The 56,977-nt window shown below is 38.9% G+C and carries 64 protein-coding genes, 1 tRNA gene and 1 riboswitch (1 of these 66 cut by a window edge); of the genes, 8 read left to right on the top strand and 57 right to left on the bottom strand.

Translation table 11 applies throughout. The features are described from left to right. The 9 genes from H346_RS0102985 to H346_RS09610 form a co-directional block, all read right to left on the bottom strand. Positions 1–1,419: putative cross-wall-targeting lipoprotein signal domain-containing protein (locus H346_RS0102985; RefSeq protein ID WP_027969771.1), on the bottom strand; the 1,419-nt coding region annotated here is incomplete at its 3' end. 52 nt (positions 1,420–1,471) lie between these two features. Then, positions 1,472–2,170 carry an LPXTG cell wall anchor domain-containing protein gene (locus H346_RS0102990; RefSeq protein ID WP_027969772.1) on the bottom strand — a complete coding sequence of 233 codons (699 nt, stop codon included), beginning with the start codon at positions 2,168–2,170 and terminating at the stop codon, positions 1,472–1,474. 5 nt (positions 2,171–2,175) lie between these two features. After that, on the bottom strand, positions 2,176–2,481 hold the full coding sequence (locus H346_RS0102995) for a hypothetical protein (RefSeq protein ID WP_027969773.1): 306 nt from the start codon (positions 2,479–2,481) through the stop codon (positions 2,176–2,178). 367 nt (positions 2,482–2,848) lie between these two features. Further along, positions 2,849–3,607, bottom strand: coding sequence for an LPXTG cell wall anchor domain-containing protein (locus H346_RS11015; RefSeq protein WP_027969774.1), 759 nt, complete (start codon positions 3,605–3,607; stop codon positions 2,849–2,851). 1 nt (position 3,608) lies between these two features. Continuing rightward, positions 3,609–4,745, bottom strand: coding sequence for a replication initiator protein A (locus tag H346_RS0103005; RefSeq protein WP_027969775.1), 1,137 nt, complete (start codon positions 4,743–4,745; stop codon positions 3,609–3,611). A gap of 2 nt (positions 4,746–4,747) precedes the next feature. Then, a complete protein-coding gene (locus tag H346_RS10610) occupies positions 4,748–4,921 on the bottom strand; it encodes a hypothetical protein (protein WP_167320968.1) in 174 nt (57 codons plus the stop codon). A gap of 104 nt (positions 4,922–5,025) precedes the next feature. Continuing rightward, complete coding sequence (locus H346_RS0103015) at positions 5,026–5,406, bottom strand: hypothetical protein (RefSeq protein ID WP_027969776.1); 381 nt, start codon at positions 5,404–5,406, stop codon at positions 5,026–5,028. Positions 5,407–5,514: 108 nt separating this feature from the next. Then, entirely contained in the window at positions 5,515–5,973 is a 459-nt protein-coding gene (locus H346_RS0103020) for a ComF family protein (protein WP_244147248.1), read from the bottom strand. A 178-nt stretch (positions 5,974–6,151) separates the two neighbouring features. Next, positions 6,152–7,477 (bottom strand): ATP-dependent helicase ComFA, encoded by a 1,326-nt coding sequence (locus tag H346_RS09610; protein WP_037562525.1) that lies wholly within the window; start codon positions 7,475–7,477, stop codon positions 6,152–6,154. A gap of 54 nt (positions 7,478–7,531) precedes the next feature. Between H346_RS09610 and H346_RS0103030 the strand changes: the two genes are divergently transcribed. The 5 genes from H346_RS0103030 to aroB all read left to right on the top strand — a co-directional run bounded on the left by H346_RS0103030 (position 7,532) and on the right by aroB (position 13,180). Further along, positions 7,532–8,182 (top strand): YigZ family protein, encoded by a 651-nt coding sequence (locus tag H346_RS0103030; protein ID WP_027969778.1) that lies wholly within the window; start codon positions 7,532–7,534, stop codon positions 8,180–8,182. A gap of 101 nt (positions 8,183–8,283) precedes the next feature. After that, complete coding sequence (gene cysK, locus H346_RS0103035; RefSeq protein ID WP_027969779.1) at positions 8,284–9,216, top strand: cysteine synthase A; 933 nt, start codon at positions 8,284–8,286, stop codon at positions 9,214–9,216. A gap of 621 nt (positions 9,217–9,837) precedes the next feature. Beyond that, the gene (locus H346_RS0103040) at positions 9,838–10,665 is read left to right on the top strand and encodes an exodeoxyribonuclease III (RefSeq protein ID WP_027969780.1); all 828 of its coding nucleotides are present in this window, start codon (positions 9,838–9,840) and stop codon (positions 10,663–10,665) included. Positions 10,666–11,260: 595 nt separating this feature from the next. Continuing rightward, on the top strand, positions 11,261–12,025 hold the full coding sequence (locus H346_RS0103045) for a bifunctional 3-deoxy-7-phosphoheptulonate synthase/chorismate mutase (protein ID WP_027969781.1): 765 nt from the start codon (positions 11,261–11,263) through the stop codon (positions 12,023–12,025). 72 nt (positions 12,026–12,097) lie between these two features. Then, positions 12,098–13,180, top strand: a complete 1,083-nt coding sequence (gene aroB / locus H346_RS0103050) for a 3-dehydroquinate synthase (RefSeq protein WP_027969782.1) — start codon at positions 12,098–12,100, stop codon at positions 13,178–13,180. A gap of 144 nt (positions 13,181–13,324) precedes the next feature. Here aroB and H346_RS0103055 read toward each other — a convergent pair whose 3' ends face one another. The 8 genes from H346_RS0103055 to H346_RS0103095 all read right to left on the bottom strand — a co-directional run bounded on the left by H346_RS0103055 (position 13,325) and on the right by H346_RS0103095 (position 21,121). Beyond that, positions 13,325–14,110: a class I SAM-dependent methyltransferase gene (locus H346_RS0103055; protein WP_341830604.1), complete on the bottom strand. Its 786-nt coding sequence runs from the start codon at positions 14,108–14,110 to the stop codon at positions 13,325–13,327. Positions 14,111–14,306: 196 nt separating this feature from the next. Next, positions 14,307–15,197 (bottom strand): shikimate dehydrogenase, encoded by an 891-nt coding sequence (locus tag H346_RS0103060; RefSeq protein ID WP_027969784.1) that lies wholly within the window; start codon positions 15,195–15,197, stop codon positions 14,307–14,309. A 629-nt stretch (positions 15,198–15,826) separates the two neighbouring features. Further along, entirely contained in the window at positions 15,827–18,475 is a 2,649-nt protein-coding gene (locus tag H346_RS0103065) for a valine--tRNA ligase (RefSeq protein WP_027969785.1), read from the bottom strand. A 1-nt stretch (position 18,476) separates the two neighbouring features. After that, positions 18,477–19,064: a flavin reductase family protein gene (locus H346_RS0103070; protein ID WP_027969786.1), complete on the bottom strand. Its 588-nt coding sequence runs from the start codon at positions 19,062–19,064 to the stop codon at positions 18,477–18,479. Continuing rightward, a complete protein-coding gene (locus tag H346_RS0103075) occupies positions 19,048–19,644 on the bottom strand; it encodes a GNAT family N-acetyltransferase (RefSeq protein ID WP_027969787.1) in 597 nt (198 codons plus the stop codon). The genes H346_RS0103070 and H346_RS0103075 overlap by 17 nt, the downstream gene beginning before the upstream one ends. Continuing rightward, positions 19,637–20,032, bottom strand: a complete 396-nt coding sequence (locus H346_RS0103080) for a VOC family protein (protein WP_027969788.1) — start codon at positions 20,030–20,032, stop codon at positions 19,637–19,639. Before H346_RS0103080 ends, H346_RS0103075 begins: the two co-directional genes overlap by 8 nt. 416 nt (positions 20,033–20,448) lie before the next feature. After that, positions 20,449–20,844 (bottom strand): helix-hairpin-helix domain-containing protein, encoded by a 396-nt coding sequence (locus tag H346_RS0103090; protein WP_027969789.1) that lies wholly within the window; start codon positions 20,842–20,844, stop codon positions 20,449–20,451. 22 nt (positions 20,845–20,866) lie between these two features. Continuing rightward, the gene (locus tag H346_RS0103095) at positions 20,867–21,121 is read right to left on the bottom strand and encodes a DUF1912 family protein (RefSeq protein WP_027969790.1); all 255 of its coding nucleotides are present in this window, start codon (positions 21,119–21,121) and stop codon (positions 20,867–20,869) included. 186 nt (positions 21,122–21,307) lie between these two features. Between H346_RS0103095 and H346_RS0103100 the strand changes: the two genes are divergently transcribed. After that, positions 21,308–21,378, top strand: a tRNA-Thr gene (locus H346_RS0103100). 342 nt (positions 21,379–21,720) lie between these two features. On the opposite strand, the gene H346_RS0103105 is transcribed toward H346_RS0103100, so the two are convergent. Together H346_RS0103105 and H346_RS0103110 are read right to left on the bottom strand one after the other, a co-directional pair. Beyond that, positions 21,721–22,077, bottom strand: a complete 357-nt coding sequence (locus H346_RS0103105; RefSeq protein WP_027969791.1) for a Spx/MgsR family RNA polymerase-binding regulatory protein — start codon at positions 22,075–22,077, stop codon at positions 21,721–21,723. 3 nt (positions 22,078–22,080) lie between these two features. Continuing rightward, positions 22,081–22,572, bottom strand: coding sequence for a methylated-DNA--[protein]-cysteine S-methyltransferase (locus H346_RS0103110; RefSeq protein ID WP_027969792.1), 492 nt, complete (start codon positions 22,570–22,572; stop codon positions 22,081–22,083). A gap of 162 nt (positions 22,573–22,734) precedes the next feature. Between H346_RS0103110 and H346_RS0103115 the strand changes: the two genes are divergently transcribed. Next, positions 22,735–23,364: a copper homeostasis protein CutC gene (locus H346_RS0103115; RefSeq protein WP_027969793.1), complete on the top strand. Its 630-nt coding sequence runs from the start codon at positions 22,735–22,737 to the stop codon at positions 23,362–23,364. Positions 23,365–23,703: 339 nt separating this feature from the next. Here the strand turns inward: H346_RS0103115 and rsmI are convergent, their stop codons facing one another. The 16 genes from rsmI to H346_RS0103195 form a co-directional block, all read right to left on the bottom strand. After that, the gene (gene rsmI, locus H346_RS0103120; RefSeq protein ID WP_027969794.1) at positions 23,704–24,573 is read right to left on the bottom strand and encodes a 16S rRNA (cytidine(1402)-2'-O)-methyltransferase; all 870 of its coding nucleotides are present in this window, start codon (positions 24,571–24,573) and stop codon (positions 23,704–23,706) included. A 4-nt stretch (positions 24,574–24,577) separates the two neighbouring features. Then, complete coding sequence (yabA, locus tag H346_RS0103125) at positions 24,578–24,901, bottom strand: DNA replication initiation control protein YabA (RefSeq protein WP_027969795.1); 324 nt, start codon at positions 24,899–24,901, stop codon at positions 24,578–24,580. Continuing rightward, positions 24,894–25,694, bottom strand: a complete 801-nt coding sequence (gene ricT / locus H346_RS0103130; protein ID WP_027969796.1) for a regulatory iron-sulfur-containing complex subunit RicT — start codon at positions 25,692–25,694, stop codon at positions 24,894–24,896. The genes yabA and ricT overlap by 8 nt, the downstream gene beginning before the upstream one ends. After that, the gene (locus tag H346_RS0103135) at positions 25,691–26,563 is read right to left on the bottom strand and encodes a DNA polymerase III subunit delta' (RefSeq protein WP_027969797.1); all 873 of its coding nucleotides are present in this window, start codon (positions 26,561–26,563) and stop codon (positions 25,691–25,693) included. The genes ricT and H346_RS0103135 overlap by 4 nt, the downstream gene beginning before the upstream one ends. A gap of 16 nt (positions 26,564–26,579) precedes the next feature. Then, positions 26,580–27,215 carry a dTMP kinase gene (gene tmk, locus H346_RS0103140; protein ID WP_027969798.1) on the bottom strand — a complete coding sequence of 212 codons (636 nt, stop codon included), beginning with the start codon at positions 27,213–27,215 and terminating at the stop codon, positions 26,580–26,582. 85 nt (positions 27,216–27,300) lie between these two features. Next, positions 27,301–27,963 (bottom strand): CBS domain-containing protein, encoded by a 663-nt coding sequence (locus tag H346_RS0103145; RefSeq protein WP_027969799.1) that lies wholly within the window; start codon positions 27,961–27,963, stop codon positions 27,301–27,303. A gap of 40 nt (positions 27,964–28,003) precedes the next feature. Further along, positions 28,004–28,714, bottom strand: a complete 711-nt coding sequence (locus H346_RS0103150; RefSeq protein WP_027969800.1) for an ABC transporter ATP-binding protein — start codon at positions 28,712–28,714, stop codon at positions 28,004–28,006. Continuing rightward, positions 28,714–29,478 (bottom strand): ABC transporter ATP-binding protein, encoded by a 765-nt coding sequence (locus H346_RS0103155; protein ID WP_027969801.1) that lies wholly within the window; start codon positions 29,476–29,478, stop codon positions 28,714–28,716. The genes H346_RS0103150 and H346_RS0103155 overlap by 1 nt, the downstream gene beginning before the upstream one ends. Beyond that, on the bottom strand, positions 29,479–30,426 hold the full coding sequence (locus H346_RS0103160) for a branched-chain amino acid ABC transporter permease (RefSeq protein ID WP_027969802.1): 948 nt from the start codon (positions 30,424–30,426) through the stop codon (positions 29,479–29,481). A gap of 3 nt (positions 30,427–30,429) precedes the next feature. After that, positions 30,430–31,299 (bottom strand): branched-chain amino acid ABC transporter permease, encoded by an 870-nt coding sequence (locus H346_RS0103165; RefSeq protein ID WP_027969803.1) that lies wholly within the window; start codon positions 31,297–31,299, stop codon positions 30,430–30,432. Between the two features lie 184 nt (positions 31,300–31,483). Next, on the bottom strand, positions 31,484–32,656 hold the full coding sequence (locus H346_RS0103170) for an ABC transporter substrate-binding protein (protein WP_027969804.1): 1,173 nt from the start codon (positions 32,654–32,656) through the stop codon (positions 31,484–31,486). Positions 32,657–32,845: 189 nt separating this feature from the next. Next, positions 32,846–33,133 carry a YlbG family protein gene (locus H346_RS0103175; RefSeq protein WP_027969805.1) on the bottom strand — a complete coding sequence of 96 codons (288 nt, stop codon included), beginning with the start codon at positions 33,131–33,133 and terminating at the stop codon, positions 32,846–32,848. Further along, the gene (locus H346_RS0103180) at positions 33,133–33,579 is read right to left on the bottom strand and encodes a YlbF/YmcA family competence regulator (protein WP_027969806.1); all 447 of its coding nucleotides are present in this window, start codon (positions 33,577–33,579) and stop codon (positions 33,133–33,135) included. Before H346_RS0103180 ends, H346_RS0103175 begins: the two co-directional genes overlap by 1 nt. A 371-nt stretch (positions 33,580–33,950) precedes the next feature. After that, on the bottom strand, positions 33,951–34,541 hold the full coding sequence (locus H346_RS0103185; protein ID WP_027969807.1) for an ATP-dependent Clp protease proteolytic subunit: 591 nt from the start codon (positions 34,539–34,541) through the stop codon (positions 33,951–33,953). A gap of 265 nt (positions 34,542–34,806) precedes the next feature. Further along, complete coding sequence (gene upp / locus H346_RS0103190) at positions 34,807–35,436, bottom strand: uracil phosphoribosyltransferase (protein WP_027969808.1); 630 nt, start codon at positions 35,434–35,436, stop codon at positions 34,807–34,809. Between the two features lie 373 nt (positions 35,437–35,809). Continuing rightward, positions 35,810–37,444 carry a putative polysaccharide biosynthesis protein gene (locus tag H346_RS0103195; protein ID WP_027969809.1) on the bottom strand — a complete coding sequence of 545 codons (1,635 nt, stop codon included), beginning with the start codon at positions 37,442–37,444 and terminating at the stop codon, positions 35,810–35,812. Between the two features lie 88 nt (positions 37,445–37,532). On the opposite strand from H346_RS0103195, the gene H346_RS0103200 reads away from it, so the two are divergent. Then, positions 37,533–38,978, top strand: coding sequence for a UDP-N-acetylmuramoyl-L-alanyl-D-glutamate--L-lysine ligase (locus H346_RS0103200; protein ID WP_027969810.1), 1,446 nt, complete (start codon positions 37,533–37,535; stop codon positions 38,976–38,978). Positions 38,979–39,466: 488 nt separating this feature from the next. Here H346_RS0103200 and H346_RS0103210 read toward each other — a convergent pair whose 3' ends face one another. From H346_RS0103210 to H346_RS0103315, 22 genes are all read right to left on the bottom strand, one after another. Then, a complete protein-coding gene (locus H346_RS0103210; protein WP_027969811.1) occupies positions 39,467–40,120 on the bottom strand; it encodes a DUF1803 domain-containing protein in 654 nt (217 codons plus the stop codon). A gap of 76 nt (positions 40,121–40,196) precedes the next feature. Next, a complete protein-coding gene (locus H346_RS0103215; RefSeq protein WP_027969812.1) occupies positions 40,197–41,132 on the bottom strand; it encodes a manganese-dependent inorganic pyrophosphatase in 936 nt (311 codons plus the stop codon). 130 nt (positions 41,133–41,262) lie between these two features. Then, a complete protein-coding gene (gene pflA, locus H346_RS0103220) occupies positions 41,263–42,054 on the bottom strand; it encodes a pyruvate formate-lyase-activating protein (protein ID WP_027969813.1) in 792 nt (263 codons plus the stop codon). A gap of 77 nt (positions 42,055–42,131) precedes the next feature. Next, positions 42,132–43,466 (bottom strand): hemolysin family protein, encoded by a 1,335-nt coding sequence (locus H346_RS0103225; protein WP_027969814.1) that lies wholly within the window; start codon positions 43,464–43,466, stop codon positions 42,132–42,134. 111 nt (positions 43,467–43,577) lie between these two features. Beyond that, on the bottom strand, positions 43,578–44,132 hold the full coding sequence (mnmM, locus tag H346_RS0103230) for a tRNA 5-(aminomethyl)-2-thiouridylate-methyltransferase MnmM (protein WP_027969815.1): 555 nt from the start codon (positions 44,130–44,132) through the stop codon (positions 43,578–43,580). A 22-nt stretch (positions 44,133–44,154) separates the two neighbouring features. Beyond that, positions 44,155–45,090 carry a tRNA modification radical SAM protein MnmL/YtqA gene (mnmL, locus tag H346_RS0103235; protein ID WP_027969816.1) on the bottom strand — a complete coding sequence of 312 codons (936 nt, stop codon included), beginning with the start codon at positions 45,088–45,090 and terminating at the stop codon, positions 44,155–44,157. 133 nt (positions 45,091–45,223) lie between these two features. Then, the gene (locus H346_RS0103240; RefSeq protein ID WP_027969817.1) at positions 45,224–45,874 is read right to left on the bottom strand and encodes a phosphatase PAP2 family protein; all 651 of its coding nucleotides are present in this window, start codon (positions 45,872–45,874) and stop codon (positions 45,224–45,226) included. A gap of 3 nt (positions 45,875–45,877) precedes the next feature. Further along, the gene (locus H346_RS0103245) at positions 45,878–46,441 is read right to left on the bottom strand and encodes an ECF transporter S component (RefSeq protein WP_027969818.1); all 564 of its coding nucleotides are present in this window, start codon (positions 46,439–46,441) and stop codon (positions 45,878–45,880) included. Positions 46,442–46,518: 77 nt separating this feature from the next. Beyond that, a riboswitch (FMN riboswitch) is annotated at positions 46,519–46,644 on the bottom strand. Positions 46,645–46,971: 327 nt separating this feature from the next. Further along, on the bottom strand, positions 46,972–47,517 hold the full coding sequence (locus H346_RS0103250) for a tRNA (cytidine(34)-2'-O)-methyltransferase (RefSeq protein ID WP_037562529.1): 546 nt from the start codon (positions 47,515–47,517) through the stop codon (positions 46,972–46,974). Positions 47,518–47,992: 475 nt separating this feature from the next. Then, positions 47,993–49,387: an LPXTG cell wall anchor domain-containing protein gene (locus tag H346_RS10915; protein ID WP_051188346.1), complete on the bottom strand. Its 1,395-nt coding sequence runs from the start codon at positions 49,385–49,387 to the stop codon at positions 47,993–47,995. 362 nt (positions 49,388–49,749) lie between these two features. Further along, the gene (gene yidD, locus H346_RS0103260) at positions 49,750–50,004 is read right to left on the bottom strand and encodes a membrane protein insertion efficiency factor YidD (RefSeq protein ID WP_027969821.1); all 255 of its coding nucleotides are present in this window, start codon (positions 50,002–50,004) and stop codon (positions 49,750–49,752) included. Further along, the gene (locus tag H346_RS0103265) at positions 49,997–50,722 is read right to left on the bottom strand and encodes a pseudouridine synthase (protein WP_027969822.1); all 726 of its coding nucleotides are present in this window, start codon (positions 50,720–50,722) and stop codon (positions 49,997–49,999) included. Before H346_RS0103265 ends, yidD begins: the two co-directional genes overlap by 8 nt. A gap of 119 nt (positions 50,723–50,841) precedes the next feature. Next, complete coding sequence (gene scpB / locus H346_RS0103270) at positions 50,842–51,393, bottom strand: SMC-Scp complex subunit ScpB (protein ID WP_027969823.1); 552 nt, start codon at positions 51,391–51,393, stop codon at positions 50,842–50,844. Beyond that, positions 51,390–52,097 carry a segregation/condensation protein A gene (locus tag H346_RS0103275; protein ID WP_027969824.1) on the bottom strand — a complete coding sequence of 236 codons (708 nt, stop codon included), beginning with the start codon at positions 52,095–52,097 and terminating at the stop codon, positions 51,390–51,392. Before H346_RS0103275 ends, scpB begins: the two co-directional genes overlap by 4 nt. Continuing rightward, complete coding sequence (gene xerD, locus H346_RS0103280) at positions 52,097–52,843, bottom strand: site-specific tyrosine recombinase XerD (protein ID WP_027969825.1); 747 nt, start codon at positions 52,841–52,843, stop codon at positions 52,097–52,099. Before xerD ends, H346_RS0103275 begins: the two co-directional genes overlap by 1 nt. Beyond that, entirely contained in the window at positions 52,840–53,301 is a 462-nt protein-coding gene (gene cbpB, locus H346_RS0103285) for a cyclic-di-AMP-binding protein CbpB (RefSeq protein ID WP_027969826.1), read from the bottom strand. Before cbpB ends, xerD begins: the two co-directional genes overlap by 4 nt. Next, the gene (locus H346_RS0103290; RefSeq protein ID WP_027969827.1) at positions 53,298–53,819 is read right to left on the bottom strand and encodes a metallophosphoesterase; all 522 of its coding nucleotides are present in this window, start codon (positions 53,817–53,819) and stop codon (positions 53,298–53,300) included. Before H346_RS0103290 ends, cbpB begins: the two co-directional genes overlap by 4 nt. Continuing rightward, entirely contained in the window at positions 53,795–54,784 is a 990-nt protein-coding gene (locus H346_RS0103295; RefSeq protein ID WP_027969828.1) for a nucleoside-triphosphate diphosphatase, read from the bottom strand. Before H346_RS0103295 ends, H346_RS0103290 begins: the two co-directional genes overlap by 25 nt. Then, complete coding sequence (racE, locus tag H346_RS0103300; RefSeq protein WP_027969829.1) at positions 54,781–55,581, bottom strand: glutamate racemase; 801 nt, start codon at positions 55,579–55,581, stop codon at positions 54,781–54,783. The genes H346_RS0103295 and racE overlap by 4 nt, the downstream gene beginning before the upstream one ends. A 179-nt stretch (positions 55,582–55,760) precedes the next feature. Continuing rightward, positions 55,761–56,006: a YneF family protein gene (locus H346_RS0103305; RefSeq protein WP_027969830.1), complete on the bottom strand. Its 246-nt coding sequence runs from the start codon at positions 56,004–56,006 to the stop codon at positions 55,761–55,763. A gap of 201 nt (positions 56,007–56,207) precedes the next feature. After that, positions 56,208–56,897, bottom strand: a complete 690-nt coding sequence (locus H346_RS0103310; RefSeq protein ID WP_027969831.1) for a Bax inhibitor-1/YccA family protein — start codon at positions 56,895–56,897, stop codon at positions 56,208–56,210. Between the two features lie 15 nt (positions 56,898–56,912). After that, a protein-coding gene (locus H346_RS0103315) for an HD domain-containing protein (protein ID WP_027969832.1) crosses the window boundary here: on the bottom strand, positions 56,913–56,977 show its 3' end. It continues 436 nt past the right edge of the window; the window shows 65 of its 501 coding nt (coding positions 437–501); the start codon falls outside the window, past its right edge; its stop codon occupies positions 56,913–56,915.

Here is a 56,977-nt window from a genome sequence, read left to right on the forward strand (position 1 = left end):
AAAAACGACTGCCTCTGGTTCTGCAAAATTAGTGTGTTCAAGATGCGTTAGAGTAACAGACGTAATAACGCTCTTCACGTTTCCTGTTGTTGGATCAACCGTCTTTGTGACGCCTAGTTTCCCATGGATATTGACCTTACCAACAAATTTTTTCCAGTCATGGAGTTGTTTTGTCCACACAAAAGTATTGTCAGCACTGTTATAAGTAAACTCATCTTTAATGATATCGCCATTTGGGGCTGTGGCTGGGTCGGCACTAAAGATAGGATCCAATGTGACATTGTCAGGAGCTTTTGCCAAGTAATCTTTTAAGGCTTGGGCTGCTTCCCCGTGTTGTTTTTCATAGTCAGCCAAAGCCTGTTGGTTTTGACGCTCTGCTTCTTGTCGAGCCTTAGCGTTACGATCACGAATGGCGGCATTCTCAGCTTTGATGCGCTCAATCTCCGCTAACTTTTCTTGGTATTCTGCTTGGGCTGCTTGATTGGTTTGATTCGTCGCTTGACCTGCTTGTTCATTACGTTTACGGATAGCTTCATTTTCTGATTCAATCTGCTTGATTTCTGCCAATTTTGCTTCATAAGCTGCTTGTAGCGCTTGGTTTTGACGCTCTGCTTCTTGTTGAGCCTTCCCATTACGATCACGAATAGCGGCATTCTCAGCTTTGATGCGCTCAATCTCTGCTAGCTTTTCTTGGTAGGCAGCTTGAGCTGCTTGACTAGCTTGATGAGTCGCTTGACTAGCTTGTTGGTTGCGCTGACGGATAGCTTCATTTTCAGCCTTGATTCGCTCGATTTCAGTTAACTTCGCCTCATAGTCTGCCTTTAATTGGGCATTCATGGCATCAGCTGCTTCTTGGGCTTGTTTGTTTTGTGCATCTACTTGGGCTTGACCAGCTTCATTTTTAGCTTTGGTATCAGCTTCCCCTTTAGTATTAAGAGCGTCAACTCTAGCTTTTTCATCACGATTAGCTTGATCAATAGCTTTATTTTCCGAAACTGCTTGATTAATAGCTGTTGTGTTGGCTTCTTGCTTAGTTGTAGCTTCTGTGACAGCTTTAGTTTGTTTCTCTAAATCGGCTTGCGCAGATGATAAGCTATCATGCGTGACCTTATCAGACTGTTTTACAGTAACACCTGCTTCTTGAGCTGTTGTGACAGCATTATCCCATTCAGTGTTGCTCACCTCTGATACCAACTCCCCTGACTGCTGACCAGCTTGATGAGCTAGCTGTGTTTGATCAGCTGTTGGAGGTGTTTGTAGCGTTGTTAAGTTAGTCGCTGGATTTAAAGGAGTTACGTCATCCGCAGAAACACTTGTTGTGCCCATAAGAACTAGGCTCCCCAAAGCAATAACTGGAACTAAACCGTAGGCTTTGGATTTACGGAAATAGCCGTGTCCTTTCGTTTTCAATGTGTTCATTTTTAATTTCTCTCTTCTAGGTTGCTTTTTGTGACATTCCCAGGTCATGTAATTAGTGTGATACTTTTTTCTTGACAGCGTAGCCTAAAACCGAAATTAACATCATGCCCAAGTAACCAAGCACGCTTTGTTTATCACCTGTTTTTGGCAAGGTCTTTTTAGCGCCTGTACTATCTGTAATGGTCACTGTCCCATTAGGATTAACATGGCCACCAAGGCTCTCAGGGGTAACGACTTGTGTCCGGCCTGCTTGGTCACGAATAATCACCTGACTGTCCTTAGTACCGATAACTGTTTTGTCTGGTGTGACTGGAATGGGTTTAAAGACCACCTCACCTGTCGTGGTATCCACCTTTTCAATAATGTCTTTTGAGACATTATCTGGGACAAGCTCTTCTTTTTTCTTGTCTTCACTAGGCTTAGGCTTTTCAGGTGTTACTTCTTCTTTAGGCTTTGTTTCCTCTTTAGGAGATTCAACTTTCCCTGGAACCGTTTCTGGTTTATCTTCTTTCCCAGCTGATGGGGTGGTCGGATCCACAGGAGCAGGTAGTTCTTCTTTTGGAGTTTCTGGCTCTGCTGGTTTTGAGGTGTCTGGTAGTTTCTCAGGTTGAGCAGGCGCAGGAGTGACCACTTCCGTTGAAGGAGCAGTCGGATCCACTGGCACTGGGGGCTCATCTGCGTAAGCAAGAGAGGTTGTGAGTAGGGCCACTGTGGTCGCTGTGAGGACACTAAGTAATTGTTTTTTTGTCATAAGAGTTATTCCTTTCCTTTTCGGTGATACCCCCTACCGGTTAAACGTAGCGGGCTTTGTCGGTTGATTCTACGAGCCACTAAAGTATTTTGCGATTTGATGGTTCGTATCTGGTTTAAAATCATCGGGTAAGGGATAATGACATCAATCTCTTTGAGGATGCCGTCCACATACCCTTTTGTCCTTCGAGTCGCATGTCTTGCTCTTAGAGTGATCAGTGTCCCATCTTCTAAGAGCGCTGTAGCGCCTCCTTGTTTTCCTAATTGTTTTAAGTCACTTAGGGTGACTAGTGTTTCATTTTCATCAATCATTGGTTTCTCCTTGATGTTAATAGGCTGAAATGAACAGCCATGCTGGAAGAGGTCTGTCACCTCTTCTCGGTAGTTTTGACACACGGTTTTTAGTCTAGGTACCGCAAACTCCTTCGCCTTAGAGGACAGGTCAAACTCTGGCTTTACGTTAAGTGGTCAGCACTAGCTATCCTTTTCTAGTTACAAACACCGCCCCCTTTTTTCTTTTATGCTTAGACCACGCTGATCAGGACAGTGGGGGTATTTAGTTGACAAAGGACTATGAGCTCGTTTACCTGCTCGAAGCAACAACTGTAGGCGAAGACTAAGGGATAAATCCACTCTAACAGTTGCTGGTTGGAGCAGATAAACTGCTCAGTTCATTAGCTTACTCGGCTTTCTTTTTAACAGAGACTAAGCCAAGGAGCGAGACGAGAGTCATTCCTAATAGGCTTAAAAGCAATAAGGATTGCTCACCTGTCTGAGGAAGGCTACTTTGTGAAGTAGTGGCACCAAGAATCTTTTGATGACCGTGCTTGGCCATCAATTTCACACTAACAGGAGAAGTGTTCTTTGTTTTTGATGATGTTTCTTCTGTTCTCACTGCTACAGTATCAGCCAACTGTGTTGTCCCAGACACGTAATCCGTTACGTGTCCTACTTCATTGACCACAGGAACAGCTTCTTCCCCCTTAGCTTCAATCTTAGCTTTGCTTTCAGCTAATTGTGAGTGGTGTTTCGCAGCTAAAACAGCTTGATAGGCTTTAAAAATGGCTTGATACTGTGCTGCTAGGTCAGCCTCTTTGGCTTGCAAGGTTTTTAAGGTCTCAAGTTCTTGTCCTAAACGAGCACTTGCTTCACCGAGAACCGCCTTAGCTTGGTTTACTTTATCTTGACTGTCTTGTCTCAATTTTGTCACTTGCTTAAGATTCGTCACATAAATCTGTTTTTGGGTAAGGTCAGCCTTAGCCTGTTCGACTGCTTTTGTCGCACGACCAAGATTTTCTTGAGCTACTGAAAGGGCTTGAGCTTTTTTCTCTGGTGGTAAGTTAAAGATAGATTTGGGAATAGAAATTACTTTTTCTTCTGGACTTCTACCAAAGTTTAATAGTTCACGTGGAAGCTGTTTAAATTCATCTTGTAACATGTCACACCTCCATTTTTAGTGCGGTTAAATACTGGTCTAGTTTGCTTTCTGACAGTTTATTTGGATAGTAATAACTGATTAGACTCGGACATGCTTCAGGGAATTTTCTTGCATAGTCACTTTGATCAGCTAAAGCTATAAAACCTTGTTCTTTTTCAATCAGTAAAGCTATTTTCCAGAAATGCACCATCATCTTGTAGAAATAGCCTGAGATATTTTTGATTGCCTTACCTTCATTCTCACCTGTTTTGATTTTGAAAATAAGCTTATCTACTTCACGTTCCAGTTCCAGCGACCAGACTTCACCATAAATCATTTCTTGATGATTCAAGAGGTGACTATAATCTTTTTCAACCTGACGCTTGGCTTGGTAGATTTTGTTTTCAAGGAGCTTCGCTTCTTTGCCAAACAAACTAAGTCGTTGAATGGTTTGGGCAGAGAGAAAACCATGTTGGCCCATTTGGAATGCTTCAGAATCTGATATGAGGTTTAAAGGCGACTCGTTCTCGTATCGATTAGTATCGTTATTATTATCTGTTTTACTCTTCTCTGTCTTTATTGCGTCCGATTTATGGACTTTTTGACGTCCGTTTTTCGGACGTCCGAAAAACGGACTTCCGCTATTATCAAGGAGTTGAGACTCTTTTTGAGACGGTTCTTCTTTTTGGTAAAGAACCTTCCCAAAAGAATCAACTTTTTTTAGTAAGACCCCATCAGCATTGTAGTGCTCTGTCACTTCTAAACTAGCATCAACCAACTGGAGGTAGAGGCGATTAGGTTTATTAAGACCCTGCCTAACTTCACGTAAGAGACCGTGCTCATGCAACTCTTTCTTTATCTGTGTAACCTTCATCTTGCCTTTATCCAGTAACAACATCAAATCTGTAACGGTGAAAATTAAGAAAACTGCTCCATTTTTATCAACATAATCCCTATTACCTTTTTGAAAGGAGCTGATACTTAATTTACAGCGATTAAAGAGTGCTCCATAGGCCAACTTAGCATCAGATGATAGTTCAACATAAGAACTAGTTAGTTTGACATAGCCATTATCATTGTGCTGAATACGAGTAAAAAATATTTCTGGAATCTGGTAAAAGGTCTGGGTAGCTAGTTGGTCAATTGTAATATCAGCCATTGTTATCCTCCAATCACTTGAAGTCTCATTCCTCCATTAGACGGAAAATGAATCAGTTGTTGTTCTTCCAGCTCCTCCACAGCAGTAAGTGCCCTTTCTCGTGACCATCCTGTTTGTTTCATGAGATCTACTATCACCATATTTTTGGTTAATTGCGCTATTGCCGATTGTTTCATTTGGTATCCTTTCCCTTTATTAAAACTTTAGTATTAAAATACTATTTTTCAATATCTTCCCTTTTTAGATGTCAAACCCTTTGTCTCTTTCTTCCTGAATCATCTTACCCTCCTAATACATCACTCATTAACTCTGAGTTCAAGTCCAAAGTAAGCCATAAAGCTTCTTCTTGTGTGAGTTGCTTGACATGATCCCAAGTGCCATTTCTGGAATGTTCATAGTAGGGATATGTTCCGTGTTTATTTCGAGGGCTTAACTCATGGATGATGCCATCTCTTACAACTTCCCATAGAAGGCTTGAAGGTTTGTAATAATAACCATTTCTTAACCAAATTCTGTTTAGATCATCATATGGAGATGCTTTCTCTTCTTTAGGAAAAGTTTCAGAATCTGAAACAGTCACTTCTTTCTCTTCATCAAGATCTATCACTTCAAATATGTCTAGAGTTTCAATATCCATGATGATTTCAATATTATTTGACATCTGTTTTGTGTCCTTTCAGCAGTTTTAGGCAACGAAAAAAGAGAACGAATTTCTCGTTCTCTTAAGCTATAGGGTATTCAATTTTACGTTTCCCAAAACTCTAGACACTTACCGTGCAATTGATAAACTTTTGATGACGGTATTTCCAACTTTTTCTAACGCTTTTTTTAAGGTGATAATAGTGCTACCCGTAGTATAAATATCATCGACTATCACTATTTTTTCTGGAATTTCTTCGTTAACAATTAACTGATAATGTCGTTCTGATAATAAACGTTCTTTTTTATTTTTTGACGATTGGCGATCAGTATCAAGTCTCTTAAACAGATTAACATAGCTAATATTTCCAGCATCAAGAATAGCAGTCACTTGATTAAATCCTCTTTCTTGATAACGTTCCTTACTAACCGGAACCGGAACAGGTGTAAATCCTCGGTAGTTTTTTTGAATCATTTCTGCTAGTTCCTGCGCAAAAACCTTTCTTAATAGATAATCACCTTGAAATTTATATTGACTAAAGTACGCCTTCATAGCTGGATTGTAACGATACAAACTTCTGTGGTCCACCTTATATCCTCTTTTTTTCCACTCTAAGCAATCCTTGCATGAATCCTCGTCAGAAACAGAGCAACAAGTGAGACAAGCATTCTGATCAATTTTTTGAAAACTTTGTTGACAGTTTTGACAAATGAATGATTGCTTACACCTCAAAAAAAGGATATCCGTTAAGTTTAATTGTATCTGACTAGTTTGTTGACATATTAGACAAGTCATTTTGATAACCTTTCTGGTTCATTTCCTTGATTTCTTTTCTTGCTTTAAACATCGCATTGCTTACGCCATCATGAAAAAAATATAGGGTTCCTGTTGGTCTCTTACTGGACCTGCCGACACGTCCTGAGATTTGAACTAAGCTTTGAGGAGTGTAAGCCCGGTGGTGAGCTGCAATAACAAAAACATCAACACATGGAAAGGTGACCCCTCTTTCCAAAAGGGTTGTTGTGACCAAAATGGTCTTTTCTCCTTGGCGAAATGCCTCTACCTTTTCCACCCTATTGTCAGATTGACTGGAAACACATGCTATTCTTTCTTTTGGGAATTCCTTTTTTAAAAGCGCTGTTACAACTTCTGCTGTGGCAATAATTGGCAGAAAAATTAAGAGTGGATACCCCGATTGCCTTTGCTCTTTGATTAATCGTACCAACAATCGAGGTAATTTCTTCTGATGAATAGCCTTTAAAATATTAAAACTTCTAACAAACTTAGGAACTACTAAGGGCATATTATGAAAACGCCTTGCAAGGGTTAGTTTTTCCAGCTCTTTTCTTCTGACCTTTTCTTCTAATTCTCTCGTTGAGGTGGCTGTTAAAAAAAGCTTACTGGCATCTTCTTTTGCTGCCTGACTGACTGCATGATTTAGCTGGAGATTATCAACAAATGGAAAGGCATCCACTTCATCAACAATGAGTAAATCAAAAGCTTTATAAAATGTCAATAATTGATGAGTTGTTGCTACTATGATCGGACTTCGTTGATAGGTAGGAGAGGTGCCATGCATAAGACAAACTTGGCAAGAAAATGCCTTGCTTAATCGTTTTTCAAGTTCGATACAAACATCCACTCGAGGGCTGGCTATACAAACCCAGCCACCAGCATTAACAATTTTTTCGATAACAGCATATATCATCTCTGTTTTCCCTGCACCCGTTACAGCGTGAACCAAGGTTTGCTTCTGTTCTTGACTATTTTTAACCAGCTGCTGTGATATTTCTTCTTGATAAGGGGTTAGTTTTCCCTCCCATTTTAGGTAGTTTCCTTTTGGAAAAGGTTTTGGATCAACATAATAAAGGGGGGTATCGGATTGATTTCGTCCAAAAACAATACAAAATCGACAATAATATGCTCCACTAGGTAAATGTGTCTCTTTGCCAATAGAATTATTACACCGCTGACAAGTAACTAATTCTCCCTTTATGACAATACTTTCTAAAGTTTGTGCCATTTCTTTTTCGTTTTCCGTTAATTGTCGTTCAAGAAGTAACCTGCCATATTTATTTTCCATATCTCCCATACCTTATTATTCGATATTTTTGCTAATTTTTGGCTTTTCTTGTAAAATTTTCTTATGGAAAACTATAAAACAATTAAAACAGATGGCTTTTTTGAAGAAACCATCAAAAAATCCCGTTTTATCTGCCAAATTAAGCGCATTTATACTGAAGAAGAAGGTCGGACTTTCATTACTAAAATAAAAAAAGAGCACCATAAAGCCAATCATTCTTGCTCTGCTATGATCATTGGAGGGAATGGTCAAATGAAACGGTCTAGTGATGATGGGGAACCTTTTGGAACAGCTGGTGTGCCTATGCTTTCTGTTTTGGAAAAGCAAAATTTAACAAACTTGGTCGTTGTTATAACACGCTATTTTGGTGGTGTTAAACTAGGGACTGGCGGTCTGATTCGGGCTTATTCTGGGATAACAGTAGCTACCATTAAGAAACTCGGTGTGGTCGAGGTCAAGAAACAAGTGGGACTTGAATTAACACTCTCTTACCCTCAATACCAAACCTACCCTCAATTCTTAGAAAAGATAGCTCTAGCCGAAACCGAAACTATATTTTCAGACACCATCAAAACAGCTATTTATTTTGATCCTGAACGTGAGGAAGAACTGATTACTACCCTAACAAATTATTATCATGGTAAGATCACCTTTACCAAAATCAATCCTAAAATCATTGAACTCCCCTTAATACCATTTGATAATGATACGTGATAATTCTTTATTATCACAGTGATAGTAAATCAGTATTTTACTTTGGTTTGATAACCTATTATACTTGAAGAGACGACTATATATAAAAAAGAGGTTATTATATGACTAAGCTTTACCATAACATTACAGAATTAGTTGGGCAAACCCCTATTATCAAACTTAATCATTTAGCGCCAAAAAACGCAGCTGATATTTATGTCAAGTTAGAAGCCTTTAATCCAGGTTCTTCTGTTAAGGACAGAATTGCTTTGGCAATGATTGAAAGTGCTGAAGCTAAGGGTGTTATCAAACCCGGCGACACCATTATTGAACCAACAAGTGGAAATACCGGTATTGGGCTTGCGTGGGTTGGAGCCGCTAAAGGCTATCGTGTGATCATTGTAATGCCTGAAACCATGAGTTTAGAAAGGCGTCAAATTATTCAAGCCTATGGGGCAGAACTCGTTTTGACACCGGGAAGCGAAGGGATGAAAGGGGCTATTGCCAAAGCTGAAGATTTAGTCAAAGAGTTGGGGGCATGGATGCCGATGCAGTTCAATAATCCTGCCAATCCAAGAATTCATGAAAAAACAACCGGAAAAGAAATTTTAGAAGCCTTTGACAATATGACATTAGATGCTTTTGTGGCTGGAGTTGGTACGGGAGGTACTATCTCTGGTGTTTCTCACACCTTAAAAGCTGTCTACCCTGAGATTGCCGTCTACGCTGTGGAAGCTAATGAATCTGCTGTCCTATCTGGTAAAGAACCAGGTCCTCATAAAATTCAGGGCATTTCTGCCGGTTTCATTCCTAATACACTAGACACAAAAGCTTATGACCATATCATTCGTGTTGATTCCGAGGAGGCATTAGCAACTGCTCGTCTAACAGGAGCTAAAGAAGGATTTTTAGTTGGTATTTCTGCTGGCGCTGCTATTTACGCCGCTATTGATGTTGCTAAAAAGCTAGGAAAAGGGAAGCGAGTTTTAGCACTTTTACCGGACAATGGTGAACGTTACCTCTCAACTAGTCTTTACAATACCACAACAAATTAAACAGAATTTAAATCTCGTTGACATTACTTTGCACACCAATTAACACATGATTGCCATTATAGAAAAAGGGCGTTCCCAAATCACGGGAGCGCTTTTCGTCATATTTAATACGAGATTAAAAAAGGAACCAAGAGGCTACAAGAAGAATTCTCTCGCCTAAACAATTCCAGATTTTCTTAAAAGAATAATAACCGAATTTCGCAAAGAAACTAAATTAATACTGACTCTTCATCATGCTTGCAAGATGTCACAAGTTTATCGTCAGAATTCTACGCTTATTTAAACATTGCCTTTTATCACGACAAATGAAAAGGATATTTTCAAGGAGAGGATAACTGATATTTTTTGTGAACAGAAAGCATTGGGACAAGTCATCACAAGTTACATTTTTTACAATAACAAATGGTTCAAAAAGAAAAGGGCTTAGTCCTGTCTAATGCAGAACCGAATCTCTCAATAATGATTTGTCTAACTTTTTGTCAGAGACATTACTTGTTCAAATTTACAATCCTGTCTGAAGTTCCTTTATTCTTTTTGAAAGAGATATAAACCACGACAGTCGCCTCTGCACGATTTTTTTGTTACAATGAAAGTAAGATTACCTTTAGAAAGGGAACCCAAATGAAACTGATCTCATGGAATATTGATTCCTTAAATGCTGCCCTTACTGGTGAATCGTCTCGTGCGTTATTATCACGTGCTGTTTTTGATACTTTAGTCGCTCAAAACGCTGATATTATTGCCATCCAAGAGACAAAATTACCTGCCAAGGGTCCGACCAAAAAACACTTGGAAACATTGCATCGCTACTTCCCAGATTACCTACAGGTTTGGCGTTCTTCTGTTGAACCCGCCCGAAAAGGTTACGCAGGAACCATGTTTCTCTATAAAAACAACCTCAATCCGATTATTACCTTTCCAGAAATCGGTGCCCCTACAACAATGGACGCTGAAGGTCGCATCATTACCTTGGAATTCGACAAATTTTTCGTTACGCAAGTCTATACACCCAATGCTGGGGATGGTCTTAAACGATTAAAAGACCGGCAAGTTTGGGATCAAAAATATGCCGATTACTTGACTGAATTAGATGCTAAAAAACCTGTTGTAGCCACCGGTGACTACAATGTTGCCCACAAGGAAATTGACCTTGCAAACCCAAGCAGTAATCGCCAATCACCAGGCTTTACCGATGAAGAGCGGCATGGGTTTACCAACTTGCTAGCCCGAGGTTTTACAGATACTTTCCGCTATTTGCATGGAGATGTCCCTAATGTTTATACTTGGTGGGCACAACGCAGCAAAACAAGTAAAATCAATAATACGGGCTGGCGAATTGATTATTGGTTAACCTCAAACCGTCTCACTGACACCATCAGACGCTCTGAAATGATTTCTTCAGGGGATCGGCAAGACCACACTCCAATTCTTTTAGAGATTGATTTATAGCCCTTTGGCAATCAAAACGCTCAACTCAAGCTAAAACCATTTTGTGGTATTAAAAAAGGATCGTCTTTCCCAGTAAGATTATCCTTTTTATATTTTTGGCTTCTTTTATTAAGCTGAAGGGATCAACTAAACTAGTTAATAATAGTTCTTCTTATCCCTTTATGTTAGGTGTTATCTTACGGATTTTGAGGCGGTAAAATTCACTTATCACAAGCTTGGTTCATTACCTATTTCTTGTGATTCATGGTTCAATCGACTATGTTTGATGTACTGAGGGTGTTCATCGCATTAAAAAAGGGAGTTTTCCTAACTGACTCAAGGCCACCATTAATAGCTACTGTTGTTTAATTGAGTGTTTGTTGAAACCGTGATACTCCAGGTCGGATAAGCTTTGAAAGCCCCATGTTTACTTGCCATTTCGCTATCTTTATGGTATCATTTCACAGGTTGTAAGTGCCCAATTTCATAATTATATTAGCACTTTTTACCTCAAAAATTAAAATAGCTAACAACTCATCATATAAATTTATCAATAAAAACCGTAGCACTTGATCGCTTTCGGCAGTTATTGAATTAGTAAAGGAATCAAACACGAATGAACGAAATCATGTCAGATTTTCTGAATAAGGGCTGCTCCAAAGATAATTTTATTGTTGGTCCTTGCTCCATTGAATCCTATGACCAAATTAGATTGGCTGCTTCAAGTGCTAAAAAACTTGGTTACAGCTATTTTAGGGGAGGTGCCTACAAACCACGAACAGCTTCCAGTTCTTTCCAAGGTCTTGGTTTAGAAGGTGTTAAATACCTGTATGAGGTTTGCCAAGAGTTTTCGTTAACATCTGTTAGTGAAATCATGTCTGAAAAACAACTGGATGAAGCATACGACTATTTGGATGTGATTCAGATCGGGGCTCGTAATATGCAAAATTTTGAATTTTTAAAAACCCTATCTCATATTGATAAGCCTATTTTATTTAAACGTGGTCTTATGTCTACTATTGAGGAATTTTTGGGGGCACTCTCTTACCTTCAAGAAAATGGAAAAACCAATATTATCTTGTGTGAGCGCGGTATTCGTGGTTATGATATTGAAACAAGAAATATGTTAGATATTATGGCTGTGCCTATTATCCAACAAAAAGTTGATTTGCCTATTATTGTGGATGTGTCTCATTCAACAGGGCGCAGAGACTTGTTGCTACCGGCAGCTAAAGCGGCTAAGGCCGTTGGAGCAAATGGAATTATGATGGAAGTTCACCCAAATCCTGACCAGGCTTTGTCGGATGCTGCCCAACAAATCAATTACAAACAATTAGAGCAACTCGGTCAAGAACTTTGGGAATCTGGAACATTCTCTTAGCTCTGCTATATCACAATATCTAAACACTTTTTGTTAATCCGTTAAATGCAACAATGAATTGAGGTAATTTCCATGTCACAATCACTTCATGTGACCTCCCACGTTAAGGACTATGATATCCTTTTTACCGATGATATTTTAAAAACACTAGATCAATGCCTTGGTGAGCGTAGACTGCGTAAAATTTTGTTTATTACGGACCAAACGGTCTATGATTTGTATCACTCCCTATTTCAAAAATTATGTCAAACCTACACTGGTTTTGTTCATATTTGTCCGCCAGGAGGGCAATCAAAATCACTTGACATGGCAAGTGTCATTTATGAACGGTTGATTACTGAACATTTCTCCAAAAAAGATTTGATTATTACTATTGGCGGTGGGGTTATCGGAGACTTGGGAGGGTTTGTCGCAGCAAGCTTTTACCGTGGTATTCCTTATATTCAAATTCCAACCACTTTACTTAGTCAAGTCGATAGTAGTATTGGTGGTAAAGTTGGTGTTCATTTTAAGGGGCTTACGAATATGATTGGTAGCATCTATCCACCGGAAGTCATCCTTATTTCAACACGGTTTTTAAAAACGCTTCCTCAAAGAGAATTTTCTTGTGGCATCAGTGAAATGTTAAAAATTGGTTTTATTCATGACAGACCGCTATTTAACCAACTTATTGCTTTTCAAAAGCAAGCAACCGACGAATGTCTTGAAAGGATGATTTATCAGTCTATCGCTAATAAAAAAAGGATTGTGGAGCAAGATGAATTTGAAAATAATTTGCGCATGTCTTTGAATTTTGGTCATACTTTAGGGCATGCCATTGAATCACTCAGTCATCACGACTACTACCATCATGGCGAAGCTATTGCAATTGGTATGGTAGTTGATGCTAAATTAGCTGTTAGACAGGGATTACTACCAAAAGATGATCTTGATAGTTTAATTAAGACTTTTGAGAGTTATTACTTACCAACTACTCTCGCTAAAACTGATATACCAGCCGAAGTGCTTTTTGATGTCTTAAAAACAGATAAAAAAAACACAGACCAAACGATTATTTTTATTTTACCAACCCAAGAAGGATTTACCTTTTTACCTGTTGCCAAAGATGATGACACATTTGTCGTTGTTTTAAAAGACTTACTCCAACTTCATTAAAACACACCAAAAACCATCCGCCGTTAATAAATTGTGGATGGTTTTTGTTATACATTATAGCGTTAAATCAAGCACTTTGGCATGATCGATATTTCTAGTAGTTTATAACATCCTATTTCTCACTTTTCTATTACTAGGTTCGCCTTATTTGGTACTTTTGACAGCAATATAGCAAAGATCTCTCCCTGTCTTAGAAAAAAAGTGATGCATTTTTAAAAATTGTGCCCGATTCTCTTTCTTTAGCCCACGCACTATGATTTTTATGGTATCTATAAGCCCTTCATCCTTAATCATCCCAAGCGGAGACATCAAGGACATTTTCCCGTGACAATAGGTCGTTTCTGAAAAACCATTCTGCAAAAATAACGTTCGCCAATCGTTTAAAGATAGGGGAGAAACCGGTATATTAATGGTTTGACGCAGGTCATCAAGAATCTGTTTAGTATTAGGATCTTCGTAAGAAACATCGTGTGTCAATAAACGACCTCCTGGTTTCAAAACGCGTAAATATTCTTTGAGAGCCCTACTTTTGGATTCGTTGGTCAACATCGTTAACATGGCTTCGTTAATGACAATGTCAAAATAATTGTCAGGAAATGGTAGCCTTAAAGCATTAGCTTGAACTACTGTAATGTTGTTTTGGAGCTTTGCAGCCGCAATCCTTGCTTTGGCTTCTTCTAACACCTTGGCATTCAAATCAACCGCTGTGACCTGACAATGAAAGGATTTTACCAAGTCAATTGCAGTCGTGCATCGATTACAAGCAACCTCCAAAACTTGACAATCTCTGGAAAATTGTCCTTGTTCAATCAACCAATTAGTGGCATCTACACCTCCAGGGCGCAAGCGCTTTTTCCCTAGTCTTGCTAAAAATTCATGACCAATTTCTTTTTTGTGCACTGCTATTCTCCTTTGATATTGATGCTTGATGCCTAGCTTAAGCAAAAAAGGGGGAAATTAAGGGACGGCAACAAGTTCTATCTAGCTAGCTTTTAAAAGCCAGTAAAGTGTATTCCTTTTTGTGACAAATCCTTTAAATCTGACTTATCCGCTATTACTATAACATAATTAAGGCAGCTTAAAAAGAGACCAAGTAACTTTTAGTATGGTATGATCTATCTTGATATTAGTTATCAGTCTCGGTTTTAAACAGTAGTTGCTTAATATCATCTACCGGCATTTCTCTTCCTGTTATTAATTTAAAGGCTTCTGCACCTTGGTAAAGCATCATGCCTAACCCATTTATTACTTTTTTAGCCCCATGCTTACGAGCAAAGGCTAATAGTTTTGTTTCTGCTGGGCTATAAACAAGGTCAAAAACAACTAAGTCTGGGCGAATCAACTCTGGATCAGTAATCAAACTCATGTTTTCTAAAGGCTTCATTCCAACACCGGTAGCATCAATATAAATATGTGATTCTCTAATGGACTGCTTAAAGACCGCTTCATCTGCAAGGTCTTGCATACTTACTTTGGTGTTTGTGTCTACATTGATCTTTTTAACCATTTCTTTAGCATTTGAAAAACAGTCATCTTTTTGGTTGAACAGACGAAGTTCCTTAACACCGTCTAAAGCTAATTGAACAGCAATCGCCGTTCCGGCACCACCAACACCTGCTAAGGTAACAATGCGATTTTTCACTGTTACCCCTTCTTCAGCTAAAGCACGAATGGCACCAATTCCATCTGTGATATGACCAACCAGATGTCCTTTGCCATCCTTATTGACGACCGTATTGACAGCACCGGTCAATTTAGCTGCTGGTGATAAGTCATCAAGAAAGGGTAAAATAGCTTGTTTATTGGGCATAGAAACATTTGACCCCCGAATGCCTAGGGCCCGAATTCCCCGCACGGCATCAGCCAGTTGTTCTGGACCAACTTCAAATGCCAGGTAAGCATAATCCATTCCTAATTTGGCATAGGCTGCATTATGCATCTTGGGAGATAAACTATGACGAATGGGTGTTGCAATAAGAGAGACCAACAAAGTGTGGCCTGATAAATGTTCTAACATCAATAGATCTCACTTTCCATCTAGAACTTGATTGGGTTATTTGTCAGCTTGTGTTTTATTTTTCAGTTTTACATATCTCTTTCAGTCAATCCGTGAACAAAAAAGATATGGGCATAAGCATTACAACGAGATGATTCCAACCACCTCGTGAAGAGTGAAAGGCAAATGATTTCTGATCATATCACTCAATACCCATTGCCCACAGAAGAAAATGCATGTAATCTTTCCTAGACGACACGCATTTCCAAAAAAATGTCACAAATTTTATGTTTAAGCAAATTTAATCTCACTGGCAAAGTCATTCTATCATAAATATTAAAGTAAAGAAGATGCTCATTTCTTCTCGGGCATAGACCATCTTGACATTTTTCTGAAATATCAACAGACCAGCCTTTGCCAATTTATCTTAAGATAACTTTCGTAAACGTCGCAATGAGTGCTACTTTTAGCCGATTGATCGTTTTTTAAGTGCTCAAATAAACCACTCACTGGGAGCATTTTTCAACTTACTTGATGGGATAGATACTTTGCTCATACATTAATTCTTTGTCCGAGATCTTGTTTGGAGACTTCAAAAGCACTCCGTTTTTAGCTAAATTAGGAAGTTTAATGGCTACTTAAAAACTTCCTTATTTTACTAATTTCTCCATCTCCCGAATACGAGCAACCGTTGCATCAAATTTAGCTTGGTAGTCAACTTGTTTTTCACGTTCTTTCTCAACGACCTCTGGCTTGGCATTTTGAACAAAGCGCGCATTACCTAGTTTTTTACCTACCATGTCTAGTTCTTTTTGCCATTTGGCAAGTTCTTTGTTAAGACGCATAAGTTCTTCTTCCACATTAAGCATATCAGCAAGCGGTAAGAAAATTTCAGCACCCGTGATAACGGCTGACATAGCCAAGTCTGGAGATGACAAGTCACTTGAAATAACAAGCGTTTCAGGGTTCGTGAAGCGTTTGATATAGTTAACATTGCTGTTGAAGAAGCTTTCTAATTTGTCATCACTTGTCTTGACCAAAATAGTAATTGGTTTAGACGGAGCAACATTTACCTCCGAACGAGCATTACGTACTGCACGAATCAAGTCTTTCAAGCTTTCCACACCATTGTGTGCCACTTCATTTTCAAAAGCGGAGTTAACCGCTGGATATTCTGCTGTTACGATCGAGCTTTCTGAAATTTGACTAAAAATTTCCTCAGTTACAAATGGCATGATTGGGTGAAGAAGGCGAAGGATTTTATCCAAAGTGTAGAGGAGAACTGAACGAGTAATGACTTTTTCGTCCTCATTGTTGCTATAAAGCACTTCTTTAGTCAATTCAACGTACCAGTTGGCAAATTCTTCCCAAATGAAATTATAAAGAATATGCCCAGCTACACCAAACTCAAATTTATCAAAGTTTTCAGTAACCTTAGCAATGGTTTCGTTGAGATTGTGGAGAATCCAGCGATCTGTGACGTTTCCAACTTCACTACCTACTACTTTAGCAACATTAGCTGATGCTACTTCAAGCGTAAGTCCCTCATTGTTCATCAAGATGTAACGGGAAATATTCCAGATTTTATTAATGAAGTTCCAACTAGCATCCATTTTCTCGTATGAAAAACGCACGTCTTGTCCTGGTGCAGAACCATTTGAAAGGAACCAGCGCAAACTATCTGCACCATATTTTTCGATCACATCCATCGGGTCGATGCCATTACCAAGCGATTTAGACATCTTGCGACCTTGTTCGTCACGGATAAGACCGTGGATAAGGACATTTGAGAATGGCTTATGCCCTGTAAATTCAAGTGATTGGAAAATCATACGTGATACCCAGAAGAAGATGATGTCATAGCCCGTCACCAAGGTTGAAGTCGGGAAGTAACGGTTGAAATCTTCAGAAGCTGCATCAGGCCAGCCCATGGTTGAAAACGGCCACAAAGCAGAGCTGAACCAGGTATCAAGGACATCCTCATCTTGAACCCAACTATCACCTTCCGGGGCTTCTTCACCAACATACATGTCACCCCCTTCATTATACCAAGCTGGAATTTGGTGACCCCACCACAATTGGCGTGAAATAACCCAGTCATGAACATTTTCCATCCAGGAAAGGAAGGTATCGTTAAAACGAGGTGGGTAGAAAGTTACGTTATCATCTGTTTCTTGGTTGGCAATGGCATTCTTAGCCAATTCATCCATCTTAACAAACCATTGTGTAGATAAGCGTGGCTCAACCACAACACCCGTACGTTCTGAGTGACCAACTGAATGCACACGCTCTTCAATTTTCACAAGAGCACCAAGTTCTTGAAGCTTTTCAACAACGGCGCTACGAGCGTCAAAACGATCCATGCCTACAAATTCACCAGCCAGTTCATTCATAGTCCCATCGTCATTCATGACATTCACTTGGGGAAGATTGTGACGTACACCAACCTCAAAGTCATTAGGGTCATGGGCAGGGGTGATTTTAACAACTCCTGTTCCAAATTCCGGATCTGCATGCTCATCACCAACTATAGGGATAAGTTTATTGATAATTGGTAGAATAACATGTTTACCAATCAAGTCCTTGTAGCGTGGATCTTTTGGATTAACAGCGACAGCCACATCACCAAACATCGTCTCTGGACGAGTTGTTGCGACTTGAAGGGCGCGTGAGCCATCTTCTAACATGTAATTCATGTGATAGAACGCACCTTCCACATCCTTGTGGATAACTTCGATGTCAGATAGTGCTGTACGAGCTGCCGGGTCCCAGTTGATGATAAATTCACCACGGTAAATCCAACCTTTTTTGTAGAGATCAACGAAAACTTTACGCACCGCTTTTGACAGACCATCGTCAAGGGTAAAGCGCTCACGGCTATAATCCACTGAAAGCCCCATTTTCCCCCACTGCTCTTTGATAGTGGTTGCGTACTCATCTTTCCATTCCCAAACTTTGTCGAGGAATTTGTCACGACCAAGGTCATAGCGAGTAATCCCTTGATCACGCAACCGCTCTTCTACCTTAGCTTGAGTAGCAATACCCGCATGATCCATACCAGGCAGCCATAGAGTATCAAAGCCTTGCATGCGTTTTTGGCGAATGATAATATCTTGAAGTGTTGTATCCCAAGCATGTCCAAGATGAAGTTTTCCTGTAACATTTGGTGGTGGGATTACAATAGAATATGGCTTGGCATTTTGGTCTCCTGATGGCTTGAAAACATCGGTGTCAAGCCATTTTTGATAGCGCCCAGCCTCAACCTCAGCTGGATTGTATTTTGGTGATAGTTCTGTCATATTAGTTCTCCTTATTATTTCTTAATGCTTGTTTCTTTACTTTCATAAATTGACCAAGTGGCGTAACCGTTTCATCAAGTTGACGATAAGCACGAGCCGTCCCGTCACCAAGATAAATTAATGGATTCAATCTACCATGATCGAGATTTCCCTTATCATCTAGCAAGTCTTCATCAATCTGACGACCAACTATTCGTGCAACAATATTTGTATAGGCTCCAAACTCTGAAACATGTTCCACAACACACTCAAAGACTAAATGACAAGCTTCTAAAATCGGTGCATCTACTTTTTCACTAAGGTGATATGCAAAGCCAGTCATCTCTAACTTATCACGGTGGCTGACAAAGCCAGCTTGCTCTACCTCCGCCATGATATTTAGCTGCGGGATGTGCAAAGTGAACTCGTTGTGTTGTTTGATCTGTTTTGTGGCATTATTTGGTGAATAAAGACCTATAACGACCATATCTCCCAAAGTATATGAGGACGAACTCGTTGTGATATTGTAGCCAAAATTATCATCTTTATAGCCCAAAATAATGACTGGAAATCCATAGTAAAGCTTAGAGGTTTCAAAATTTTTCTTCATGATGCACCGTCCTCCATTCGTCATCTGTTAATTCGTAAACACAGTCTTTGCACTTACGCCCTGTTACATCTTCTACGGGACCATCCATTTTAACTAAGTTAAATCCAAGCTTTCTTGCAACAGCTTGACTCTGAGTATTGTAGTCATAACATTTAAGAACCACTTTTTCAAGCCCCAGTCGGTCAAAACCCACTGTCAATAAAGCCGTAGCCGCTTCTGGCACGTAACCATTTCCCCAATAGTCCGGATGAAGAGCATAGCCAATTTCCAAAATAGTCTCACTATAGCGCTTGTTAAAGTCCACCGAACCAATAACCCTATCTTGTCCCTTGAGAGTAATCCCCCAACCCGATAGAAGCCGCTCTTTCTTCAACCGTTTCGGATAGATTTGCTCAATATAGTAGATCTCATCTTCTAACGTATCAACAAGAGGTGCTCCTATTGGAACAGCCACCTGTGGCAAGCTGACATAGGCTAGCATATCTTGCGCATCAGCCACTGTCCGCTGACGTAGCAACAGTCGGTCCGTTTCGACATCAGGCAGACAATTATTTTCGATTTGTCCAAGTATTTTAATCATTATTCTCCTCTGCGATGATTTCTATTTTGATTCGGTCTGGATCTTCACAGTAAAAAGCAAAATGAGTAGAACCTCCCGCATAAGGATAAGTGTCTTCATAGAGCATAGGTACTGCTTGGTTAACCAGTTGGTCTTTTAACGCTTGAACATCTTTACGACTACCACCATAAAAAGCCAAATGATTCAACCCACTGTGACAACGATGGTAAACTTGGTCAGCGTATTCGTCTTTCACCTGAACAAAAACCAAATACTGCTCCGCTTTTTTAAAAGAAAAACCTTGAGCCCAATCTTGATAAAGGTGATAACCCAGCTTAGGTAAGAGAAAATGGTAAAAAGTGCGACTTTTTGCCAAGTTAGAAACATAAATTTCAATATGGTGCAGCATAAATTTCTTCTCCCCACATATCCTAAAAAACAATCACATTGGCAAGTGTAGACACCGAATCATGACCTCTTGTAACAGAGATATTCTTTTTTGTAAAAACATCACTTTCTGTCACCTCCAAGTTCAGAAATTTCCTCTAAACTTTTGAGAACTTACTTTCTAAAGTTTCAAAAATCCCCATCTAGCTTGCGCTAGACAGGGACGAATTTCGTGTTACGATTTCCGCGGTACCACCACTGTTTCAGACCACTAAAAGAATCTGCTACTTGTCATATCTGATTAGTTACCCTCAGCTACATGCCTTGACATCTGTGCGGATTTCTCAACGCTACCGCTCTCTGTAACAAACAAACTCAACACACCTCTGATTGCTAATATTCTAACAAATTTATGGACATTAAGCAACGAGAAGACGATTATTTTTTAAAGCCAGCACCATTTTCTACTAATTTTTTAACCGTTGCTGGACCAATGCCTTTAAGGGCAAGAATTTCTTCTTCCGTCCATTGGTTAAAGACTTCTGCCGAATGAATACCTTCAGCATACAAGGTTTCAACAAGATCTGAACGAATACCTTCCAAGATCGGCTGTGCTGCAAAGGTTTCTAGCGATCGACTAGCTTTATTTGTCGCTAAGTGTTCAACCGTTTGACTTCCTTTTTTTACAAGGTCTTTACCAGCAGAAATAGTTGTATCCATAACTGCTTCAATCCCCTCCACCGCTTTATCAAAAACTTGGCTTGCTTTTGTTAGCAGCCCTTGTCGTTTCATCTCCAATTTTAAAGCTTTTTTACGATTCTTTTGTTTTGCCACTTTTCTTATCTCCTTATTGTCGTTAATAATGTCTAGCACCAAATAACTCATCTGGAACATCATGAAAGGCTTTGCCATTCTTATAATTGTCAAATTTTCCCAGTAAAAATTCGTAAGCATCTAACTTGCTTTCATAGCGAATAAAGGCATCTTTAGCTCTTTCGTCACCATCTTCTTGAGCAACCTGTTGACTAGTTGACATGGCTAGACGATTAACTTGAACTTGAGTCTTAACCCAATTCTCAAAGTCTCTTAGAAACACTTCCTCATAAGACATGCTTAAATTCCTCTTTCTGAAATTATCCTCACTATTATACCATAAGGCTAGCTTCTTGTACCACTTTACTAATAACTGCATTAATATTGGTAATTTTTCGTTTTGGAAGATGATCAGTTTATTGTTTTCTCTATTTTTTAAGAAAGTCTTGCATCAACGAATAACTTATAGTATCATATAAAAGTAGCCGCTGTAGTTAAATGGTATAATAAAGCAATGGTAATGCTTCGTTCCGAGTTCGATTCTCGGTGGTGGCATGTCATTTAGTAGGTATCACACTATTAATGACCATACTGATAGGTTTATGTAGGAGACAGTTATTTACTATTGTTGTAACTGTCGATAGGTTTAAGGATCCCAAAAGGAGTTTAATGCACTGTTGTAAAAATAACATTGTGTTAAGCTCTCTTTTTATGCCTTTATCATCGTTAAGTCAAAAGATGTGTTGTTCTGTATGTTTTATAGTAGCATCTGGTGATCACACAATTCAAAACAAGAGATCACTCTTCTTTAAATTCTGTATGGCGATTAACCGGTTAAAAACGACAAGCTCTTAATACTTGCCATTCTTTTACTCTCACGAAAATATCCAAAACTTTTTATGATAACTCTAAATCCTCATAAGGCTTGCGATAACCAATTTGTAAGACCTTTCCATCTTTCACTAAGATAGGACGCTTAATCAACATCCCATCTGCGGCTAAAAGTGCTGCCGCCTCTTCCAAACTAAGTGTAGCAACCTTGTCTTTTAGTTCTAATTCACGGTAACGATTCCCACTAGTATTAAAGAAATTCCTAATGGAGTAATCTGAAGTCTCCATCCATTCTTTTAAGACTTGAGCCTTAGGCGGATTTGTCTTAATATCAATGGTTTCAAATGCATCAATCAACTGCTTTAATTCAGCTATTGCCCTTTGGCAAGTGGTGCATTTTGGGTATTGGTAAATAGTAATCATCTCTTACTCCTTTAATATTAAAATGGTTTCATGGTTTAATAACCAAGCTTTTTTATCCAAACCGCCTGCATAACCTCTTAATTGACCATCTGCTGCTAAAACACGGTGGCAGGGAATAAAGAGACTAATGGGATTGCGTCCAATAGCACCACCAACTGCCTGAGCAGACTTACAATTTAGTTGCCCTGCAATTTGACCATAGGTCACAGTTTCTCCATAAGGAATGGCTAGCAATGCTTTCCATACACTCTTCTGAAAAAGAGTTCCTTGTGGCTGTATCTCAATTGGAATTGTTTGCATTTCTCCATTAAAATAAGTATCCAACCAAGCTTTAGCTTGATGTAAAATCGGGTTGAAACCTTGCAAGGGGACTTCTTTTAAACCCATTTGAAAATGCACCTGACCTAAAAACCATGCACCAACTAAGGCTTGATCCGTTGCAACTAGTGACAACTCCCCTATCGGAGTTTGGTAATGACATTCATATAAGACCATCAACATTCTCCCTTGCTTGATTAAAAGAACCATACAAAGGGTGTTACAGTACTTCCCTATTGCACTAGTGAGTATAGCATAATGTCCTTTATTTGACAAAGATGTTTCTCATCTGTCAGTCCAATTCATGGTATAATAGCGACAGATAAAGGAGACTAAAAAATGATTAAAGAATTTTGTGCAGAAAATCTTACCTTGCTATCCAAATTAGATGCCCACCAAGTCAATCGTGTAGAGCTTTGTGATAATCTTGCTGTCGGTGGTACCACGCCATCTTACGGTGTTATTAAAGAAGCTTGCACCCTCTTACACGATAAAAACATTAGTGTGGCTACCATGATTCGCCCTCGTGGTGGAAACTTTGTTTATAATGACCTTGAATTAAAAGCCATGGAAGAAGATATTTTAAAAGCCATCGAAGCCGGTTCTGATGCCCTCGTTATGGGACTGTTAACAACTGAAAATCTCCTGGATACCGATGCCATCGAACAATTATTACCTGCCACTCAGGGCTTACCTCTCGTTTTCCATATGGCTTTTGATTTGATCCCAGTTGAGCAGCAACAAGAAACCATCGACCAACTCATTGATTACGGTTTTGTGCGTATCCTAACACATGGTTCACCAAAATCTAATCCCATTTCTGATAATGTCACTCATCTTAAAAACATCGTTTCTTATGCCGATCAGCGTATTGAAATCATGATTGGTGGCGGAGTAACAGCAGCCAATTGTGAGAAGTTATGCCAATTAACAGGAACCACTATTGTACACGGAACTAACATTGTATAATACCTAAAAAGAACATCACATAGAAAATGATGTTCTTTTTTTATTCAACAAATGTAACATCATCTGATACGACTCTTCCTGATGAGAAAACTAGGGTTATGATGCCTGGGAAGAATAGTCTAAGCATCGCCAATCCTTTTGAACTACCAAAATGCGGGCAACATAACAAATGGTAATCGCCCAACCAATAAATATAGAACCATTTATTATCTTATCAAAAAGTGATGGTATGTTTTATAAAACCACCATGCTATAAAAAATACTATTCCTAAGTAAACAGACAATAAACCATATAGGACTAACAAGCCCCATTGATGTTTCTATCCTGGGAATAATATCCTACTGTTGTAACTGGTGAAATTGGTGATAAAGGTCTTGCCGATTGACCTTGTAAGCTTTCGCAATGGTTTTGATGGCTTGATTCGGTTTGACACCTGTTTCAATTTCCTTTTGCACAAGTGCAATCAAATCTGCTTTTTCTACCGTCTCAATTTGTTCTTCTTGATCAGCACCTGCTACAATAAGCAAACATTCTCCTTTTAATGGGATTTCTTCAATATAGGTCAAAATATCTGAAATTGTCCCACGTTGATACTCTTCAAAAAGCTTTGTTAATTCTCTGACCACTACTACCTGACGGTCTCCATAACAAGCTAACATATTTGTTAAGGTATCTTTGACACGGTAAGGTGACTCATAAAAAATCTGTGTCTCTGGATAGGCTAATTTACTTGTAAAAAATGCTTTTTGCTGCCCTGCTTTTCTCGGCAAAAAACCATAAAAGGCATGCGGTTGTGGAACCAGCCCACTTGCAATCATAGCTGTAATGCCTGCCGATGCTCCTGGTAGAGCAACCACCGTTAGCTCGCTTGCAATAGCTGCTTTGACCAAATCATGTCCAGGATCAGAAATCGAAGGCATACCCGCATCAGAAACTTGTGCCAAAGAATGTCCTGCCTTCAATAGATCAATCAAGTCAGGAAGCTTCTCATAAGCATTGTGTTCATGAAAGCTGATTTGCTTGGTTTGAATTCCAAAATGCTTTAGCAATAAGCCTGTATTTCTTGTATCCTCTGCACAGATAAAATCAACCTCTTTTAAGGTAGCAACTGCTCTAAACGTCATGTCTTGCAAATTACCGATTGGGGTTGGAACCAAGTAAAGTGTTCCTGATGATTTCTGTGCTTTAAAACTTTTTTGAACCTGCATGACCTTACTTTCTATCTAATAATTCTCTACAAAACATACACTCTTCATCATTTTCACGACGTTGTCCGTAGAAAAAATTACAGATGTGAAAACCTTCATCATAAATGCTTTCTAAATGATCTTTCCCTTGTTTCGAAGAATGTTTAGCAAGGGTCTCATGCTCAAGTTGCGATAAACGCTCACGTAATTTTGTATTTTCTAGGCGAAGAATGGTATTTTCTTCCACCAGTGACTGGACTTGTTTTTTCATGGCTTCAATTTCAGCTAAAGTAACCATTAAATTTTGTGAAAATCCATCAAAAGCATCGAATAATTCTTTTTTATTCACCTACTTTAACCTCCTCTAAAGCATATGTCGTTAAGGCCACCTGATTGCTAAAACGAACCTTAATGGTACCTGTAAAAATATCAATAGCCACAACGGTTGCTGACCCATTTGCCGTCTCCACTATGGTACCATAATCAGGAAATTTTTTCTTGCTTTCTTGATAAAAAGAATCTTCATAGTGAAGGCAGCACAACAAGCGACCACAATAACCTATTGATTTCCCAAAATTGAGTGAAAGACCTTGATTTTTTAGCATCTTGATTGAAACTGGCGGGAATTCTCCCAAAAAGCTTGAGCAACAAAGTGGACGCCCACAAGGACCAAGTCCCCCATAAACCTTAGCCTCCTCGCGACTATTAATCTGATGTAACTCAATTCTCATTTTGAAATAAGCAGCTAAGTCCTTTAACAACTGACGAAAATCAACCCGATCTTCTGCTGAAAAGGTAATCAAGACATAATGGCGCTCCAAAGGAAAAACAATATCAATCAGCTTCATTTCCAAACCATTTTGAGCAATCAAGGTTAAAACCTGATCTTTTGCAGCACTAGCAAATTTGATATTTTGCTCATAAGCTCTTTTGTCCATTTCAGTAGCATGTCTTAAAACTATTGGTAAATCTTTCGGAAGCTTATCTTCTGAAAAGTTTTTTCTAGTTTGACAAACCTTAACCAAATGACTTCCCTTACTTCCTTTCGCCACCACCAACGCTCCTTTCGGAAAGTCATGTTCTGTCCGAGCATATTTGACAAACTCCGTTTCACCATAATGAATTCCAATGACACTTATCATGAGATCACCATATATTCTAACGTATTTTGGAAAGTGACATTGCTTTGCCACATGAGTCTGGCCTGGTAGACAGCCTCCAAATTTTTGAAAACCCGTTTTGATTGGTTTCTTGCCAAAAGTAGGGTCAAGAGAGTTAATATTAATTCTTGCTCTTCTTTATCTGGAGCAATTTGTACTAGACGGTTAACTGCTAAATATGCCTGCATCTGATCTTTCAACCAGATAGAGACAAAATGCTCTGATCGATTCATCAACTCTAAGAGTTTGCTATCTTGCACTAAGGTCTCTAGCTGACTACCATTTTTTGCCAGCTTGGCCACTAAATCTGCTTGACTTTTCAATAGTCCCTTTTCTTGTGCCAATTGAGACAGATAGGCTTCATTTTTTGGAAACTGGAAAACCTGTGTTCGACTTTTGATAGTCGGCAACACCTGATTATCATTATTGGTCAGTAAAAAAATATAGGCTTGCCCTTGAGGCTCCTCAATATATTTCAAAAGACTGTTAGCTGCATTGTTGTGCATTTTTTCGCAATCTTTGATAATGAAAACCTGCTGTTTCCCCTCATAGCCTGTCTGTGAGAAATTAGCCATCATTTCTTTAACCATATCGGTTTTGATTACCTGACCGGTGGGCTCTAGGACCGTCACATCCGCAAAATCACCTTGATCAATCAACTGACAAGAGCGACAATCCCCACAAGGAGTTTGACCAGTTTTGTGCTCACAAAAGATAGCCTTGGCTAAAAAAAGAGCCATGTCAATATTGGCAAAATCGCCTGAAAAAAGATAGGCATGATTTAGGCGATCCTTCTTTAAAATCTCTTGAAACGCTTGATAAATTCTTGGAGCCTTTTGCGCTAAATCCATTCCCATCCTCCTTTTTCTAGGTTTTAATTAAGGTTAAAACAGACCCTAAGGCAACTTCAACCACTTTTTCTAAAGGTTTTGAAGCATCAATCGTTACAATTCGATCTGGCTGCTCTTTGGCTAAGTCTAGATAACCTTGACGCACCCGTTGGTGCATATCTATTTTTTCCAAATCCAAACGATTCACTTCCCGATTTTTATTGGCCTCAATCCGGGCTAATCCAATTTCAGAAGGCACGTCAAAATAGAGTGTCAAATCAGGTTCCAAACCATCTGTTGCAAACTGATTGAGCCACTGAATCTCTCTTTTACAAAGGCCACGACCAGCCCCTTGATAAGCGACGGAACTGTCTGTAAAACGGTCAATAAAAACCAAGTGACCCGCTTCAAGGGCTGGTAACACTTTCTCAACCAGATGCTGCCTACGGGCTGCAATATAAAGTAAAAGCTCAGTTTTATTATCCATAGCTGTATGGTGGACATCTAAAATAATCTCGCGAATATGCTCAGAAATAGCAACTCCACCAGGTTCTCTTGTCACCACAATCTCTTGTGTCACACTGTCGTTTAAAAGCGGAATCAGTTTTTCCAAAACACTGGTTTTCCCTGCACCATCTGGACCTTCAATCGTTATCAGTTTTCCTTTGATCATCTTATTTCCTTAACTCATTTACTAGCTCTATTCTACCAAAAATTAATCAAAAAAACACTGCTAATTCTCTTAGCAGTGCTCGATTTTATACTAAATCAGGCTTGGCGAGTGTTTTTTCAACAGTTTCTACCTCAACACCTGTCTCCTCTAGCTTTGCTCTCAATAATTGCAGGTTAACAGTGCCATCAATTTGAATTTCAATAACTGTTTTTCCATTTAGGCGATTAGCAATAACCGTCCGACGAATATTGAGATTTTCCTGTGAAATACTTTCAGCAACCTTAGCTAAGACACCAACCGCATTCTTTGCCAACAAAACGACGCGAATACCTTCTAGTCCGTAACCAGAAACTTCCAAGAAAGCTTTAAAGACGTCACGATCGGTAATAATCCCAACCACTTGATTGGCATCGATAACTGGTAAGACACCAACCTTGTGAATCATCATTTCGTAAATGGCATCTTCCAAACTAGCTTTTGGTCCAACGGTCACGACCTGACGAATCATAATATCACGAATTTTAGTTTTATTTAGTAAGTAGTTCATTTCGTAAATGGACAAACTAGTTGCCTTTGAAGGGCTAGCATCTGCCATGGTTCCTTCCGTAACAAGTCCAACCAAACTCCCATTTTCAATAACAGGCAGACGTCTCAACCCCTTATCACGCATAAGATCTGTGGCATGTGCAACACTTTCTTCGGGTGAAATGCTGATAACATCCCTTGTCATGTAATCTCTAACTGACATGCTTTCTCCTTTTTATTTTTTTCTAATATACCGATATAATCTAACCACCAAGATAGGCTTTTTTGACTTTTTCAGATGCTAATAGATCCTTACCACTTCCTGAAAGAACCACTTCCCCAGTTTCTAATACATAGGCTCGGTTAGCAATAGATAAAGCCTTATTAGCATTTTGCTCAATTAAGAGAACTGTTGTTCCTTGCTTTTGGATAGCTTGAATAATATCAAAAATTTCCTTGATAAATAAAGGAGCTAGTCCCATAGAGGGTTCATCAAGCAACAAGAGTTTTGGCTGACTCATCAAGGCTCGTCCCATAACCAACATTTGCTGTTCACCACCTGATAAAGTGGCAGCATCTTGGTGTTTTCGTTCCTCAAGCCTTGGAAAACGGTCAAAAATAAGGTGAAGATTTTTTTGATTCTCTCCACGATTACGATTGAGAAAAGCACCCATTTCCAGATTTTCCATAACGGTCAAACCTGAAAAAACATGTCGTCCTTCTGGCACTTGAGAGAGACCTGCTGCTACAATTTTACGGGCAGGTTGTTTTAATATATCTTGACCTAAAAAGGAAATACTTCCTGATTTTGGCTTGACCAAGCCTGAAATGGTTCTTAAAATAGAAGTTTTACCTGCACCATTAGCACCTATTAAGGTAACGACTTCACCTTCATTAACATCGAAGGAAACATCTCTAACAGCTTCAATAGCACCGTAACTCACCGATAAGTTTTTGACAGATAACATTCCCATCAGAGGTCACCTCCTAAATATGCTTCAATAACACGTTGATTCGACTTAATCTCTTCTGGGCTACCCTGTGCAATCAAACGACCATATTCTAAAACATAAATACGCTCTGTCACTTCCATAACGAGACTCATGTCATGCTCGATCAAAATAATGGTTATCCCAAATTCCGTCTTAAGTTGACGAATTAGGGCAGTTAATTCTGCGGTTTCTTGTGGATTCATTCCAGCAGCTGGCTCATCTAAAAAGAGGATTTTAGGCTTGGTTGCTAAGGCACGAACAATTTCCAAGCGTCGTTGTTGGCCATAAGGCAAGTTTTTAGCAAGGGTTTCTGCATCACCATCCAAGTTAAAAATGGCTAACAAAGATAAGGCTTCTTCTTTCAATGCTGCTTCTGCTCGATAATACTTTGGCAACCGTAACAAGCTGGCTAAGAAATGGGATTTGTATTGATTAGCCAAGCCAATCAATACGTTTTCCAAAACCGTCATGTTTTTAAAGAGTCGAATATTCTGGAAAGTCCTTGATAACCCTAAAGAAGCAAGTTTATAAGGTGTTTTACCATTCAAAACGTTTCCATCTAGCGTAATAGTCCCCTCACTTGGTTCGTAGACAGCCGTCAAAAGGTTAAAGAGAGTTGTTTTTCCAGCTCCATTAGGACCAATCAGCCCCACTAATTCACCTGCTTCAAGGGACAGATTCACATCACTAACAGCTGTCAAACCACCAAAATGTTTACTTAACTGTTTTACTTCGAGCAGTGCCATCTAGCTCCCTCCTTTTTTTGATAGTAAGACTGATAACTGGAGTTCTTTAGTCCCAAGTAGACCACCTGGTCTAAAGACCATGACAAGAATCAAGGCTAAAGAATAGATAATCATACGAATATCAGAGAAATTTTGTAAATACATATTTAAAATTCCTAAAACAACTGCCGCCACAATTGTTCCTGTCATCGACCCTAAACCACCTAAAACGGCAATAATAAGGTAATCAATAGAACGCATAACGGTAAAGTCTTTTGGAACAACTGTCCCGATATAGCCAACGTATAAAGAGCCTGCAATACTCGCTGTCATTGCTGCAAAAGCAAAGGTCAAGACTTTTACTTTAGTGGTATTAACTCCCATTGATTCTGCTGCAATTTCATCTTCACGCACTGAAATAACGTGACGCCCAACTGCGCTCCGAATAAAATTCAGCATTAAAACCGCAATCAAAACAACAAAAGCATAAACGATGGGCCAAGAAGTGTATTGTAAAATACCTGTTAAACCGGCAGCGCCGTTCGTGACCTCACCGCCATTAATAATTGCAATCCGAATAATTTCAGCAACACCAAGCGTTGCAATTGCCAAATAATCTCCTTTTAAACGCAGAGTCGGAAATCCCACAATAATAGCAATTAAGCCTGCAATCATGACTCCTACTAACATAGACATATAAAATCCGAAATAAGTTGGTATTTGCTTGGTCAAAATAGCAGTCACATAGGCACCCACTGCCATAAATCCTGCCTGTCCTAAAGGAAATTGACCCGAAAAACCAAGTACTAGATTAGTTCCCATAGCCATTATAATCGCAATCCCAATTCCCATTAAAATTTGAACATAGTAAGGACCTAGAATGCCTGATCCAATCAAAATTGATAAGATAATGTAGAGAAGAACAAGACCAGCTGTCCAAGTTAAGATTGATCTTAATTGTTTTTTCATGACTTATACCTTCTCCTTTACATTTTTTCCCAAAAGACCAGCAGGTCTGATCAACAAAATCACAATCAAAACAGCATAGACGACTGCATCACGATAACTGGATAAACCAACAGCCGTTGAGAAAGTTTCAAGCAAACCAATAATAAATCCTCCAAAAGCAGCTCCTGGAATAATTCCTATGCCACCTAAAACAGCTGCCACAAAGGCTTTCAGCCCCGGTGTCATCCCCATAAGAGGATTAATCGAATTATAATAAAGCCCAATTAAAACCCCTGCTGCACCAGCAAGAGCTGACCCCAACGCAAAGGTAAAACTGATGGTCGAATTAACATTAATTCCCATAAGTTGCGCAGCATCACTATCAACCGAAACAGCTCGCATGGCTTTCCCCATCTTGGTTTGTTTCACAATAAATTGCAGAGCTAACATTAAAGTCAAAGAAACCACTAAAATAATAACTTGCACATTGGTCACGCTAATTGGACCTAAACTGTATTTCACAATGTTTAGAGCCTGTGGGAAAGCTCGCGCTTCTGCCCCGACAACATAAACCATACCATACTCCAATAGAAAAGACACACCAATCGCTGTAATTAGCGCAGCAATTCTCGTGGACTGTCTCAAAGGACGATAAGCCAAAAACTCAATCAAGACCCCTAAACAAGCTGTGATAAACATAGTTAAAAACAAAGCAAAGAAAAAATTAAGATGGAGAGCATTCATCAAATAATAACCGATAAAAGCCCCCATCATATAAAGGTCACCATGAGCAAAGTTAATTAATTTAATAATTCCATAAACCATAGTGTACCCTAAAGCTAGCAAAGCATAGACGCTTCCTAGAATGAGACCATTTACAAGTTGTTGGAGCATAAAATACCAAACTTTCTAATTACATAAAAAATATCAAACCTATCATAACTGTCTAACAATTAATAAATACCTTTTCTCTTATCAAATGTTACTAATCGTTAAGAGTTAGGCAATAATATCACTTTGACAGCTAAACAAAAGAAATCGAGGAAACAGAATCGTCTCCTCAATCTCATTTTGACCATCAATCAGCCCTTACAGTTGTTGAGGCTGATTCTTTACCGTCAGTGAGTTCGACAACGGAAACAGACTTAACTGGATTATGCTTTTTATCAATGGTCATAGTCCCTGTAACCCCCTCGAAATCTTTTAATTTAGCCAAATTTTTAGCAATATCAACAGAGGTTTTAGTGCCTTTGGCTGCGTCTGCTGCCATATACACAGAATCATAGGCTAAAGCTGCAAACATCGATGGCGCTACACCATATTTTGATTGATAGGCTTTAGCAAACTGAACTGCCTTATCTGAACTTGATGCAGAGAAACCAGAAATATAATAAACTTTATTAGCATTTGAAGCGCCGGCAAGCTCTACTAATTTTTCATCTGCAAAACCATCCGGACCAACAATTGGTGCTGTGATTCCCATTTCACGTGCTTGCTTGATGATTGTTCCAGTCTCTTGGTAATAACCTGGCATAATGACAGCATCATAGTTTTGTCCTTTGAGCTTTGTCAAAGCCGATTGGAAATCAGTATCTCCTGACTGGAAGGTTGCCTCTGCCACAATAGTGTCTTGGTAAACTTTTTTGAAACGTTTGGCAATCCCCTTAGCATAGTCACTTGAATTATCATAGAAAAGCACTACCTTCTTAGCTTTCAAATGATCACTAGCATATTTCGCTAAAATATCCCCTTGGTAGCTATCAACAAAAGTTGCCCTGAAAGTATAGGGATTGGCTTTGCCGTCACTGGTTAAGGTCAAATTATCTGTTGTTCCAGAAGGTGTAATCAAAGGAACCGCTGCTTGACTTGCATTTGGTGACGCTGCTGCTGTTGCTCCAGAAGTTGCCGGTCCTACTACAACGTTGACCTTGCTTTCAGTTGCCAAATTAGTGGTTACCGTAGCCGCTTCTGAATTATCGGATTTATTATCCTTGGTAATAAGTTCAATTTTTTTACCATCAACACCACCCGTCTTGTTGATTTCCTCAACAGCCAATTTAGCACCTTTTTCTTCCGCACTGCCATAGGCAGACACGCTACCAGTTAACTCCAAGTTTAATCCTAATTTCAACGTTTTTCTAACTTCGGTACCACTAGTTCCTTGCGAACGAGCTCCCGGTGCCGCACTACAAGCGACTAGTGTCACCGTTAACAACAAGACTAAACTTGAAAACAATAATTTCTTCTTCATAACTAATCCTCGTTAATCCCTTTAAAATAATATGTAAACAAGAATACAGAATTATCAGAAAATTGTCAACACTTTTCTTTGATTTTTTAAAATATTTTGAAAAATAACAAAATAACATATTTTTACTTTTTGATTAAAAAAGAAGAGAGTCTAAACCCACAACTACTGTGAATGTAAACTCTCTTCTTTTTAAACCTTTTGAATCTCTTCCTTGGTAGCATCTTTGTTGTCACGATGTAAATTACCAACAAATTGACGATCTATAGTGTCGATAACTGATGGTTTAACCTCTTTGACAAATTTCAGACGACGAATATCTTGCAATTTTGTGTCCAAATCTTCTTTGTTAATGTAAAGCACTAAATAACGTGAGCGTTTTGAATGGTAGTATAAATCACCAAATTTTAACACTTTTCTAGCATCTCGATTGTAATAAAGATAAACCACGAGTCCAATTCGTTCTTGTTTTTGAAACATTATATGCCCTTTTCTTTGATATTTTGGTATGGTCCTGATGGGTGTGATGGTCTTTTTACTGCTAAAGGAAGTCCAGTGTCCACAAAAATGACTTGTGAAACTGCACTAGCAATTTCTTCTGAAATGTCTGCCAAAATCGTCTGAAAATCAACTTGTGCCAAGCGCAGCGTCACTACCAACGGATGACAGTCAATTTGACGCTTTTGAACTAACAGCTCACGACGCCATCTTTTAACCTCAGGTCGAAATGACAATAATTCTTCTTTGGCATCGTACTCTTGCTTAAGTTCTTGAAAACTAAGAATGTCCGCTTGCAACTCTAAATCATCCTCAATAGCTTGTTTGGCTGAAACATATCTCTTGTATTGGTGAGTCTTTTTGAGATCCAAAACAAGCTGGTCAATGGCCTCTTCAATGGCAATTAATTCATCACTAATGATTAACATAATTTGATTATACCACACTTTACTTAAAAGATAAGAGGGAAATATCCTATTGCCCTTCTTTATAAACCGCATCAATACTTACCTAACACCCATTTGCCAAGTAAGGCTATTATTAGTAACCACTCGCTAACAATTCCAGTTTTTATCCCTTTCGTTTAGAGATCTTTTCATCAAAACCTCTCTAAACCGGTAGCCTAAGATAAGTCACTCCAAAATTTACAAATCTTTTCAAACAGTGGACCAAATACTTCAAGTATTAATCTCTAGATCAGGGCTTAGTAGGCACAAGCCTGCTTATACCAACATTCTATCCTCCCAAAACAAGAAAAACACTCCAAGTTCCCCTAGAATGTTTAATGTGGTAATACCCCTTATTTTAAATCATTATTTTCCATGATTTCATCAATGAAACCATAAGTCAAAGTCTCTTCAGCACTCATCCAATAATCACGTTCTGCATCTTTATGGACTTGCTTAATTGTCTTACCTGCATTTTGTGCCAAGATCTTTTCTAAACGATGACGTGTTTTCAAGAGGTGTTCAGCAGCAATCGCCATATCAGTTTGTTGCGTGCCACCACCAGTACCACCCATCGGTTGGTGAATCATGTACTCTGCATTTGGCAACATGAAACGTTTACCTTTCGTTCCTGATGAAGCAATGACCGTCCCCATAGAAGCTGCCATCCCCATAACGATCGTTTGCACATCTGCTTTAATAAAATTCATGGTATCCACGATAGCTAGACCAGCTGACACGGATCCACCCGGAGTATTGACATAAAGATAAATGTCTTTAGTATTGTCTTGGGCATCGAGAAATAACAACTGGGCAATGACAGAATTTGCCATGTTATCTTCAACAGGGCCTGTTAACATGATAATACGATCTTTTAATAAGCGTGAGTAAATGTCATAAGAACGTTCACCACGGCTTGTTTGTTCAATAACAACAGGAATCATAAAAAATCTCCAATCTACAAAGGTGACGATAATCACCCGTTCTCTTTTTATAATGAGTGCCCTTATTATAATTTTTTGGTCAATAAAGGTCAAATAATAAACTTACTTTTAAAAAAAGAGGTGTAAACTAATCAAGATTTCTAAGAAATCAAGCCAGACCCTCACCTCAATCCATGCCAAACACCCGAAAGATTTTCAACAAGAAAATCATGTTTTCTACGTCTGTCATGACCTCAATCACTATGCATTAGTCTTTGTGAGAAGTTTATTTTGTTCCAAAAAGACGGTCGCCAGCATCTCCTAATCCTGGAACAATATAACCATGTTCATTTAAATGGTCATCAAGAGCTGCTGTGAAAATCTCAACATCCGGATGAGCACCTTGAAGTTTTTTGACACCTTCAGGAGCTGCGACCAAGCAAACAAATTTAATATTAGCTGCCCCGCGTTTTTTCAAAGAATCCACAGCAAGAATCGCAGAGCCACCTGTAGCTAACATTGGATCGACAACGAAAATTTGACGTTGATCAATGTCTTCTGGTAGTTTAACCAAGTATTCAACAGGTTCCAAAGTTTCCTCATCACGATACATACCAATGTGACCAACTTTTGCCGCTGGAACAAGACTCAAAAAACCATCAACCATTCCAATACCTGCCCGAAGAATCGGTACAATAGCAAGCTTTTTACCTGCTAATTGTTTTTGCACCGTTTTAGAAACGGGTGTTTGAATCTCTACGTCTTCCAATGGGAGGTCACGAGATACTTCATATCCCATAAGCATTGCAATTTCATTCACTAGTTCACGGAAATCTTTAGTTGACGTTGTTTGGCGCCGTAAAATTGAGAGTTTATGCTGAATAAGCGGATGCGAAATAACTTGAAATTTCCCCATGTTGGTATACTTCCTTCTATATTTTTTACACTTTCATCATTATACCAAAAATCTGAATACTTTGCTTTGGAAATCGTGATTTTTAAAGAATTATCTTTTAGTTGAATGCTTACATGTTAGTCTTTTTTCCACTTGATAAAACAACCACAAAAAGAAATAACTTCTCAGACAATACCACCAATCATCCACAACAGATGCAACAAACTGTTATTTCCGAATTATAGTACAGGTGAAAACACTTCATTTTAGCTTTTTCCAGTAAAAATGCTAAAAATAGTTGTTAGTTGGGAAATATCTGAATACTGAAATGCCAAAAACGTTATTTTCTTGTTGAAAATCTTTCATGTGTTTAGCGTGACTGATCATCTCTTTTTTATTTCATTCTCAATTTTTGACGAAGACGGTTAGCTTTGCTACCAATTAATTTATCCAGCTGCCGAGTCAGTAGGGTCAAGTAAGTATAGACTGCCAGTCCCAAACCACCAATCACTAGTAAGTAAATCAAACTCGTCAAGCGACCTGTTGGTTTAAAGGCATAGCCTAACAACCAATTAGCCATAAAGACAACCAGTCCCATTAAAACTGTTTCAATAAGGGTTAATAAAAGACGTTTTTGTAACAACTTGCGGTTAAATCTTGTCACTTGATGCAAACGATGATACATCAAATAAATTGGCACTAACATAGCAATCGCTGTTGCAAGTATCGGACCATAAGCATGCAAGAGATAAATAAGCGGAACTTGTAAAATCAACTTAATGAGGACACCATAAACAAAATAGTAGACAGCTTTGCGATTTTCAAAAAGAGCTTGGAGCATTGGTGAAAAAAGCGTATAAAGAGCAAGTAAGAAAGTTTGGAATAATACCGCCACAAAAAGTTGAATGGCTCTATCTTCACTGACACCATAAAAAACAGAGTACAGAGGTCTTGCTAAAATAATGGCTCCCGTCAAAGCAGGTAGCAAGAACATAAGCAACATTTCAATATTATTAATAATTAAACGTGCTGCTGCTTTCATATCTTTTTTGACATAATTTTCAGTCAACAAGGCAATCCCGACACCTCCAATAGAAGCCGCCACAGCAATTAGAACCATCGTAATTTTAGCCGGATTGGCATTGAAATAACCAAACAATACCAATAACTGTGAACGAGTATAACTCGTAAATAAGCTCATGGTGTTGACAAAAGTCCACTGGTCAATTAATTGAAAGGCTTGAATCGCGCTCCCTATCACGATAAAAGGAACGGATTCTTTCAACGTTTCAATAAGTAAGCCTTTAATATCAATACTAACATTATGATCTGGTTTGCTGAAAATAGCTTTTAAAAGCCCTTGCTTCCAAAGATAATAGGACAATACCCCCATGCTAGCAATCATTCCAATAAAGGCCGCAAAGGTTGATTGGGTTACCGCCGAAATATAATTCCTAGACCCCACTTTCATAATAAAGAATGTGGTTAAAAGCATCCAGATCACACGGATGAGTTGCTCTGCAATTTGACTAACTGCGTAAGGTTTAATATTATTGTGTCCTTGGAAAATACCTCGAATCACACTCATTACCGGGAAAACAAAAACCGCAAGTGAAAGGCTACGCATAATCGGGACAAGCTTGTCATCACCACCAGATAAACCGGCAAAGAAAGGCGATCCCAAATACATAATAGCCGAAAAAACAAGACCTAGCCCTAGCATAAGCTTTAAGGTGCTACGAATCAGCTGATAGCTATGCTCAGTTTGCCCTAGCGAATTGTATTTGGCAACTTGCTTGGCGATGGCGACATTGAGACCTGTAGTCGAAATCAATAAAAAATAAGCATAGACATTGTAGCCCATATTAAAAAGAGCATTGGCTTGAATCGCATATTGCCCCATCCAAATGTACCACGGAATAATGTACAAAACTCCTAAAAGTCGGCTAATAAAATTACCAGCTGTAGACCAGGCTGCTCCTTGAACCATCAATTCCTCTTGTGTCAGTTGTTTTTTTTCTGTCGACATATCTATATCTTTCCTCATTTTTATTAGCTTTATTATAAACTTTTGCTTGTGACTTGTAAAACAAGAACTTTAAGGATAGAATAAGGGTATGATAACCATTGAAGAAGTATTAGACATTTTAAAAAAAGACCACAATTTTCGTGAAGTTCTTGATAAATCAGGCTATCACTATCATTATAGTGGCTTAACATTTAACCAGCTGAGCTACGACAGCCGTCAAGTTGATGCCAAAACACTCTTTTTTGTTAAAGGGAGAAATTTCAAAGCTGATTATCTCAAAGAAGCTATTAAAAATGGATTGCAACTTTATATTTCAGAAGTTGATTATAAACTTAATGTTCCTGTCGTTTTGGTCACCAATATTAAAAAGGCAATGAGTTTAATTGCCATGGCTTTTTACGGCAATCCCCAGGAAAAACTCAAACTACTAGCTTTTACTGGAACAAAAGGGAAAACAACGGCTGCTTATTTTGCTTACCATATTTTGAAAGAATCTTATAAGCCTGCTATGCTTTCAACGATGAATACAACCTTGGACGGTCACACGTTCTTCAAATCACAACTGACTACCCCTGAAAGTTTGGATCTATTTGCCATGATGGCGACATGTGTCACAAACGGCATGACCCACTTGATTATGGAGGTTTCCAGTCAGGCTTATCTAGTCAATCGTGTCTATGGATTAACTTTTGATGTCGGTGTTTTCTTGAACATCAGCCCTGATCACATTGGACCAATTGAACACCCAACCTTTGAGGATTACTTCTATCATAAGCGCCTCTTAATGGAAAATAGCAGAGCTGTTGTCATTAATAGCGGCATGAATCATTTTCCGTTTTTAGCCGAACAAGTTGCCAACCAAGCACACGACTTCTATGGCAATTTATCCGATAACAAACTCCTAACTAGTCAAGCTTTCTCCTTTAAAGCTAGTGGTAAACTAGCTGGAAACTATGACATTCAACTGATTGGGCGTTTCAATCAAGAAAACGCTATGGCTGCTGGACTTGCCTGCTTGCGGTTGGGAACTAGCTTGATGGATATTCAAAAAGGAATTGCTAAAACGACCGTTCCAGGGCGCATGGAAGTCTTAACCATGGCTAACCAAGCCAAGGTATTTGTCGATTATGCCCATAATGGTGATAGCTTAGAAAAACTTCTCTCAGTTGTGCAAGAGCATCAAAAAGGGCAACTGATTCTTGTCTTAGGTGCTCCTGGTAATAAGGGGGAAAGTCGCCGTTTAGATTTTGGCAACGTGATTAACCAGCACCCAAACCTTACCATTATCTTAACGGCTGATGATCCTAACTTCGAGGATCCTGAAAGCATTTCACAGGAAATCGCAAGCCACATCACACGTTCTGTGAGGATCATCATTGACCGTGAACAGGCGATCAAAACAGCCATGACTCTTTGTCAGAAGGCCACCGACGCTGTTATTATTGCTGGAAAGGGTGCAGATGCCTACCAAATTGTTAAGGGGGAAAAAGTTCCCTATCTTGGTGACTTGGCAGTTGCCGCTTCTTACTTGTAAGCCTTCTTAAAACCAATTCAATCAGGATAGTTAATTCATCAAATAGTTCATTTTAGAAAATTGGCTCTCTCATTTCTGTAGGAGATACTACAAAAGTGAGCGGGTCTTTTTGACTGTAACAAAAAATCCCACATGATTTATGTAGAACCGCTTACGTAGTACCCCTTAAGTTAATGTTTTCAATCAGCTGATCAACTTGTTTAAGCACACAACTTTTGGATTGAAAACCTTTAGAGATGTCAAAGCGAGACTTCTTATCACTTTGAACTTCAAGAAAGCAACCATACCTCTCAACTTAGCTTTTCCCTATCCATCACGGTTGACAGCAACTCTTAAATTGATCTCAATTTGACGGAAATGATTACCTGAATTTCCTTTGGAATATTGCAACACCTCACCCTTATCCTTTAAGACCTCCACAAACCCTAGGACAACCATCTCAAAAATTTTATCTTCAAGTTGTAGTGATAATCTTAACCTTTTAATAATCAGAAAGTTTGAAATGTCAATGTCTCTTTATCAAGTGTCATCAGCAGTTGATATTTGTTAGGCTCAACTTGGGCGATATAACCAAGTTTAACCAAGGCTTCCACAAAAATATCGGGTCTTTTTTGCACAACAAAATCTCCTCGAGTGAATTTTACCAAAAAGGTGGTTATATACTTTAAAGCATAGTCCTGATTCACATCACCGAGCAACTGATAAAGTGCCAACTGCTTGGCAGAAAGCTTTTCACCCCTAGTTAGACGGTAAAAATAATTAGCAAGGGTCAAATCTTCTCGAGTAATTGTCGTTTGTTCCTTAATAATAGCGTGATTGGTCTTATTTGGCAAACACGTTTCAAAAAGAACTGTCACCATTTCCTGATAGACATCTGACGCCGTATCCACAAAGAGCATCCTTTCTAAAGCCAGTTGATCAATTGATGTCATTAAGGGAAGATTCAATCGATATCGTTTTTTCTCCCGATGAATATAGCCAGCTTGAACATAGCTTTCAATGGCTCTATCAATACCTGAAACATTAGGAAAAGCTTTTTTAATCTGGCGCAAAATCACCTCATCATTCTGGCTGAGGTAATTGACTAACTCTTGAAAAAAAGCTTGTCCGGTTAATTTATCTGAATGAAATACAGTTATCATAGGTTCTATTATAGCACAGAAAAAATAAAAAGAATGCTAGTAATCAATACCAACATTCCTTTCTTTCATCATCTTATTAAGCCCCAAAACTCTCGGTCAGTTGCGGAACAACTTGTTTTTTACGAGAAACAGCACCTGCTAAGAAAGCGTGGTTATTTTCAAGAGTGAAGTTAAAGGCAGCTTCAACTTTATCCATATGACTACCAATGGCTAGAATTTCAGAGTTTGAATTGACAATATCAGTAATCATCAAGACAAAATCAGAATAACCTTCTGCTACCATAGCTGCTTTGATGGCTACTTCAATAGCCTCTTGACGCTCTAAAACTTCAGCAATATCAACCGTATTGACCTGTGCCACACGAACAGCATTACCGTTTAATTCAAACGTTTTGGCATCAATATCAATCAATTCTGTTTCTGATTTGCTTGCAAGGTTTGTTCCCGCTTTAAGAAGTGCCATGCCATAATCTTCCAAATCTACCCCTGCTAACTCTGCCAATTCTTCAGCCAGTTTTGGATCTGTCTGATGAGTTGTTGGTGATTTTAATAATAAGGTATCTGAGATTAAACCAGACAAAAGCATGCCAGCGATTGCTTTTGGCACCTCGATATTATTTTCTTTAAACATACGGTAAACAATTGATGAGGCTGACCCAACTGGCTCCACGCGCATGAATAAGGGGTTGGCAGTTTCAAAATTTGCCACACGGTGATGGTCAACAACACCATATACTTCAACCTCACGAATATCTGAAATAGATTGTTGAAATTCATTGTGGTCTGTCAAAATAACTTTTTCAGCCCTTTCTGCTTTAGCAGATTCAACCACACGAGGCGCCTCAACACCAAAATACTCAAGGGCAAAGGCTGTTTCTTCATTAGGCGCTCCCAAAGCCACCACTTCTGTGTCTAACCCAAATGCTTTTTGTGATAAATAATCAAAAGCATACGATGATGCGATAGCATCTGTATCAGGATTTTGATGACCAAAAACTAAAATTTTTGACATAATAATTCTACCTCATTCTCTTTATTCATCTTATTTTAGCAAAAATGACCTTTAAAATCAAAGGGAGATGCCTTGCTGCCTTATTTTCAAAACTAAAAAAAGTTGAGACTACCCCAACTCCAAAACTAGGCTATGACTGGTGAATCCGGTTCATATAGTCTGTGTAGGATTCTGTCTGCATTACATTTTTAGCATTTTGTACACGCTCTTTGGTTGGCGGTTTTACCCCTTCCAACGGATAAGGAATCCCCAGTTCACGCCACTTGAATTCCCCCATCGTATGATAGGGCAAAACCTCAAACTTGTCCACATTCTTTAATGTTTTGACAAATTCACCTAAACGTACTAAGTGATCGTCAATATCAGTTAGACCTGGAACTAAAACATGACGAATCCAAACAGGAATTTGCTTATCTGATAAATATTTGGCAAATGCCAAAATGTTTTTATTGGGCTGACGGGTAACAAACTTGTGTTGTTCCTCATCAATTTCTTTTAAGTCCAATAAGATCAAATCGGTCACCGCTAGCAATTTGTCTAAAACCTGGTGATATTCAGCTGTCGGTCTGTAAGCAAAACCACAAGTATCAAGTGTGGTATGGATACCTCGTTTTTTAGCCTCGATAAAGAGAGCTGTAATGAACTCCATTTGAAGCATGGCTTCACCACCAGAAACCGTAATTCCTCCCTTTTTACCCCAAAAATGTTTGTAGTGTAGGGCTTCTGTTAAGACATCATTTACTGTTCGCCGTTTTGAATGGTTGGTCTCCATTTCCCAAGTATCCGGATTATGACAGTATTGGCACCGCATTTTGCAACCTTGTAGGAAAATGATAAAACGAACCCCTGGACCGTCCACAGAACCAAAACTTTCTGTCGAGTGAACCATTCCAGTCACTTGCCCATAATCTATCTCAGTCATTACATCTCCTTCAGTTCTTGTAAACGTTTTTACCGTTTCATTATAACATTTTCTGAAAAAAAGACTAGACATGATGTCTAGTCCCCTTCTATAATCTGTTCTATATTAGACAGAATAACTTTCAATTTAGTAACACGACCGTCCTTCACTTTATCATTAATGATCGTAAGGTGTTTGTCTTTACTATCACAGTCAAATGGCTCTTTTTCTTTCTGATTTGGGATGGTTCCAATACCAGTCAAATAAAAACCCGCTATAGTATCCACATCATCAGATTCTAGCTCGGTATCAAAATACTCATTGAAGTCATTTAACGTCATCGTACCGACAACAATGTAGGTATTATCTCCGATGTCATGAACAAATTGTTCTGCCTTATCCGTTTCATCATCAATTTCACCAACAATTTCCTCTAGTAAATCTTCTAAAGTCACGAGACCAGCCACGCCACCGTATTCATCTAGTAAAATAGCCATTTGATTTTGAGTATTTCGTAACTGGCGCAAGAGATCATCCACAAAAATGGTCTCAGGAACAAAAAGAGGCTCCTGCATGATTTTTCGCATGTTGATGTTTTCAAAGCCCTGACGAAAACCAGACTCCAAAAGACGCTTGGTATGAATCAAGCCAATAATTTTATCCTTATCCACATCATAGACAGGAATACGTGAAAAACTTTGCTTTAAAATTCCTTGAATGTTTTCTAACGTGTCATCATTAATATCAATCATAAAGGCATCGGTTCTTGGAACCATCACTTCACGCGCCATCATTTCATCAAGTGAGAAAATCCCTTGCAACATTTCAATTTCTTCAGCATCAAGGGTTGCTTCACTATTAGATAGCATGTATTCAATTTCATCACGCGTCATTTGTTCATCTGCATCGTCAAAGGTCATTGGGGTCAAACGGCTCAGTAAATTTGTAGAAGCTGATAACAACCAAACAAACGGACTTACCAATTGACCTAATCCAATAATGATCGGCGCCGAAAAAATAGCTAACTTGTCCTTGAGATTCATAGCAATCCGTTTCGGGTACAATTCCCCCAAAACAATAGAGATATAAGTCAGGAAAATCAAAGAAATAATACTACCTGCAGTTTGAGCCGTTACGGAACCTCCTAACCAATTAGAAATGACTTTCCCAAGAGAAGCTGATAAACTAGCCCCTGACAAGAGACTGATGAAGGTAATACCAACCTGAATGGTGGATAAAAAATGATTGGGCTGTTCTAAGACATGCAAGAGACGACTGTATTTTTTATCTCCGTCTGCAGCTTTTTGTTCAACCCTCGAACGATTTAAAGATACTAGAGCCATCTCACTAGCTGAGAAAAAAGCATTTAACAAAGTTAAAATAAACAACAACAATAATTGCATAAACAAAGGCTGACTCACAGGGTCTTCCATTTCAATATAACTCCTAGAAAATAATATAGTGACTTCATTATATCATATTTATGGGCAAAGCCTATTGATTTCTTCTTTTTCCACAGAAATAATCAAGAACTTTCTGCTAAGTTAACAATTTGCTAATTTCTCTAACATCACTAAAAAAGGTGGGGTATTGACCTGATTGATTGGCTGATAAAGCATCGCAGAAACCAAGCCTTGATCCAGTTGCCGCACAAAATTCAGCAAAGCCTCTTTTTCCATATCACCACCCTCATGACCATAATAAACCATGATCGCAATCCGACCGCCAACCTCTAATAGCTTCAATAGTTTGGATAAGGCTAATAGAGTTGTCTCTGGCAAGGTAATAACAGATTTATCCGCACTAGGCAAATAGCCAAGGTTGAAAATAGCTGCGCGCACCGATTCCGTCACATATTGGTCAACCTCTTCATGCCCCGCTAGAATCAGCTGAGCGTTTGATAAGCAGACTTCTTCTAAACGCTGTCGGGTCCTTTCTAGGGCTTGCTCTTGCACATCAAAAGCATAGACTTTCTTAGCCAACTGAGCTAAAAATACAGTGTCATAACCATTTCCCATTGTCGCATCCACAACAACACTTTCCTTATCTATAACCTCCGCCAAAAAATCATGCGAGAGGTGAATGGGGCGTTTTATCATCACAATCTCCTATCCAAATATGTCAAAATGAGGGCAGTAATTTAGCCTTACACCCCTGCCAGCTGCCGCGCCTTTCCATTTCCTTATCAATGGCATTTAAGACTTCCCATTTATTAAGACTCCACATAGGACCAATCAACATATCCCGTGGGGCATCACCTGTAAGACGATGAATGACAATAGATTTAGGAATAACCTCTAATTGGTCACAAATAATAGAGACATACTCCTTTTGACTCAATAACTGTAAACGTCCTTCGTGGTAGTCCCTTTGCATCCGAGTATTGGTCATTAAGTGAAGCAAATGCAGCTTAATCCCTTGAATAGCATTATCCGTCACACAACGTCTGACATTTTCAAGCATCATCTCGTGTGTTTCACCTGGCAAACCGTTAATCAAATGGGATACAATTTCAATCTTAGGGTATTGTCTTAACCGCTGAACTGTTTCCTTATACAAATCGTAAGAATGGGCCCTGTTAATCAATTCAGAAGTCTTTTCATAAGTCGTTTGTAACCCCAATTCTACCGTTACATGCATGCGTTCTGCCAATTCTGATAAATAAGCAATGGTTTCATCAGGAAGGCAATCAGGTCTTGTCCCAATATTAATTCCAACTACTCCCGGCTCATTTATCGCTTGTTCATAGCGCTCCCGAATTACTTCTACCTTATCATGCGTATTGGTAAAATTTTGAAAATAAACTAAGTATTGATTAACCTCAGGCCATTTTCGGTGCATAAAGGCAATTTCCTTGTAAAATTGCTCTCGAATAGGGGCATCTGGAGCCACAATAGCATCCCCAGATCCCGAAACCGTACAAAAAGTACAACCGCCGTGAGCGACCGTTCCGTCACGATTGGGACAGTCAAAGCCGGCATCAATCGGAACTTTAAAAATCTTTGCACCAAATAACTGACGGTAGTACGCATTCAAGGTCTGATATCTCTTTTTCATAATTCTTATTGTAGCACAAACAAAGGGGGGCTAGGTTAACAATTCATAACTTTTTGAAGTCCCGCTCTTTTTAGCCATCAAAAAAACTTAGGACTCCCCAACCTAAGTTTTGATCATATCACATCATTTCATGTTATGGCTGTTTTCGTTGAAAACGCCATTCAAAACGTTTTTTATCATAATAAGGGTAAACAAGATGAAGGACACCAAAACCTAAAATAAAACCCGCTAAGACATCACTTGGATAATGAACACCCAGATAAACTCGAGACAAACCAATCAGCAAAATAAGGGTTACAAAAATGGCATCACCTGCTAACTGTAGGGGTTTCGTCTTAATCCGTTGATGGAAAACAATCAAGAGACTGCCAAAAATCAACAAACTCCCCATCGCATGACCACTTGGGAAAGAAAACCCACTTGCATAGACCAAATGCTCAATACTTGGTCTTGGTCTTTGATACAAATATTTGAGACTTGAAATCAAGATTGCTGCAATAAAACCATTTGACAAAATCAACAAGGCTTCTATCTTCCATCTTACCAGAAGTAAACTAAAGACCGATAGAGCAACCACAAGTATCTGCATGCTAATATTGCCAAACACTGTCATCACCCGAAACAATTGAGTCCAAGCCTGAGGAAGATTACCCCTAATAGCTGTTTGGATATTATTATCAAGCAATGTCAACTGCTCAGGGAAAAATTTGACCATATAGCCAACCATAACAAAAAGGAGCAGAGCAAAGGAGGCTACCAAAAAGTGATTTTGTTTGTTTTTCATGTATTAGTGTTTATATCTTTCTAGATTTGATTTACTCGCAATATACACCAAATAAAAGGCAATAGCAAATATTAACCCTTCTACGAGGTTAAAGGGAATGACCATGGCAACCATATATCTAGTTATCCCGATATAGGCACCAATATCAAAATGAGCAAATTTAGCATACAGCGGAATGGCAAAGACATAATTTAAAACAACCATGCCTAACGTCAATAAGCCAGTTCCTACCAAACTAGCTATCAGATACCGACTAAATCCTTTTTTACGATTCCAAATAAAAGCAAAAGCAGTGACAAATAAGGCAATGGCAAGCATATTCATCGGTAGACCAATAAAATCATTTACACCACGATTATTTAAAAAGAGTTTGAGTAGTGACCTCAGCAGTAAAATAAGATAGGCGCTCTTTAAATCTATTAACACCAAGCCAAGCAAGACGGGAATAATGCTAAATTCAATTTTTAAGAAATCAGCTCCTGGAATAATGGCAAAGCTAAATAACATAAGAATAAACGAGATGGCTGAAAGAATGGCAACCATAACCATTCGGTGTGTTTTTGACATAAAAAATTCCTCCAATTTTTCCAAATTGAAAGAAGTTCCATCGTAATTGCATCGCCTTAAAAAGCAGACACAAAAAACCCGGTCTTCTCTCATCCAGACTCTACTGTCGGTTGTGGAATCACACCACATCAGCTTGCGCTCGCGGACTTCTAGTTGCTCTAGTCACCGCCGGTCGGGAATTACACCCTGCCCTGAAGACACTTATAGCATACCAGATTTATCGCAAGATCGCAATCATTTTTAATTTTCGACAAACCACAGGGTTTAAAAGGCTTGCTCCTTATTCGGATGACAGGGATTTTTCAAAAAATGCTACAGATATGATTTCATCTCTTCCTAATGTACTTACGTCATCAAATTAACTTCAATTTGAAAGGACAATATTTCTAAAAAGACAGGGATTTAACGGCCAAGAAAAGGCTTGACGAAATCTGTCAAACCAACAACATATTAACAACCATTAACTAGCTGATGAGACCCCAACAAAGCTAAGTTTTTTAAAGAAACATTCCCTAAAAAGAAGTCGTTTACTATTTTAATTTATCATGTTCATAAGTATGACTTAACTCGAGTCCCTTAAATCCTTGTTGCCTTAGGGCCTCATAGATAACCAGACAAACGGTGTTTGAGACATTTAAACTACGGACATGATTATCATTCATCGGAATGCGCAACGCTTTTTTGGCATGTTCACGCATAAACTTTTCAGGTAAGCCCGTATCCTCACGCCCAAATAAGAAATAGTGAGACTGGTCATCATTATAAGACACTTCTGAATAAAGCTTATCTGCAAATTTACTGATTAAATGGAGTTCCCCTTGACACTGACGCAAAAATGTCTCTAAGTTATCATAGAAACGTACATCGAGTTTATCCCAATAATCCAACCCTGCTCGCCTCATCTTGCGATCATCAATGGGGAATCCCATGGGTTTAATAATATGAAGAGGGGCATTGGTTGCTGCACAGGTTCTTGCAATATTACCTGTATTTTGTGGAATTTGAGGCTGAAACAAAACGATGTGATTCCGACTGTTTTCTTCTTTATAGGTCCCATTGAAGATTTCTTTTCTCATAACACACTCTCTTATTCTTTTCATTAAAAAAACCACACCGCTCGGAGTCATGCTCAGCAAACAATGTGGTTGATGGTGACTCGTTAACTTAAATCATAACAGGTTTGATTTAAACCAACGAATACTTATCTGCTATTATAGCACTTTAGTAATGATTGTCAATCACATTTTACTAAAAATTCCATAATTTTTCATCATTTTTTGACCGTTCTAATCATTATATTAGACAAAAGGGTAACCAGTCAAAATCCCTCAAAGCAATAAGCCTGTCATCCGGCACAAACATGCTGTCCTAAAATGATGGGGAAATCGTATGTCATCTTAGAATTATCATTTCTGATGTATCCGTAGCGATTGGTTTGTTGTCTTACACCAAAGCAGTGTTGCTCTCAACTATCAATGAAAACCAAAAAAGACAGACCTTGCTTGATCTGTCTTTCTAAAACTGTATTTTGGTTTTATTTTTGAAAAGAGATTAGTATTCTCTACGTTTAGCAGATAGAGTAAGTAGCCCCGCACTAGTCATCACTGCAACCGCTGCCGCTGTGAAGAATGGGTTAGTGGTTTCGCCAGTAGCTGGCAAGTGTTTTACTGATGTAGAGTTAACAACTGGTTTAGCCAGTTTTTGTTCCTGATGTGGGGTTTGAACCTGTGAAGTGCCAGCCTCTTTTTGGCTTTCAGAAGGGGTCACCTGTGGGGTTGGTTTTACTTCTGGAGTTTGAGGTTGACTTGGAACTTCAGGTTTTTTTGGTTGTTCTTCTGGTTGGCTTGGAACCTCAGGAGTCTTTGGTTGTTCTTCTGGTTGGCTTGGAACCTCAGGTTTCTTTGGTTGTTCTTCTGGTTGATTTGGAACCTCAGGTTTTTGAGGAACTTCTGGCACAGCTGGAGCACCAGTATCGCCCTTGTCGCCTTTTTCACCCTTAGATCCTTGCTCCCCTTGATCTCCTTTTGGTCCTTGAGGTCCCATTGGTCCAGTTTCTCCTTGGATTCCTTGGTCGCCTTTATCGCCTTTTGGTCCGACTTCTCCAGGATCTCCTTTAGGACCTACTGGTCCTGTTGCCCCGGTATCTCCTTTGTCACCTTTCGGACCTTGTTCCCCGCGCTCACCTTGGGCACCGTCTTTGCCGTCTTTACCATCTAGTCCATCTCGACCAGCTGCTCCGGCGTCTCCTTTATCTCCTTTTTCGCCTTTAGCACCATCTTTTCCGGCTTCCCCTCTTTCACCTTGAGGTCCAGCTGGTCCTTGTGCTCCGGTATCTCCTTTGTCACCTTTTAGACCTTGTTCACCGCGTTCGCCTTTCTCTCCTTTCTCACCTGGGGCACCATCTTTGCCAGCTGGACCAGCTGGACCAGCTTCCCCTCTTTCACCACGATCTCCCTTGGCACCAGGCTTCCCTGCTGGTCCCTGTGGTCCGGTTTCTCCTTTAGCACCAGTTTCGCCTTTATCTCCCTTAGGTCCAGCTACTCCAGGATCTCCTTTGTCACCTTTAACACCTTGATCACCTTTTGGTCCTTGTGGTCCAGGGGTTTTCTCTATCTCAGTCAACGCCTTATGAACAGTTATACCAACAGTGCCATAGGCAGTAAATAGTTTATTTAAGTATTTTTCTAATTCCTCTAAATACTTCTTGATACTATCTGTGGTCCAATGATTTCCTAAAACACCACCTGTTGCACCCGACTGTAACATCTCCTCCACTTTTGGCATATTAGCCCCATCAGATTTTGCTTTCTCTATAGCTGTATTAACTTCACTAATAGCATTAGTACTTGCGTGCACCGATGTCCCCGTCCCCATAGCCATTAACAAAACGGCAGCTGAGGTTAGGCCGTAACGGCAGGCTAATTTGTTAATATGTCTTTTTTTCAAAACAATCTCTCCTTTAGTTCACTTTAATTAAAAGATCCTCACATTTAACTGCAAGTAATCTCTCATAATTTTTACTAAATAATTATATAAAATAAATAAGCGGCACAAAATAGAAGAATCCTTTTTTTCGGGGGGGGGGGGGTAAAAATGTGTTTTGAAAAACGGTCTATTTCGGTAAAACCATATTCATTGGAAAAGATCATTCTAGTCAACCCATATTGACAAGATGTTAAAAAAGACCTGATTGGTCTTTTGGGGAGATTTTGCGGATTCTTATTTCTCTATGTGTTAATGGAGGTAAAACGATTAGGCTGGATGATAGCCTTCGCTAAGAAAAAGTTCCCTTACTAAATAGGAACTTCTCATGAGCTTTTTAGGTTATCATCATTTCTCTTTAAGCTAAAATAATCTGGGACAGGGTCGTTTCCGCCTGCAACAAAAGGATGGCATCTGAATACCCTTGCCAAACCCATTAGCACTCCCTTAGCACCATGTTTTTCAATGGCTGTAATCATGTAGCTCGAACAAGTCGGACGATATCGACAAGTCGGTGGAAATAAGGGAGAGACGTATTTTTGATATGCCTTAACAGGCGCAATTAACAGGTGTTTAATCATTTTTAGTGCTAGCCAAATTGTGAAGTTGACTAATCTCTTTTTTATTTAAACGTCTTGATTCCCCTGATCTTAGCCCCGTCAAATCAAGGGTCCCAAAGCGTGTACGAGACAATTTATCAACCAAAAGTCCTACGGATTCAAACATTTTTTTGACTTGATGATTTCGCCCTTCGTGGATGGTTAATTCGACAATAGAACGGTTCTTGTTAGCTTCCACACGAATAATATTGTAGCGAGCTGGTTTGGTTTTTTTGCCGTCAATCATTACTCCACGTGTCAACGGGCGAAGGTTTTCTTTGGTTGCAATCCCTTTAACACGTGCCAAATAAACTTTATCAATTTCATTTCTAGGGTGAATCATTGTATCAGTAAAGTCGCCATCATTTGTCAAAATAAGGAGACCCGAAGTATCCCAATCTAAACGCCCAACTGGGTAAATACGTTCTTTAACTTGGGGCAATAAATCGATAACCGTTTTACGACCTTTCTCATCAGACACACTTGAAATAACACCACGCGGTTTATTCAGTAAATAATAGACTTTTTCTTCGTTGTAGATTGGACTTCCTTCTACTTCGACAACATCCCCTGATTTTACAGCTGTTGCTAATTCAGTAACAACCTGTCCATTTAAGGTGACCAGACCTTTTTTAATTAAATCTTCTGCTTTACGACGGCTAGCAACACCTGCATGAGCGATGTACTTATTAATTCTCATTAGTTTCTTCTTTCTTTTGGGCGGACCACTAAATTCTTCGCAGAGGTCCTGATATGACGATTTAGATGATTTGAGACTTCCCCATCAAATTCTTTAAGCATCTGCTATACAAGCAACTATTAATCTTCCATTTTAAAAAGGGCTGTTTCATCATCCAAAAGCTCTATTGTTGACATCTCAACCAGTTGATCGAGATGATTAATTCCCATATAATCTAGGAAATAATCCGTTGTTGCATATAAATTAGGTCGACCGACAACTTCTTTTTTCCCAGCTTCTCTAATCAACCCAAAAGCCAACAACTTGCTCAAAGCCCCGCTGGAATTAACACCACGAATGTCGTCTATTTCTATTCGCGTAATGGGCTGCTTGTAGGCAATGATTGACAAGACCTCCAAACTGGCACGGGACAAGCTTTGATTGATGGGAGCCTTGGCATAATCCCGCAAGAGATCCGCAAAGATTTCCTTGGTAACCAGTTTATAAGTATTGGAAGATTCCATCAAACACAAGCTAGAGTCTTTATCTTGCTTATACTTCTGAGATAATTTTTCCAATTGTTGTTGCAAGGCAACCGGGGATAACGATAACATGGTCGCAAGATTTCTCAAACTTAATCCTTCTTCACCAGCAACAAATAACAGCGCTTCTATTTGTGACAAATAGGTCATTGAGCTTCCTTTCTTAAAATAATCTGACCAAAGTTCGAGGACTGCTCTACAACAACCTTGTGTAGCTTAATTAATTCCAAGCTCGCTAAAAATAGAGTGATGACCTCATTTCTATTTTGACACTCTTCAAAAACCTCCGTCAAGAAAATTACCTTTTTGGCATCCAACCTCTTTTCGATACGAACCATCATGTCTTCTATCCGATAGTTATCACGTTCAATCACAGTATGACTTTTTTTAAAAGCTTCTTCCTTGGCTGCCATTATTTTTGAAAAAGCTAGAAATAAATCCATGACCGTTTTGTCCTCTTGTAAAACAGTATCTTCAAAAATTAATTCTTGTTTCGGTTTTGAATAAAACTTAGCGCGTTGGTCATGTTGCTGCCCTAATGCCTGACTAAGCGCTTTAAAACGGCTGTACTCTTCAATCTTGTCTAACAAATCCTGTTCAGGATCCTCTTCTTCAAGAGGATTATCAACAATTTTTGGCAAGAGCCGTCTACTCTTAATAAGCATGAGTTGGCTAGCCATTAACATGTATTCGCCAGCTACCTCCAATTTCATAGCATGCAAGGTCTCAATATAGGCTAGATACTGTTCAATGATCTCAACAATAGGTACCTCATAAATATCAACCTTGTATTTAGAAACCAAGTGCAAAAGCAAATCAAGAGGTCCTTCAAAATCTTTAACTTTTATATCCATTATGTTTTATAATATTTTTCTAGAGTCACAGGGCTTTTTAGCCCAAGTATCTGACTAACTTCAATAATTGATTTGCCGGCTGACTTTTCTTTTAAAATAAATTGCTCGCGTAATTTTTGTGCCGTCAGTCCCTTTTGTCCGACACTTTCTACAAATGCTCTTAATTGATTAAAGTACCACTGCCGAGAAAAGGAATGCCCTTGATGTTCAAACAAATACTGCTCTTTCCCAACAAATTCCCTTTTTAAGAAGGGAAGCAAGCGTTGTGGCAAAGCTAAAATTCTGATGCCTTTAGCCGTTTGCAGTTTCAGAACTTGAAAGGTTAAATCAAGATTTTCCACTTTGATACTGGCAATTTCACTCGGTATCAAGCCCAATTCTAGAATTAACAAGGCGATTAACTGTCCCACCACAAAAGAGGTTTCTTGATAGAAGATTTCCTGATCCATTAACACAAAATGTAGCTTATCTGGTCTGGTTAATTTAACCTGCTCAGATAGTTTAAAATAATGCTCTAAAAGTCTTTCTTGGTACAAATAATATAAAAACTGATTAACCGTAGAAAGTTTTCGTTTTTTAGCTGAAGGGCTTAGAGGTGATAACTGATTTTGGTAAAGCGACAATTTTTCCTTATTAACACGCTCACCAATGATGGCACAAAATTGTTGCAAATCATAGCGATAGGCAATCTGAGTGTTATGAGATAAAAACTTACTAGCAATAAATGCTTCAATATATGACATCATTTTTTTGTTATCATGTACTCGTCAGTAAAATCATGCAAGAGACTATTGACTGCTTTTAAAATAGACTTACGAGTGATAATTCCAACAAAATAGTCAGCCTTATCTATCACAGGCAAGAATGGGAAATCAACTAATTTATGCATAATTTCTGTCAAACTAGCATTAATACCAATGGTTTCAATCTTGGTATTGACCATCTCACCAATATCCGTTTGACGCATTTCCCAATCTGTCAACTGCCCCTTTGCTTGATAGGTCATAATATCAGAGATGCTAATAGTTCCTACGTATTTTTTCTCACGAGTGATGACTGGAACTCTTGAAAAACCATTACTAACTAAGAGCAACATGACATGGTCTGCATTGTGTGTATTAATAAAAATGGCTAAATCTTCCGCGGGAATCAAATAGCTATCCAAATGGCTAATTAAAAAAGTTTCAAATTCTTTTGCAATCATCGTTTAAATTCCTTAGACAGTGATGGGTATAGTTCGTGTTGGCGTGTGAAATAAGCTACTTTAATCCTATCATCGGTCACCTCAACACGTGCATAAAGCTTTTCATTGATTTCACCACGAGGTTGTGAAACAGAGCCTGGATTAATAAAAATAATTTGACCAAGTTGCCAAGCAGCTGGGCGGTGAAGATGCCCATACAAACAAATATCTGCGTTCACTTCCTGAGCAAAATAGTCTAACTTATCCCAGGTAAAATTAATCTGATAAAGATGCCCATGAGTTTGTGCAATGGTAAATGAGTCATATTTAGTCACTAAACGATCTTGGTAGCCTGTATCATAATCACAGTTCCCTCCAACCACATAAATACCATCCCAAACAGGATCTGAACTTTTCAACTCTGAATCCCCATTGTGAAAAATGGCATCAACCTGATCAAAATACTTATCCTTAATCGCTTGAACAATATCTCGATCTCCATGAGAATCACTCATTACGATGATTGTTTTGCTTGCCATGATGGAAAGACCTCCATTAATTTTTGCACAGCTTGTCCCCTATGAGACACCTTATTTTTTTCGCCTGCTTCTAATTCTGCCGCATGACGTCCTGTTTCTCCAACAATAAAAAGAGGATCATAGCCAAAACCATTTTCGCCCTTAGGCTGCGTAGCAATGTAGCCTGGCCACTCAGCTTCCACAACCAAGCTATCTTTATTTGGTGCAGCCACCACCAAAGTGGTATGAAATTGAGCTGAACGATCTTTTTGTTCAAAAACCATGGCTAATTCGTGCAAGAGTTTGGCATTATTCTTAGCATCGGTGGCATCTGGACCAGAAAAACGAGCGGACCAAACCCCAGGCAAACCACCCAAAGCATCAACTTTTAGACCCGAATCATCTGCTAGAACCATCTTCCCAGTTAATGTTGAAATCGTTTCTGCCTTTAAACGAGCATTTTCTTCAAATGTTAACCCTGTCTCTTCAACTTCTGGTAAATCGGGGTAGTCATTAAGGTTTTCCACCCGATACCCCAAATCACCAAAAATCCGGCGGAATTCTTTGGTTTTTCCTTCATTACGTGTTGCAATCAAAATGGTATCTCCAAAGGCATTCGAGTCAGAACTAAAGAACTCAGCTGTTGGTACGCCATTTTTAGGAAGATATACTGCTAGCAAATGGTCTTTTTCTGTTAATAAAACGGCTTCCCCATGTTTAATTACCTTAATATGACGCTTATTTTCTTGATTAATCATATTCACCACAAAAGCAATGAGAGGAAAAGCTGAACAATAACGAATAACAGACACATCATAGCCTTTGGGATTTTCATAATCCAAATCACCAGAAAGCTTATCTAACGTGTCATCTATCTTCTTAATAATGGTATGATCGATTCCCCAACCAGACATGAGGTTGTGCCCTGTCATCTTACCAATAAACCAGTTCTTATCATCTTTATATTCGTAAATCTTATCACTCATAAGGTCACATGCTCCACATTTATTTCTTGTTTCAACCAAGCTGAGGCAATTTCTTGGAAAATCTTAGGATTTGCCGTTGTGTAAAAATGGTGTTGAATTATTTCATTATCTGGACTACGACTGCCATTAATTTCAAAATAATTTAAAAGTACTGAAATATCACGCACACATTCTACCCCACTGTCAATCAATTTGACGGACGATCCCATCACATTCTGAATGATGGGACGTAGCAATGGGTAATGCGTACAGCCTAAAACAAGGGTGTCTACTTTCCCAACTAGTGGGGCTAAGGTTTCATAAACCACTTTCTTAGCAACACTTGATGCCGTTTCGTTAGATTCCACAATAGGAGCAAACTTTGGGCAGGCTAGACTAATAACATCAACTGAGGGGGCCAATAATTGAATCTTCTGACGATAAATATCTGATGCCACTGTCATTGACGTTCCAATCACACCAACTTTTCCTTTTGTCGTCGATTTAATAGCTGCGCTTGAACCTGGCAAGATAACTCCCAAAACAGGAATATCCAGTGCTTCTTTCACTTCTTCCCAAGCTACCGCTGTCGCTGTATTGCAAGCAAAAACGATCATTTTCACATCTTTCGTCACTAAAAAATTGACCATTTCCCATGTGTATTCTCTAATTTGTTCAGCAGGTCTTGGCCCATAAGGTGCTCTTGCTGAATCACCAATATATATAATTTTCTCATGAGGAAGTTGCCGCATTAATTCACGAACAACGGTTAGCCCTCCCACACCAGAATCTAAAAAACCAATTGGTCTTGTATCCATCGCAACTACTTCCTTACTGACAACATGAAAAAGCTCAGCTGGTATAGCCAACTGAGTTCCTTTTTAAACCCTGAACAGTTGACAAATCTAACTGACAATACAAGTGCTATTGAACGTTGACGATCAAAGACTGTTCACTTTTAATTATAACAACAAGATTAGCTTTACACCCTTGTTTATCACTTATTTTTCCCTTTAGCAACCGCTGCCTTTGATTGTTTCACAATATTACGGTAAGTTTGCTGAATTTTTGCTTCACTCGGTTTTTGTCCCATTTGACTCATCATTTCACGAATAGCTTCTGGTGTTAAACGTGGATGCTCCCCAATTTCTTTTTCAATTTGTTTACGAGCGATAAAAATTCCACCAAAAACACCTACCCCAAGGGCAATAATTACTAATAAAATCCAAATACCTGTTGACATATCTATCTACATTTCTCCTCGTTTTTAATCCTCTACAGTATACCAAAAAAAGAAAGAGTTTACAAATCAGCACCTAAGTGTTTTACGATTTTCTTCCCCTTTTTCATTTACTATTAAACGCTTAACAAGAACTTTTCATCCGTAATTAACTTAAATAGCAAAAAACAGAAAAAGCGAGCTACTACACTCACTTTCAATAGCTTAATCATTTCTTCCAAAAATACGAAGAAGGCTAATAAATAAATTAATAAAGTCTAGATAAAGGCTAAGAGCCATTGCGACTGCCCAACCGTCTCCAACTTGACCATTAGTTGATTGATAGACTTGCTTAATCATTTGATTATCTGATGCAATCAAACCAGAGAAAATCAACACAGAGATTAAACTAATAACGTAACTCATCATGCCACTGCCAATAAAGAGATTGACTAGACTCGCAACGATAATACCAATTAAAGCAGCGTACATAGCCTTACGCATTCCTGATAGGTCTTGTTTTGTTCTAACTCCGATAAATGACATGGCAAAGAAAACAGCTGATGATGATAGAAAAGCTTGTAAAACTGTTGTCTGTGCATAGGCAACGATAATAAAGCTTAGTGTAAAGCCATTTAAGGCAGAATAAACCAGAAACAGCGGTAAGGCTGCTGGTGTGTTTTTACGGGCTGCACCACTAGCCACAAAAACCAAAAGCAATTCGACAATGACCGCTCCATAGTAAACCATCGGATGATTGTAAATGATGGAAACTAAATTAGCCCTAAAAGGAAAGAGCATCAAGTAAGACACAAAAGCAGACAATCCTACTCCCATACCTACAAGACTATAGATTTTAGCAAAAAATTGATTCAGTCCCGCATCTGACTGCGTATAAATAACATGATCGTTCATAATTTCTCCTTTTCATTAACGATTGTGACTTTGAAGTGTCTTTCGACGCAAGAAACGACGATTGGTCCATTTCTGGCGCA

The organism is Streptococcus castoreus DSM 17536 (assembly GCF_000425025.1).
Taxonomy (GTDB): domain Bacteria; phylum Bacillota; class Bacilli; order Lactobacillales; family Streptococcaceae; genus Streptococcus; species Streptococcus castoreus.

Excerpts from the sequence above, each read along its gene's own strand:
- H346_RS0103110 (WP_027969792.1), bottom strand. The coding sequence starts at position 22,572 with ATGGTCTTATATGAATGTCATTACCAAACTCCGATAGGGGAGTTGTCA.
- H346_RS0103310 (WP_027969831.1), bottom strand. The coding sequence starts at position 56,897 with ATGAACGATCATGTTATTTATACGCAGTCAGATGCGGGACTGAATCAA.
- H346_RS0103225 (WP_027969814.1), bottom strand. The coding sequence starts at position 43,466 with ATGGAAGACCCTGTGAGTCAGCCTTTGTTTATGCAATTATTGTTGTTG.
- H346_RS0103165 (WP_027969803.1), bottom strand. The coding sequence starts at position 31,299 with ATGCTCCAACAACTTGTAAATGGTCTCATTCTAGGAAGCGTCTATGCT.
- H346_RS0103145 (WP_027969799.1), bottom strand. The coding sequence starts at position 27,963 with ATGTCAGTTAGAGATTACATGACAAGGGATGTTATCAGCATTTCACCC.
- H346_RS0103250 (WP_037562529.1), bottom strand. The coding sequence starts at position 47,517 with ATGAGAAAAGAAATCTTCAATGGGACCTATAAAGAAGAAAACAGTCGG.
- H346_RS0103075 (WP_027969787.1), bottom strand. The coding sequence starts at position 19,644 with ATGATTAAAATACTTGGACAAATCGAAAATAATTGTCTGCCTGATGTC.
- pflA (WP_027969813.1), bottom strand. The coding sequence starts at position 42,054 with ATGACTGAGATAGATTATGGGCAAGTGACTGGAATGGTTCACTCGACA.
- H346_RS0103135 (WP_027969797.1), bottom strand. The coding sequence starts at position 26,563 with ATGGATTTAGCGCAAAAGGCTCCAAGAATTTATCAAGCGTTTCAAGAG.
- H346_RS10610 (WP_167320968.1), bottom strand. The coding sequence starts at position 4,921 with ATGAAACAATCGGCAATAGCGCAATTAACCAAAAATATGGTGATAGTA.
- H346_RS0103160 (WP_027969802.1), bottom strand. The coding sequence starts at position 30,426 with ATGAAAAAACAATTAAGATCAATCTTAACTTGGACAGCTGGTCTTGTT.
- H346_RS0102995 (WP_027969773.1), bottom strand. The coding sequence starts at position 2,481 with ATGATTGATGAAAATGAAACACTAGTCACCCTAAGTGACTTAAAACAA.
- H346_RS0103295 (WP_027969828.1), bottom strand. The coding sequence starts at position 54,784 with ATGAGTGATAAGATTTACGAATATAAAGATGATAAGAACTGGTTTATT.
- yidD (WP_027969821.1), bottom strand. The coding sequence starts at position 50,004 with ATGATTAAACACCTGTTAATTGCGCCTGTTAAGGCATATCAAAAATAC.
- H346_RS0103265 (WP_027969822.1), bottom strand. The coding sequence starts at position 50,722 with ATGAGAATTAATAAGTACATCGCTCATGCAGGTGTTGCTAGCCGTCGT.
- H346_RS0103290 (WP_027969827.1), bottom strand. The coding sequence starts at position 53,819 with ATGGCAAGCAAAACAATCATCGTAATGAGTGATTCTCATGGAGATCGA.
- H346_RS0103005 (WP_027969775.1), bottom strand. The coding sequence starts at position 4,745 with ATGGCTGATATTACAATTGACCAACTAGCTACCCAGACCTTTTACCAG.
- H346_RS0103275 (WP_027969824.1), bottom strand. The coding sequence starts at position 52,097 with ATGGATATAAAAGTTAAAGATTTTGAAGGACCTCTTGATTTGCTTTTG.
- tmk (WP_027969798.1), bottom strand. The coding sequence starts at position 27,215 with ATGATCAAAGGAAAACTGATAACGATTGAAGGTCCAGATGGTGCAGGG.
- H346_RS0103175 (WP_027969805.1), bottom strand. The coding sequence starts at position 33,133 with ATGTTTCAAAAACAAGAACGAATTGGACTCGTGGTTTATCTTTATTAC.
- H346_RS0103060 (WP_027969784.1), bottom strand. The coding sequence starts at position 15,197 with ATGTTAGAACATTTATCAGGCCACACTTTGTTGGTCTCTCTTATTGCA.
- H346_RS11015 (WP_027969774.1), bottom strand. The coding sequence starts at position 3,607 with ATGTTACAAGATGAATTTAAACAGCTTCCACGTGAACTATTAAACTTT.
- H346_RS0103105 (WP_027969791.1), bottom strand. The coding sequence starts at position 22,077 with ATGATTACTATTTACCAATACCCAAAATGCACCACTTGCCAAAGGGCA.
- rsmI (WP_027969794.1), bottom strand. The coding sequence starts at position 24,573 with ATGCAGGTTCAAAAAAGTTTTAAAGCACAGAAATCATCAGGAACACTT.
- H346_RS0103065 (WP_027969785.1), bottom strand. The coding sequence starts at position 18,475 with ATGACAGAACTATCACCAAAATACAATCCAGCTGAGGTTGAGGCTGGG.
- upp (WP_027969808.1), bottom strand. The coding sequence starts at position 35,436 with ATGGGGAAATTTCAAGTTATTTCGCATCCGCTTATTCAGCATAAACTC.
- mnmL (WP_027969816.1), bottom strand. The coding sequence starts at position 45,090 with ATGAAAAAGAGATATCAGACCTTGAATGCGTACTACCGTCAGTTATTT.
- H346_RS0103095 (WP_027969790.1), bottom strand. The coding sequence starts at position 21,121 with ATGTCTTATGAGGAAGTGTTTCTAAGAGACTTTGAGAATTGGGTTAAG.
- H346_RS0102990 (WP_027969772.1), bottom strand. The coding sequence starts at position 2,170 with ATGACAAAAAAACAATTACTTAGTGTCCTCACAGCGACCACAGTGGCC.
- H346_RS0103210 (WP_027969811.1), bottom strand. The coding sequence starts at position 40,120 with ATGATAACTGTATTTCATTCAGATAAATTAACCGGACAAGCTTTTTTT.
- mnmM (WP_027969815.1), bottom strand. The coding sequence starts at position 44,132 with ATGATAAAACGCCCCATTCACCTCTCGCATGATTTTTTGGCGGAGGTT.
- H346_RS0103150 (WP_027969800.1), bottom strand. The coding sequence starts at position 28,714 with ATGGGAATGTTATCTGTCAAAAACTTATCGGTGAGTTACGGTGCTATT.
- H346_RS0103040 (WP_027969780.1), top strand. The coding sequence starts at position 9,838 with ATGAAACTGATCTCATGGAATATTGATTCCTTAAATGCTGCCCTTACT.
- aroB (WP_027969782.1), top strand. The coding sequence starts at position 12,098 with ATGTCACAATCACTTCATGTGACCTCCCACGTTAAGGACTATGATATC.
- H346_RS0103195 (WP_027969809.1), bottom strand. The coding sequence starts at position 37,444 with ATGTCGACAGAAAAAAAACAACTGACACAAGAGGAATTGATGGTTCAA.
- H346_RS0103170 (WP_027969804.1), bottom strand. The coding sequence starts at position 32,656 with ATGAAGAAGAAATTATTGTTTTCAAGTTTAGTCTTGTTGTTAACGGTG.
- H346_RS0103305 (WP_027969830.1), bottom strand. The coding sequence starts at position 56,006 with ATGTCAACAGGTATTTGGATTTTATTAGTAATTATTGCCCTTGGGGTA.
- H346_RS0103070 (WP_027969786.1), bottom strand. The coding sequence starts at position 19,064 with ATGAAGAAAAATTTTGAAACCTCTAAGCTTTACTATGGATTTCCAGTC.
- cysK (WP_027969779.1), top strand. The coding sequence starts at position 8,284 with ATGACTAAGCTTTACCATAACATTACAGAATTAGTTGGGCAAACCCCT.
- H346_RS0103015 (WP_027969776.1), bottom strand. The coding sequence starts at position 5,406 with ATGTCAAATAATATTGAAATCATCATGGATATTGAAACTCTAGACATA.
- ricT (WP_027969796.1), bottom strand. The coding sequence starts at position 25,694 with ATGATAAGTGTCATTGGAATTCATTATGGTGAAACGGAGTTTGTCAAA.
- H346_RS0103045 (WP_027969781.1), top strand. The coding sequence starts at position 11,261 with ATGAACGAAATCATGTCAGATTTTCTGAATAAGGGCTGCTCCAAAGAT.
- H346_RS0103185 (WP_027969807.1), bottom strand. The coding sequence starts at position 34,541 with ATGATTCCTGTTGTTATTGAACAAACAAGCCGTGGTGAACGTTCTTAT.
- H346_RS0103200 (WP_027969810.1), top strand. The coding sequence starts at position 37,533 with ATGATAACCATTGAAGAAGTATTAGACATTTTAAAAAAAGACCACAAT.
- racE (WP_027969829.1), bottom strand. The coding sequence starts at position 55,581 with ATGGATACAAGACCAATTGGTTTTTTAGATTCTGGTGTGGGAGGGCTA.
- H346_RS0103245 (WP_027969818.1), bottom strand. The coding sequence starts at position 46,441 with ATGTCAAAAACACACCGAATGGTTATGGTTGCCATTCTTTCAGCCATC.
- H346_RS09610 (WP_037562525.1), bottom strand. The coding sequence starts at position 7,477 with ATGGGAGATATGGAAAATAAATATGGCAGGTTACTTCTTGAACGACAA.
- H346_RS0103240 (WP_027969817.1), bottom strand. The coding sequence starts at position 45,874 with ATGAAAAACAAACAAAATCACTTTTTGGTAGCCTCCTTTGCTCTGCTC.
- H346_RS0103215 (WP_027969812.1), bottom strand. The coding sequence starts at position 41,132 with ATGTCAAAAATTTTAGTTTTTGGTCATCAAAATCCTGATACAGATGCT.
- H346_RS0103030 (WP_027969778.1), top strand. The coding sequence starts at position 7,532 with ATGGAAAACTATAAAACAATTAAAACAGATGGCTTTTTTGAAGAAACC.
- xerD (WP_027969825.1), bottom strand. The coding sequence starts at position 52,843 with ATGATGTCATATATTGAAGCATTTATTGCTAGTAAGTTTTTATCTCAT.
- H346_RS0103080 (WP_027969788.1), bottom strand. The coding sequence starts at position 20,032 with ATGCTGCACCATATTGAAATTTATGTTTCTAACTTGGCAAAAAGTCGC.
- cbpB (WP_027969826.1), bottom strand. The coding sequence starts at position 53,301 with ATGATTGCAAAAGAATTTGAAACTTTTTTAATTAGCCATTTGGATAGC.
- H346_RS0103115 (WP_027969793.1), top strand. The coding sequence starts at position 22,735 with ATGATTAAAGAATTTTGTGCAGAAAATCTTACCTTGCTATCCAAATTA.
- H346_RS0103155 (WP_027969801.1), bottom strand. The coding sequence starts at position 29,478 with ATGGCACTGCTCGAAGTAAAACAGTTAAGTAAACATTTTGGTGGTTTG.
- H346_RS0103180 (WP_027969806.1), bottom strand. The coding sequence starts at position 33,579 with ATGTTAATCATTAGTGATGAATTAATTGCCATTGAAGAGGCCATTGAC.
- scpB (WP_027969823.1), bottom strand. The coding sequence starts at position 51,393 with ATGACCTATTTGTCACAAATAGAAGCGCTGTTATTTGTTGCTGGTGAA.